This window comes from Novosphingobium resinovorum (assembly GCF_001742225.1).
GTDB classification, from domain to species: Bacteria; Pseudomonadota; Alphaproteobacteria; order Sphingomonadales; family Sphingomonadaceae; genus Novosphingobium; species Novosphingobium resinovorum_A.
The window spans coordinates 454,857-512,527 of sequence record NZ_CP017077.1; the positions used below are offsets into that span (position 1 = coordinate 454,857).

Consider the following 57,671-nt stretch of genomic DNA (forward strand, 5'->3'; position numbering starts at 1 on the left):
AGCACCAGCATCAGCAACAGGCCGAACTGCGGCATGGAGCGTGCGATCGTGCCCATGAAGATGCCCATCGAGGTTGTCGCGAACAGGTGCAGGGCGGCCCCTGCCAGGAACAGCGGGATCGACCCTTCGATCGGCACCTGCAGGATACCCTGGATCACTCCCGTCAGCGCGAAGGCGCAGGCCACGAGGACGACGACGCCCATCGACCACACCTTGCTGGCCATGATCTCGAACGGGGTGACCGGCATGACCAGCAGGTGCTCGATGGTGCCGTGCTCGCGCTCGCGGATGAGCGCTGCGCCGGTCAGCACGATCGACAGCATCGTAACGTTGTTGATGATCTCCATGACCGAGCCGAACCAGCTCTGCGCCAGGGTGGGATTGAAGCGTGCGCGCAGGGCGAGGTCGACCGGCGGCACCGTGGCCTTACGGGTGCCGCGCATGAATTCGCTGACTTCGCCCTGGACGATCTGCTGGATGTAGCTGCTGCCGGTGAAGGCCTGGCTCATGCGTGTGGCATCGACGTTGAGCTGGACACTGGGCTGGCGGCCGGCCAGCACGTCGCGCTGGAAGTCGGGCGGGATGTCCAGCGCGAAGGTATAGTCGCCCGCGTCCATGCCCGCGTCGGCCTCGCCCAGGCCGGTCATGGCGGGCGCGGTGAAGTGCGGGGGATAGAAGGCCCCGGCGATGCGGTTGGCCAGCGGCGACTGGTCCTCGTCGACGATTGCGATCGGCGCCTTGTGCAGCGTTTCGGGCATGCTCGACGCGGCGACGTAGATGCCCAGCGAAAAGGCATAGGCGATGAGCAGCAGCATCATCGGATCGCGCCACAGGCTGCGCAGTTCCTTGACGCCCAGGTTGAGGATGTTGGCGAGCACGGGTCAGCCCTCCTGCTTCTTGAGCAGCAGGGTGCAGGTGCCCAGCAGCACCGGCACCGCCAGCCCCAGCGCCAGCAGCGCCGGCCCTAGGTCGGCGAAGCCCAGCCCCTTGGAGAAGACGCCCCGGCAGATCGTCACGAAGTGAGTGGTGGGGAAGATCGTGCCGATGATCTTGCCGCTGCCTTCCAGCGAAGACACCGGGTTGATAAGCCCCGAAAACTGCACGGCGGGCAGGATCGTGCCGATGGCGGTGGCGAAGATCGCGGCGATCTGGCTGCGCATGAAGATCGAGAACAGCAGGCCCAGTGCCGTCGCGCACAGGACGTAGAGCACCGCGCCGAGGGTCATCGCGGCGATGCTGCCGGTGATCGGCACGCCGAAGGGCAGCACTGCCAGCAGCACCAGCAGCACGTAGTTCAGCAAGGCCAGCGCGACATAGGGCAACTGCTTGCCCAGCAGGAACTCGATCCGGCTGATCGGGGTCACGTAGAAGTTGATGATCGAGCCCAGTTCCTTCTCGCGCACCACGCTGAGCGCGGTGAGCATGGCGGGCAGCAGCAGCAGCAGGACCGGGATCACCGCCGGCGCGATGGCCACCAGGCTCTTGACGTCGGGGTTGTAGCGAAATCGCGTCTCCACCGTGACCAGCCCTGCGGCTGGCCGTGCGCCCAGTTCCTGCACGGCCATGTCGCCGAGCCATTGGGCGTGCATCGCCTGGATATAGCCCTGCACGGTTTCGGCCCGCTGGGGCATGGCACCGTCCATCCAGACGCCGATCTGCACCGGGTCGCCGCGTCGCAGGTCGCGCGCGAAGCCAGGCGGCAATTCGACGGCGAGGCTCAGTTCGCCCGAGCGCATCCGCTTGTCGAGCTGGGCATAGTCGGTGATCGGCGGACGTTCGATGAAATAGCGCGATCCCGAAAGGTTCAGTGCGTAGTTCTGGCTGGTCGATGTGCCGTCACGGTCGAGCACCGCGAAAGGCAGGTCCTCGACGTCCATGCTGATGCCGTAGCCCATGATGAACATCAGGATCACGCTGCCCAGCAGCGCCAGCGTAGCGCGGATGGGATCGCGGCGTAGCTCCAGCGCCTCGCGCCGGGAATAGCTGAGCATCCGCCGGGTGCTGAAACCGCGCCGGGGCTGGTGGCCGGGATCGGGAGCGGGAGGCGCTTCCCGGGCGGTCTGCGTCGCGGGGGCCGGGCGCTGTTCACCGACGGCATCCTCCAGGTAGGCGATGAACGCCTCTTCCAGGGTGGCGCTGCCGCGCTGCCGCACGATGCCTGCGGGGGTATCGCTGACCAGCACTTTGCCTGCGTGCATCAGCGAGATACGGTCGCAGCGCTCCGCCTCGTTCATGAAGTGGGTCGAGATGAAGATCGTCACCCGGTCGTTTCGCGACAGGTCGATCATCATTTGCCAGAACTGGTCGCGCGCGATCGGATCGACGCCTGAGGTCGGCTCGTCGAGGATCAGCATATCGGGCTTGTGGATCATCGCCACCGCGAGCGAGAGGCGCTGACGCTGGCCGAGCGGCAACCCATCGGGCAGTGCGTCCATGATGTCCGCCAGGCCGAAGCGCTGGGCCATTTCCGTCACGCGGTCCTCGATCCGGGGCGCCGGAACGTGGAACAGGCGGGCGTGAAGCTCCAGGTTCTGCCGCACGCTCAGTTCGGAGTAGAGCGAGAACGCCTGGCTCATGTAGCCCACCCGTTGCCGGGTGGCCATGTCTTCGTTCTCCACCTCGCGGCCGAACAGCCAGGCCTGCCCCTCGCTGGCCTTTAGCAGGCCGGTGAGCATCTTCATGGTGGTCGACTTGCCGCAGCCGTTGGAGCCGAGGAACCCGAAAATCTCGCCACGCTCGATGCGAAAGTCGACGTGGTCGACGGCGGTGAAGTCTCCGAAGCGCATGGTGAGGCCCTTCGCCTCGATCGCCACGTCGTCGTCCACGTCCTGCCTAGGCGGGATGGAAACCGCCTTGTGCCCGCGCCGCCGGTCTTCGGGCAGGAGCGCGATGAACGCCTTTTCCAGCGTCTGTTCGCCGGTCTTCTCGTAGAAATCCCCGGTCGTGCCCGTCGCCAGGACTTTCCCGGCGTCTATCGCGACCAGCCAGTCGAAGCGCTCGGCTTCCTCCATGTAGGCGGTGGCGACCAGTACGCTCATTTGCGGGCGATCGGCGCGGATGCGGTCGATCAGGTCCCAGAACTGGGCGCGAGACAGCGGATCCACGCCGGTTGTCGGCTCGTCCAGCAGCAGGAAGTCGGGATCGTGGATCAGCGCGCAGCACAGGCCCAGCTTCTGCTTCATCCCGCCCGACAGCTTGCCGGCCGGCCGGTCGCGGAAAGGGGCGAGGCCGGTCGCTTCCAGCAGGTCGGTGATGCGCCGCGCGCGCTCCGCACCGTCCTGCCCGAACAGGCGGCCGAAGAACTCCAGGTTCTCCACCACCGACAGCGTGGGATAGAGGTTCTTGCCCAGCCCCTGCGGCATATAGGCGATGCGCGGGCAGACCGCTTCGCGGTGGCGACGTTCGGCCATATCGCCGTCCAGCACCTCGACGCGCCCCTCCTGGATCACGCGGGCACCGGCGATGAGCGAGAAGAGGCTGGACTTGCCGACCCCGTCCGGCCCGATCAGCGCCACCATGCGCCGGGCCGGGATGACGAGGTCGACGCCGTCGAGCGCGCGGGTCCGGCCATAGGACTGGACCACGCCGGTCAGCCGGGCCGCCGCTTGCCCGGAATCGTCGATCTGCGGCGGGGAGGGGGTCATCGCGCGACATTCACCATGAGATTGGCAGGCCACTCGATCCTGGGATCGATGCGCACGTAGGCCATGCCGGGCAGCCCGGTCTTGACTTGCGCGATGTGCTTGTCGAGCAGCGCCGGATCGATCCGCGCCTTGACGCGGAACATCAGCTTCTGGCGCTCATTCTCGGTTTCGACGGTCTTGGGCGTGAACTGCGCGACGTCCGCCACGAACGAGACCTTGGCGGGGATGACATAGCCCGAGGCGGCATCCAGGACGATCCGCACGTCGCTGCCCAGCGCCACGCGGCCGGCCACCGTTTCGGGCAGGAAGAACGTCATGTAGACGTCCGACAGGTTGACCAGGTTGAGCACGCGCCCGCCGCCGGCCACCACTTCGCCGGGCTGGGCGACGCGGTACTGGACCCGCCCGGCGCGCGGCGCCTTGAGCGCGCTGTCGGCGATGTCGGCATCCAGCCTGCGGATCGTCGCGCGGACGGCGTCGACGTTCGAGCGCGCGCCGATCACTTGGCTGCGGGCGGTGCCGATGGCGGCGTCCACGGCGGCAAGCTGCGCGCGCGAGGCTTCCAGCGAGGCCGCCGTACCTTCTACGCGGGCCTGGTCGTCGTCGCGCTCCTGCACCGGGGTCGCGCCTTCGCGCGCCAGAGTCTCGGAGCGCCCGAGGCGCTTGCGCGCGGCGTTCAGTTCGGCCTCGCGCTGGCGCACGCCGGCCATCGCGGCGGCGCGTTCGCTCTGGCGCTGGGAGACCTGGCTTTCGGCGATCTGGATCGCGTTGACCGCTTGCTGCAACTGCGCCTCGGCTTCCTGGCGCTGCGCGTTCAGGACATCGACATCCATGTGGGCGACCACTTGTCCCGCCTTCACGAAATCGCCCTCTTCGGCGACGATATCGAGGATGCGGCCCGGCGACTTGGCGGAAACGTCGATTTCCACCGCCTCGATCCGGCCGTTCCCGCCGATGATCCCTTCGGGCAGGCCACCCGGCTTGAAGGTCTGCCACAGCAGGAATCCACCCAGCAGCACCACCGCGGCGATGCCCCCGCGTGCGAGCCAGCGTCGGTCGATCGTCTTCATCGTGTCTGTTCCCCCTCGGGACGGGTATTGTCCTGCGGCGCGGCGTCATCGGCGAAGCCCCCGCCGAGCGCTGCGTAAAGCGCGACCGCGCTGGCGAAATGGGCGCGCCGCAACTGGACCAGCGCCTGTTCGGTCTCGAACAGGTCGCGCTGGGCGTCGAGCACTTCCAGATAGGCGGAACGGCCGTAGTCGAAGCGCAATTGCGCAAGGCGCGCGCGTTCCTGCAGGGCGTCGAGCATCTGGCTCATGCTGCCGATCTGCAGCGCCAACTTGCGGCGGCGCACCAATGCATCGGAAACGTCGCGGAAGGCGCCCTGGATCGTGCGTTCGTAATCGGCCACGGCGATTTCGCGGCGGGCCTTGGCCAGGTCCAGGTTGGCCGCGTTACGTCCGCCGTTGAAGATCGGCAGGGTGATCGTCGGGGTGAACGACCAGACGCGGCTGCTGCTCTCGAATAGGCCGTCAAGTTCGGTGCTCGCGGTGCCGAACGCACCGGTGAGATTGATGTTGGGCAGGAACGCCGCGCGCGCCGCGCCGATGTTGGCGTCGGCCGCGCGCAAGGCGTGCTCGGCGGCCAGCACGTCGGGGCGGTGGACCAGCAGGTCCGATGGCAGCCCCGCCGGCAGGTATGCCTCGGACGTGGCTTCCGCGAGCCCCACCGGGCCGGGCGTGATCGTCACCGGCGCGCCGACCAGCAGCGCCAGCGCGTTGCGGTTGATCGCGCGGTCCTGGCCCAGGGCTTGCTGCGCCGTCTGCGCCTGCGCGAGCAGGGTCTGCGCCTGCGTCATTTCCAGCTTCGAGCCCGCGCCCGTCTCATAGCGGCGACGCATGATCCGCAGCGAATCCTCGCGCGTGGCGATCGTGCGGTCGGCGAGGGCGAGGCGTTCCTCGTATTCGCGTTCCAGCAGGTAGCCGTTGGCGACCTGGGCGACCAGGCCCGTGGCGACGGCGCGCCTCGCCTCCTCGCTTGCCAGGAACTGCCAGCGAGCGGCATCGCGCAAGTTGCGCAGCCGGCCCCAGAAGTCGATCTCCCAACCGGCGCTCAACTGCGCCGAGAGTTGCCTGGCCTCGAATGTGCCGGCATTTCCGGGCAGGTTGATGAACGAATCCCCGCGCGTTCCGGTGCCCACTGCATCGAGCTGCGGATAGAGCGGCGCGCCCTGGATGCGATAGGCGGCGCGCGTTTCGGCAACCCGGCCGGCGGCAACCCGCAAGTCGCGATTGTGATCGAGCGCCTGCGCGATCAGGGTTCGAAGCTGGGGCTCGGGAAAGAAATCGTGCCATCCGATGCGCGCGATCGAGGGCCCTCTGGCGATCACTTCGCCATAGGCCGGCGGCACCGGCGGCTCGGGCGTGACATGCGCCGGAGCGAACGAACAGGCATCCAGTAGCAGTACGACCGGCAGCATGGCCAGCCACGGTGCACCTGGGGGCCCGATATTCGCATGTCTCACATGGTTTCTCCGCGCCGATGGATATGACCGGCCCCCGCTCGGCGGGTGGCGGGGGCCGGTCGGCCCGAGGAAGGGTGCGACCCTCAGGCTTTCGGGGCTCAGGCTTTCGGGGGTGTCTTCGCGGCGCCGCTCGTCGCGGGTGCCTTGGCGGGCGCGGCGGCGCCCTTCAGCCAAGGCGATGTGGCGCGTTCGAAGTAGGCGGCGAATTGGCTGGCGTCGCTCGTCTGCGCGAAAGCGGCGGCCCATGCGGCCTGCCATTCCTCGAAGGCCTGACGGGTGCCGGCAAGGGCTTCGTCGCGGTACGCTTCGAGGCCGGCCAGGGTTTCCCTGGCGGACGCGTCGCTGAACTTCGGGAACTTGCCCGGTTCCAGCCCCTTGAACTGCCCGAGGGCATCGGTGAACGACTTGCGGCCGATCTCGGCGCATTGGGTGCCGCCCGTCCGGGCGATTTCGGCAAGCGCGAGGGCAAGCTGGCCGTTGGCCCTGGCGAGGGTGACGAACTGTTCGATGGGGTATGTCATGGCGGCGTCCTTTCTGGAAGAATGGCGCAGGCTGTCCCGGGGGGCTGGGCAGGCGGCGCCGGGTTTCAGCCGTTGGCGATGTACTGGCCGCCGTTGACGGTCAGCACCGAGCCCGTGCAAAAGGCTGCCCTGGGAGAGGCGAGATAAGTGACGGTCTGCGCGATCTCGTCGGGATCGGCGAGGCGACCCACCGGAATTTCGGCGATGATCGCGGCGCGCACGGCTTCAGGCACGGCGGCGACCATTTCGGTGTCGGCATAGCCGGGGCAGACCGCGTTGACGGTTATCCCGCGCGCGGCGGTCTCGCGCGCCAGCGCCTTGGTGAAGCCGATGACCCCGGCCTTGGCGGCGGAGTAGTTGACCTGGCCCGATTGCCCCTTCTGCCCGTTGATCGAGGAGATGTTGATGATGCGCCCCGAGCGCCGCTCGCGCATGCCTTCGATGACCGCGCGGGTCATCGTGAACATGGAATCGAGATTGGTGGCGAGCACCGCGCGCCATTGCGCCAGGTCCATCTTGTGGAACATGCTGTCGCGGGTGATGCCGGCATTGTTGACCAGGATCGAGACCGGCCCGATCTGCTGCTCGACCCTGGCGATCCCTTGATAGCACGACGTTTCGTCGGCTACATCCCAGCGGAATACGGGAATCTGGGTGTCGCGGGTAAAGCGCCCGGCGGCTTCTTCGTTGCCATGGTAGGTCGCCGCGACCGCATAGCCGTCGTTCTTCAGGGCGCGGCATATGGCCGACCCGATACCACGCGTTCCACCGCTTACCAATGCGACAACCGCCATTATTCCAATGCCTCAGGATGCAGTATGTTCGGTCAGTCCATCGCCGGAAGCCTCTTCGCGGGACATACGTATGTTTACGGATAAGTTGTGTTTACGGAGAGGTTGTCGCCATTTCGCGGCGTGACCGATGATCTCGCCTCACGTGGGTCTATGGCTGGGACCCACCCGTCGATCGTCGGATGGAGCGTGAATGCGAACCTCGAGAACACGCTGGGACAGAAGATAGAACCAGGTGCATGGCCTGCATCGCAGGACTTTGGCAGTTCGCGCAAGCCCATGGGTCTCAAGGCCAAGATCGACGCGTTGCGGACAGGCTTCAACCAGACCCGCCTCACCTGTCCTTGGGGGGCACGACGTCTGCCGAATTTACTGCTTCGGGCGGGGTTGCCCCCGCCCGTCCAGAACTCCGACTGGTCAATGGGTCATTGGCCGACGCGTTGATCGAGTATAAGTTCTGCCGCGCGCCACGCGAAGGCCATGCAGGGACCGTTGATATTGCCCGAGATCGCCGTAGGTATCCATACACAATCGACTACCCGCAACCCGTCGATGCCATGGACGCGCAGGCGCGCATCGACCACTCCCTCACCTTCGCAGCCCATCCGGCAGGTCCCCGTACCATGCAGGCCGGTGCTGAGCAGCCAGTTGCTGCGTCTTCGATCGCGGCGTCGCTATCGTCCGCATCGCCGGGCACTGTCTTCTCTCCTATATAGGGGCGCAGGCCGTCCTGTCGGGCGAAGATCGCCGTTAAGGTCGGCCACCTCTGCATGCTCGCTGTCGTGCGCCACCTTGCCAAAGGCGCCTTTCCGTCAAGTCAGCTGGCCGTGCCCGTCGTTGAGGTAGAGCTGGTTCACGCCATATTCCACGGCGACCGCGACATCGAGGTCGCCGTCCCTATCGAAATCGACGAAGGCGGCATCGAGCGCGTGAAGCCAGGGCGCAAGCGGCACGTTTACGCGCGTTGCGTCGGTATACTCGCTGGAGGGTTTTTCCTGAGCTGCCGCGGCGTGAAGCGAGGCGAAGCTGGCGCAGGTTAACAGGACGTAGCGGAAAGTGCGGATCATCGGGTAACTCCGTGGATTGACGGCGGAGGATCAGGGAGCCTTGAATTCGCCGATATAGAGGCCGCCTTTGCCAGCAATCTCGGGACTGGTGCGCGGATCGACGACATAGGCGATGCGCATGCCATCAGGGGCGATGACCGATTGCCGGGCGGTGGCTCCGAATTCGCCCATGTCGGCCAAACGGCGCGCCGGCGCGGATCCATCGATGCGGACGATGGACAGATCAAAAGGGCGGTCGAAGCCTTTATTGCGACCGTGCGGTGCATAATCGGCAAGCTCGGCAGGAGTCGGCAACGGTAGTGACGCCCGTTTCGCCATGAACGTTATGAAATTTGCCGGATGGCTACTGATGCCGCGCCACTTGCCGAAGGGGTGGGAGGCGCGGTTGGCCTCCTCGAGGCATAGCGCTCGTCGGCGAAGATCTAAGTCTCGGTATGCGCAGGGTCCTCGTAGAGAGGTGTTACAACACCCAGAGTCCGCACTCGAGCCTTGCCGGCCACCCCGGTCCAGGCCTATCGCCGGATCGGTCAATCAGATCATGGGGGGCATGAAAGACAACCGGGATTAGCTTAACTCAGCCGCCAAACTGGCCAAGAAGGCGCCACCACCTCAGTGCTTAGGTGGCACTATGTAATCACCACGCAGTCAAAAGCTTTCGGATGCCTATTATGAGACCTGTGCGCGGGTGGGCGTAGACATGGGTGTCAGTTATTGATTCTATAGGCTTTCTAAGCAGGAGAGCTGCCGATGGCGCGTCGTTCGATTGGGCAGGAGCAATTGGGATTTGCTGGCCGAGAGCATGCCGCTTCTTCGCTGGACGCGCTTGCCTCGCTGATCGACTGGAGCGCCGTGGATGCGCTTCTCAATCCCCTCTATCCTGCCTCCAAAGGTGAGCCTGCCTGGCCGCCGCTTGCCATGCTCAAGGCACTCCTTGTGTCTATCTGGTACGATCTGTCGGATGTGAAGCTGGCCGAGGCGCTCGACGATCGCGCCTCCTTTCGTCGGTTCTGCGAATTCGCTGCGAACGAGGCCACACCCGAACGGACGGCCTTCGTCAGATTCCGACGACTGCATGTTGCACACAAGCTCGATCGAACTCTGTTCGAAGTTGTGACTTTGCAGCTCAGATCGAAGGCGGTGACGGTCAAGACCGGCACGCTGGTCGATGCGACCATCATCGCGTCGGCCAGCGAGAGTGACGGTGATGCACGCTGGGTGAAGCACAAAGGAAAGCGCGCCGTTCACGCTTCAAGGCCCATGTCGGCGCCGATGCCGATACGGCGCTGATCGAGGAGATCTCGGTCACCTCGCCCAACATCAACGACGGCAAGGCAGGTCCTGGAGCGTTGCCCGACAATCTTGGCGAGGTGTTTGCCGATAGCCGCCTACCGCGGCGCGCAATTTCGTGATGCCGTGCGGGCGAAGGGCGGCATCCCCTGACCTGCCCCCCGGCGGTCCCTCGCTCATAACGAGAGTCTTGCGGTTGAATATTCCGGCACGCTCGCCTGCACAAGCGCGTCGGGCGTGATGCTATCGTCCTGCACGAACGTCCGACGCGCTTGTGCAGGCGTTCGATTTCCCAGCGATGAGTGGGGCCGAACATGGTTGTAGGCCTCACCTCAAGATTTGTTCGCCAGACAACGCTAAGCTGGACATACTGAGAACATCCTAGGCGACGAGCCGAAGTCTGCCGTTCGGGTCGTGGAGTGCTCGGTACCCGCGGTTGCCGCTGAAAGATGCATCTTCCCAAAGGTAGTCACCTGTGAGGCCGATATGCGACCAACCCAGAGGTGAGACGTGCGCTAGCAGTGTTTCGTCGATCTCAATTCCCGAGTACCGCAGGTGATCGGCGGCCCGGCCGAGATAGAGGGCATTCCAGTATGCAATGGCGGCGATGAGCAAGTTGAGCCCAGATGCGCGGTATTGCTGGTTCTCAAGAGTTCGATCGGTGAACCGGCCCTGGCGGTTGGTGTAGACGGCGTCTGCCAGAGCGTGCCGGGCCTCTCCCTTGTTCAATCCGGCTTGGCAGGCGCGGCGCAAATCCGGCTGTTCCAGCCAGTCGAGCGTGAACAACGTCCGCTCGATGCGGCCAAGTTCGCGAAGGGCAAGGTCAAGCTTGTTCTGCCGGCGATAGGCGGAAAGCTTGCGCAGGATGATAGATGGAGCAACAGTTCCTTCCCGAATTGAGGCGGCCATTCGGACGAGATCATCCCACTCTGCCTCAATGGTGCCGACCTTGATCGCCTGGCCGAACAGACATTCGATGCCTTTGTAGTTTGCACCGGATACGATGGTTCCGAGCCGCCGGTCTGCAAGATCACGCATTCGAGGGACGAAACGGAACCCGAGCAGGTGGCACAGGCCAAAGACGTGATCCGACGCACCGCCGGTATCGGTATACAGCTCCTTCAGTGGCAATTCGCGGGCCCCTAGCATCAGGCCGTCGAGCACGTATGGGGCTTCGTTTGCGGTGGCAGACATGATGCGCGAACTGAACGAGGCAAAATGGTCGGAAAGGTGCGAGTAAATTTTGATACCTGGCTCGTGACCGTATTTTGCGTTGATCTCGGCTGCGCCCGATCGGATCCGGCCGGTGCGGAAGAACTGGCCGTCGGATGATGCACTGACACCTTCGCCCCAGTTTCGCGCGAACGGGAGGCGGTGATGTTCGCACACAATCTGGGCCAGAGCAGCCTCGTAGTTCTCGGGCGAGATATACCAGTTTTGGGTCCAGGCGAGCTGCGCATATGTGACGCCCTGGCTGGCGTTGGCCATGCGTTCGACGCCGAGATTCGTACCATCCGCCAGAATGGCGGCGAGCACGGCAGCGGGCTTATCGTGCTCCTTGCCCGAGCGGACATCCCGAAATGCAAAGAGAAATCCGGTACGTTCAGCGACTTCGAGCAGGAGTTCGGTAATTCGGACGCGCGGGAGTAGGGCATCGAGTTTGCGGTCAAGAGCTTCCGCTTCTGGTGGAGTCGCCGCTTGCAGCGGAACGACTTTCAGCTTTTCGCGAACGAGCGTCACGCCAGGCAAGCGGCCGGTCCGCAGCTGATGCGCGAAGTGACGCAATCGCCGATCAAGTTCGGCGCTCTTATGAGCCAGATATTCTCCGGAATTCACGTTGATCGGCAGTTCGGAGATTGCCGATTGTGCGGCCTTGCGGGGGAGCAGATAGGCGTCGAAACGCTGGTAAGCCCGCGTTCCTTCGACCCAGACATCGCCCGCTCGCAGTTTATCTCGAAGTGTCGCCAGCACGGCCGTCTCGTAGCGCGGACGGCTGACCTTTCCTCCCTCCATTATCAATTTGGACCAATGCCGATTGGAAAAGGGCATCGGCGGGTTTGCTGGCAACTGCGTACCCCAACTGCCGTTGGCCTGCTTGAGGAGATCGAGAGCGGAGAGCAGGTTGGTCCCGCTGCCCGAGGCCTTGAACGTGAATGTGTCGAGGAAGTTGCGGGAGAACCGGCGCAGTGTAGCGTATCGCTCGGTTGCAAGAACCAGAGTGTCCTCCCGAGATCCGCCAAGGCATCGACGTGCGGACGGGCTGCCATCAGGCGATGCCAGCCCACCATCTCATCGACCAGGACCAGCGGATCGCCGCCAGTTTCCTCTGCCATATCCAGCGCCGCGATCGTTGCACCAAACAGTCGCATGAGCTTGCCGACCGAAGGTGCTGTGTCCTGATAGCGGCGTTCCTGGCTACGCTTGGCTCGGGTGAACAGCCCGCCAATGAGGCGCTCGAACATCAGGATTGCGGCATCTGCAAGCTTGACCTCGAGATTGACGACCGCGGCTGCCAGCGTCGCTCTGCGGCGATTGTGGGAATAGTCGGCCAACAGAAACGGCGGAGCGACGCTGCCCTCGCGCACGAATTGGCCAAAGCGGAAGCCCGTGGTTGCTAGGCTGATTGCCGGTTCAATCCCGAGATCACGTATGAACCGCAGCCGCTTGAGAAGCGCATTCATGTTCTTGGTTGACGGAGATCCGGGCATATCCCGCAACCAAGCCAGCGGCGTCATACCAAGGGCTGGGTCATTGATCAGGAGTGCGTCGAGCAACTCCAATGTACTGCCGCCCAGTTCGGCGACGATTTCCGATGCTGCGCGCTTACGAGCGCGTGCTCTCCCGGCAAGCCCGGCCCGCTCGAGGGTGTCGGGCAGGGGCAGAATAAAGCGCTCCGCCTTCAGGTTATCCATCAAGGATCTGGCAATTGTTTCTCCGCGGTCACTGCGCATGGCTGCACGGGCTGCAAGTTCAATAGCGTGGGCAACATCCGCGCGTGTGAACGGCCTAAGACCGAGGTAATCAGCGGCAATTGAGCTGTGGTCGGTTCGCGTTTGCGGACGTTGGCCATAGGCACCGTATGTGCCCGGAGCGACGCCAAGCTGCGCAGACAGGTAGTTGAGTATAGCATCGGGGATGTCCGAGTTCGTGCGCAGCCCAAACCCAGGATGCCGCAGTAAGGCAAGGTGAGCAGCAATACCGAGCCGATTAACGGGGCCTCGTCGCTTTCCGATGATATCCAGGTCTTCGACCGTCAGCGTGTAGTTCCTGATGATCGAGAAGTGGTCGGTTCTTGGTAGGAATAGCCGCTCGCGCTCTTCCCGCGTCAGTAAATTGCGCCGCGCCATGTTGTACCCCGCCTGAGTCGGAATGACCCCCAATCGGTCAGGCTAGACCCGCGCAATGGGGCAGGCATGCAAAAAGGTTATTGCAGAGTTTCAGAGACATCTCCGGCTTAGCGTTGTCTGGCGAACGAACCTTGAGGTGCCCCCAAGCACAAGACCAGACGAAAGCGCGAGGGAGCCTATCACGACCCTGAGCTGTACGAGTGCTTCGGCCTCGTACCTCTGGCGAGCTTGGCCGCAGCCCGCCGTGGGTGAAGGCGTGATATCTTGTCCGAGAGCCGGATGCGGGAGATCTGCACGTCCGGTTCGATGAGCAGGGAGTGGAAACGGATCGTCTGGCAAGCCCCACAGGCGCGCCGCACAACACCGCGCCACTTCCTGTTGGGGTGGACGGCTCCCAACGGCATCGCAATGTGCCAGATTGAGCTTGTCGAAAGACTCAAACGATGGAGGCCGTCCGTGGAGCAGATTACCCGTATTGGCGTCGACACGTCAAAGAATGTCTTTCAGTTGCATGGCGTGAACGCGGAGGAAAAGCCCGTTCTCCGCGAGAAGCTGACCCGCACGCAGATGCTTGCTTTCTTCAAGGATCTGCCACCAACCGTCATCGCGATCGAAGCATGCGGCAGCGCTCATCACTGGGCAAGGCACCTTGGCTCACTCGGGCATGAGGTGAAATTGATCGCTCCGCAGTTGGCCAAACCGTACGTGAAGCGGGGAAAGAATGATGCGGCCGATGCCGAGGCCCTCTGTGAGGCGATGAGCCGCCCGACGATGCGCTTCGTGCCGGTCAAGACTGCGGACCAGCAAGCGGCTCTGATGCTGGTAGGTATGCGAGACAGGCTGGTCCGGAACAGAACCCAGCTGGCTAACGCAATTCGCGGTTATGCCGCCGAGTTCGGGCTTACGGCAGCTAGAGGCATATCGAGGATTGAGCTGCTTCTTGGCGATATCGCCTCCGATGGTAGTTTGCCGGAGCTTGCCCGTGAACTATTCGCGTTTCATCGGCGCGAGTATGAGCTGTTGCAGGCAGAAATCAAAAAAGTCGAAGCCAAACTCATGGAGTGGCATCGCAACGATGAATGTAGCCAGCGTCTTGCCCGGATACCGGGCGTAGGCCCGATTGGCGCATCCCTGCTGATGATGAAAACCCCTGATCCCAGGCTGTTCAAATCGGGGCGTGACTTCGCGGCCTGGATTGGTCTCACGCCCAGGGATCATTCCACGGCAGGTCGGGCTCGTCCCGGCCGTATCACGCGCGCTGGAGATGAACACTTGCGAAGCGTGTTGGTCGTGGGCGCCACCTCCGTTCTCAAAAATATGAGGGCGGGGCGCGGCAAGAACTCGTCGCCCTGGCTCGTCAAGCTTTGGAACGGAGCCAGAAGCCCAAACTTGTGGCCGTCGCTCTGGCGAACAGGATCGCACGCATCGCCTGGAAGCTGATGGTGAGCGGCGAAAGCTACAGGGCGATAACCGCCCAACCAGTTCTGAAAAAGGCAGCGTGAGAGATTGGCCTGTCATGGTGAGCAATCATAGAGTGCTACCGTGCTGAGCTGATGTGGGATCTTGCAAGAAACGAGTAGGTGGTTTGATCGATCGATCCGTAACGTGAGACACTCCGTTAGAGTCAGTGGCTGTCAAACAGTCGCCTTCCTGTTTGGAACTCACCTCGCGGAAACCATCTTGGCCAGCGGCTATACACGGCCGCAAAGACAGGTCGGACATATGGTAGCAAGCGATCTGGTCAAAATAACCGCTCAAACGTCTTGCAAGAGGGAACCGTCCACATACGACTCTACCGTTGTCGCAAGCTGCCGTCGCTTCCACTTGCCAAATCGTGCCCCCCGCTCAGCCTGAGCGGGAGGGGGGGGAGGTCAGCCGCCTAATGGACCCGCGCCAGTGCGCCGCCGTCGACTGCGAGGCCGTGGCCGGTGACGAACGAGGCGTCGTCCGAGGCGAGGAACAGGAAGGCGCTCGCCAGTTCCCTCGGTTCGCCCATGCGGCCCATCACGCCGAGGTCGGCGTAGGCGGTCTCCAGTGCCGGATTTCCGTCGATCCACGGCTGGGTCATGCCGGTGCGCACGGCGCCGGGCAGGATGTAGTTGGCGGTGGTCCCGTCGGTCCCCAGTTCGAGCGCCAGCGTCTTGGTCAGGCCAGCCACCGCATGCTTCGAGGCATTGTAGGCGCCCAGTTCCACCGTCGCCTGATGGCCCATGATCGAGGAGGTGTTGATGATCCGCCCCCGGCCGCTTTCGCGCAGCGCCGGGATGGCCGCGCGGCACAGCCTGAACATGGCGGTGACGTTGACCGCCATCGTCCGGTCCCAGTTGTCGTCGGTGGTCTGGTCCATCGGCTGGTGCAGGCACACGCCCGCGTTGTTGACGAGGATGTCGAGCCTGCCGAACGCTTCCATCGCGCGGCGCACGATGCCCTCGGCGGCGCCCGGCGCGGCGATGTCCTGCGCCAGCAGCTCCAGCGTTTCGCCGGCCTGATGCGCTGCCGCCAGCTTCGCCGCATCGAGATCGACGGCGAGCACTTTCGCGCCTTCGCTGCAGAAGCGCTCGACGATGGCGCGGCCGATCCCGCTCGATGCCCCGGTCACGATCGCGACCCTGTCTTCCAGGCGACCTGTCATGTTCTGCCTCTCCTTCTGCATCAGATCTTCCAGCCCAGCTGGATGCCGTACGTCACCGGCTTGCCGGTGAAGCGGATGTAATAGTCCTGCGTCTGCAGGGCGTTGGACCACCAGTAGGTATTGGTGACGTTGCGGCCGAAGACCGAGACCTTCCAGCGCCCGTCCGCATCCTCGATACCGGCGCGCAGGTCGAGCAGGGCATAGGCCTTGATGCGCAGTTCGGGGATGTCGCCGATGCTGGCATTGGCCTTGCTGTTGTAGGTCAGGTTGCTGCCGACGAAGGCGTTGACGCGGTCGTTGAGCGCGAAGTCGTACTGCACGTCGGCGATCAGCTGCAGCTTGGGCGCATAGGGGAATTCGGCGCCCGCGAAGTCTTCGATCACGCCGGCGTTGTTGTAGCCGGTGAACTGCTTGATCTTCGTATCGAGGTAGGTCGCCGCCACGTTGAAGCGCAGGCCGTCGAAGGGCCGCGCCTGGATTTCCGCCTCGGCGCCCCAGACGCGCGACTTGGGCACCTGCACCAGCGCATCGAGCGGGCCGAACACCATGTCGAGGATGCGGCCGCGCAGCTGCTTGTTGGTGTAGTCGTAGTAGAACAGCGCGCCGTTGACCTGCAGGCGGTTGTCGATCGGCATCTTGAAGCCGGTTTCGTAGGCGATTAGCGATTCCTGCACGACCGGCTTGTACTGGTCGATGTTGGCGGCCGAAGTGGTCGGGAAGCTGCCCGCCTTGTACCCCTTGCTGACGGTGGCGTAGACGAGGCCGCGATTGGCGGTCTTGTAGTTGATGCCTGCGCGCCACGACAGGTTGTTTTCGTGCAGGCTGTCCTGGATCGGCGTGATCGTTGGCGCGAACGTCTCGTCAAGGACGGTGCAGTTCCGTTCGCCGATGGGCACGAACGGCAGCGAGGGATCGCGCAGCTGCGATTCCAGATATTCGAACACCGCGTCGGTATTGCCGCCCGGCTCGTTCCTGGTGCAGCCGGTGAACGAGCGCCGGGTGTCGGTGTAGCGCAGGCCGCCGGTCAGCGTCAGCGCATCGGTCAGCTTGTATTCGGCATTGCCGAAGGCGGCGAGGGTGCGGATGTTCTGCTGCGAGAAGTTGGAGCTGTAGCCCATGTGCAGCGGCCCGACCCACGACGTCGTCGCGTCCCAGAACCAGTAATAGAGCTGGTCGTAGGTCTCGTCCTTCTCGTAGCTGCCGCCGACGACCCAGTTCAGCGGGCCGGTGTCGCCCGACAGGCGCAGTTCCTGCGAATAGGTGTCGATCCGGCCGATCGTGCGGTTGTCGGCGATGTTGCGGTCGGTGCCGTCGAAGTCGGAGTAGGAGTCCGAACGATAGCGTTCGTACGCCGATACGCTGGTCAGTTTGACCGCGTCCGACAGTTCCACTTCGGCGCGCAGGGCTGTCTGGAAGAAGCGGTCGTCGTGGCGCTGCGGATTGACGTTCTCGTCCACGCCGTTGCCAAGGCTCGTTGCCCAGTCGGCGGCACGGGCGGTCTGCGGCGGGGTGGGATAGGCGCGGTTGGCGGCTTCCTCGGGGCTGCCGGGGACCGAGATGTAGGTCGCGATGCGCTGCGGCGCCTGCGAGTCCGAACGGTCGGTCCAGCCGTTGAGGTTGAGCGAGAGCGCTACCGGCCCCGACTGGTAGTCGAACAGCGCGCGGCCCTGGAACATGCGCGTCGCGCCGTTGGTGTCGCCGGGGCGGGTGATGCTGTACTGCCAGGCGCCGCCCTCGACGATGCGCGCGGCGACGCGGGCTTTCAGGTCGCCCGCAACCGGGCCGCTGATGAAGGCCTGCGCGTCGACCTGCCCGAAGCGGGCATAGCTGGCATCGACCCCGGCCTTGAATTCGTCGGTCGGCTTGTTGGCGACGAAGTTGATCGCGCCGCCGGTGGTGTTGTTGCCGAACAGCGTGCCTTGCGGGCCCTTGAGCACTTCGACACGCTCGACGTCGAGCGCGGCGGCCTTGGTCATGGCGCTGAAGGGCAGGGTCACTTCGTCGGTGTAGACGACGACCGTGGGCGAGGCCGCGATCGAGGATTCGTAGAAGCCGACGCCGCGCAAGGTATAGACCGGCGTGTTGAACGGCGAGGGCTGGGCGGTAAGGCCGGGCACCACGCGCGCAAGGTCCGCCGCGCTCTGGACGCCCGCGGCCACCAGCGCGTCGCCGCTGGCGGTGGTGATCGTCATCGGCACGGTGTTGATCGACTGTTCGCGCTTGTTGGCGGTGACGATGATCTCGTTGACCTCGTTCGAGCCCGGCTTTGCCGGTGCCTCCTGCGCTCCGGCCGAAGTGGCCGCGACGGCGATTGAAAACATGGATGTGCACGCAAGCAATGGGCGAATACGCCGCATGGTTGTCCTCCCCGGTTATCTCTCCCTCCGCGCGGAATATCTACCTCCCGCGTCGGATGCCGGGTTTGGAGCATAATAATAACGTGTTGTAAAATAGATTCGGAATCGAATTTCCGGATGGGGCGCCCGGCGCTACTCTTCCGCCTGCGATCGTGTAAAATCGTCAGACGATAATACGCTGAAATTTATACATAATGGCTTAAAATAGCCGATACTAGGCCAATTTTTGATCCAAAGTGACTCCGAGTTTCAACTAGGGGGCGTCATCATATAAAGATACGTCGCGTTGTCATAATGGACTCGAAGAAAATCCCGGTGTAGACTCCCGCAAAAGACGTTCACAAACGTATGGGAGAGTGGAGATGAGCTTCAGGACCACGCCGCTGCTTGCGGGCCGCGAGTTCGGACTGGTGATCGACAATGTCGCGCAGGAGCATCTGGACGACGAGACCGCGCGCGCCTGCTTGCGCGACTTGTGGGCGCGGCACGGGCTGCTGATCTTCAAGGGCATCTCGACGATCGCCTTCCAGCTCGACCTCAGCCGGGTGTTCGGCCCGCTGGAGCCGCATACCGTGCGCGAACTGCGTGATGGCGAGTACCCCGAGCTTTACCGGCTGAAGTACGATCCGGACAACGATCCGTGGCTCTACGACGTGGGCGGCGAAGTGCTTGGCGGGTTCACGCCCTGGCATTTCGATCTTGCCTTCGTGCCGCTGAGCAATCGCGGGGCGATGCTGCGGTCGGTGCGGCTGCCGGGCGCCGGGGGCAAGACCGGCTTCATCGACGGCGTCGAGGCCTACGACCGCCTGCCCGCCGCGCTGAAGGCGCAGGTGGACGACGTGGAGATCGTCTACCAGATGGATTCGACCACGCGCGCAACCCCTTCGCGCTGCGTGCCGCGCGCCGTCCGATCACCGTGCTGCGCGAGAACGAGAGCATCCGCTCGATGCTCGACCGGCAGCAGCGGGACTATCCGCCGGTGGTCTTTCCCGCCGTGGTGCGGCACCCGGAAAGCGGGCGCAAGATGCTGCACATCTCGCCGCTGTTCGCGCAGCATATCCTCGGGCTGGAGGCGGCGGCGAGCAACGACCTGCTCGGGCAGTTGATCGATCACATCACCGACGACAGCCTCGCCTATTACCACGACTGGAAGAACGACGAGCTGGTGCTGTGGGACAACTTCCGCACCATCCACTCCGCCGAGGGCGTGCCGCAGGGCGAAAGCCGCGAGATGCACCGCACGACGATCTCGGCGACGTACGAACTGGGCCGCTATCTGGGACCGCAGGCGGCGTGATGGGCGTAGGGCCGGGGGCGTGAGGGCGCTTCCGGTCCTGTATGCCCCGTCATTGCGAGCGTAGCGGAGCAATCCAGAGCGGCTCAGGACTGCCCTGGATTGCTTCGCTGCGCTCGCAATGACGAAAGGGTGGTGTATCCGGCGGCTGCGTCAGGCGCCCTGTCCGACCGGGATTGGCGTCTGCTGCGCCTCGACCATCGACTTCGGCTGCGTCAGTTCGCCGACTTTCGCGCGATAGGCGGCGATATTACCGAGCTTCACGTCCTCGTAGCCCCGGATCAAGTCCGGCAGGGCGGCCAGCGCCAGCACCGTCTCCGGCTCCGTGGCGAGCCGGGGTAGTATGCTGCGGATCATCGCGCGGTATTCGCCGATCAGCGCCTTTTCCTGCGACCGGACCACGCCGATGCCGAACAGGTCGAGCGGACCGCCGCGCACGCGCCGGGCCCATGCCAGAAGACGCGCCATGGGTACGAACCAGCGGCCCATCTTCACCTTCCTGCGCACGCCCAGACGGCGCAGGAAGGTCGGGTGCAGCCACCACTGGAACGCCTGCCCGCGCGCGATCCGGCCGCTGGCGACGTCGCGGTCGTACGCCTCGACGAAGAGACGCGCGACCTCGTATTCGTCCTTGTAGGCCATCAGCTTGTAGAGGTTGACGCCCAGCGTCTCGACCAGCGCCGCGCGGTGCGGGGAGCCGATGGCGGCCCCGGCGATCTCCTCGACGAAGGCCAGCCATTCCTCCGCATAAGCGCGGCTCTGGAAGGCTTCGAGTTCGCCGAAGCGCAGTTGCAGGCGTTCGGTCGCGGCGACAGGCAGGGCGAGCGCGTGAACCCTTGCGGCAGCATCGTCGGCGATCACCGGCGCGGGGACGGGCGGATTCGCGCGCGCGTCAACGGCGGAATCGAAGGCGGCGCGGTCGAGCACGGCGAAGCGGCCCCAGCGGAACGCGGCGATATTGGTCTTCACCGCGACGCCGTTCAGGGTCATCGCCCGCTCCAGCGCGGCAGCGGAGATGGGCAGCGCGCCGGCCTGATACGCCGCGCCGATCATCATCATGTTCGCCGCCACCTCGTTGCCGAACAGCAGCCGCGCCGCGCGCAGGCCGTCGACCGCAATCGCGGTGGAGCGCATGTGCGCGCCGATCCGCGAGAGCAGGATCTCCTTCTCGGGATAGGGCGTGCGGACATTCGTGACGGTGCCGCCGGTGGGCACCGGATCGCAGTTGCCCACGAAGATCGTGCGGTCGGGTCGCGCCACTTTCAGATGTACCGGATCGGCGCCGGTCAGCAGGTCGAAGGCGACGTAGGCGTCGGCCTGCCCATCGGCGATGCGCACGGCCCCGGCGACGGGCGCGCGGTCGATATGCAGCATGGACACCACCGGCCCGGCCTTCTGGCTGGAGCCGATCTGGTCGATCGAGCGCACGTGCAGCCCTTCCAGCGCGGCGGCCATGCCGAGCACTTGGTTGACCGTCACCACACCGGTCCCGCCGATCCCTGCCATCAGCATCGCATAGCCGCGATCGGGCAGCACCGCGCCGGGATCGACGAGGGTGACGGGCGGCTCGCCCACCGGCTCGACCCTGGCCTCCTGCATCCCGCCGTCGACAGTGATGAACGAGGGGCAATCGCCCAGCAGGCACGAGAAGTCCGAATTGCACGAAGTCTGGTTGATCCGCGTCTTGCGGCCGAATTCGGTCTCGAACGGCTCGACGCTGAGGCAGTTGGACTTGACCCCGCAATCGCCGCAGCCTTCGCAGATGCGCGGGTTGATATAGACCTTGTCGGTCTTCACCGCGAGATTGCCGCGCTTGCGCAGGCGGCGCTTCTCGGCGGCGCACTGCTGGTCGTTGATGAGCACGGTGACGCCCTTGACCGCCGCCAGTTCCCCCTCGACCGCGAGCAGGTCGTCGCGGTGGCGCACCGAGGCGAGTGCGGGCAGGGCGAGGCCCTTGTAGCGCTCCGGCTCGTCGGTGGTGACAACGATGCGCTGGACGCCTTCGGCCTTCAGCTGGTCGATGATGCCGGGCACGCTCTTGCCCGCGAACACGTCCTGCCCGCCGGTCATCGCCACGGCAGAATTGTAGAGCAGCTTGTAGGTGATGTTGATCCCCGCCGCCGCCGCGAAGCGGATCGCCAGGCTGCCCGAATGGGCATATGTCCCGTCGCCCAGGTTCTGGAAGAAGTGCTCGGTCCCGGTGAAGCGGTGGGCGCCGACAAACTGCGCGCCTTCGCCGCCCATCTGAGTATAGCCGGTGACTTCGCCCATGATCGGGCCCATCCACAAGGTCATGATGTGGCAGCCGATCCCGGCGCCGACGACCGACCCCTCCGGCACGCGGAGTGACCGGTTGTGCGGGCAGCCCGAGCAGAAATAGGGCTGGCGCGTGGTGGAAAGCGGCGCGTTCACCGCGCCGGGGTTCGCCGGTGCAGGGGCGCGCTCGATGCTCAGCCATGTCGCCAGCGCGGTCGCCATGATCTCCACCGAGAGCTCGCCGCAGGCGGTCAGCAGCAGGCGGCCTTCGGGATCGTTGCGACCCCAGATGACCGGCGCGTCGGGCTTGCCGTAAAGCATGTCCTTGAGCGCGAGTTCGAGGAACGGGCGCTTGTCCTCCACCACGAAGATGCTTTCCAGCCCGGCCGCGAATTCGCCCGCCGTCTCGTGGTCGAAGGGATAGAGCATGCCCATCTTGAGGATGCGGATGCCGCGTGCCTCCAGTTCGGCGTCGTCGATGCCGAGCAGGCGCAGCGCCTCACGCAGGTCGTAGTAGCTCTTGCCGCCGACGAGGATGCCGTGCCTTGCCCGCTCGCCCGCGCCGAGCACGCGGTTGAGGCCGTTGAGCCGACCATAGGCACGCGCGATTTCGAGGCGGCCGTAATAGATCTCCCGCTCACGCGCGATCATCGGCGGCCCCGCCTCGTTCGCGTGGAAGCGGGGGGTATAGGGGCGGCCGTCGTATTCGATCGCGGGGATGACGGGCTGCACCCGGTCCGGCCCGAGGTCGGCGGTGGCGGCGGAATCGGCGACGTCGGCGATCAGCTTGAAGCCCACCCACAGCCCCGCCGCGCGCGACAGGGCATAGCCGTGGCGGCCGTAGTCGAGCACCTCTTGCACGTTCCCCGGCGCCAGCACCGGCATGTAGAAGCTGCTGAAGATGGTGTTGGAATCGGACGGCAGGATGGTGGAGCGCGCATGGGGATCGTCGCCCGCCACGCACAGCACCCCGCCATGGGCGGCGGTGCCGTGGAAGTTGGCGTGGTGGAAGGCGTCGGCCGCGCGGTCGACGCCCGGCGCCTTGCCGAACCACAGGCCGAAGACGCCGTCGAATTTGGGCTTCGGAAGTTCCCCCACCATCTGCGTGCCGTAGAGCGCGGTGGCGGCCAGTTCCTCGTTCAGCCCCAGCTGGTGGAACACGTTCTCGGCCTCGAAATGCGGCGCATTACGCATCATCTCGCTGTCGACCCCGCCGAGCGGCGAGCCGGGATAGCCGGACACCAGCCCGGCCGTGCTCAACCCCGCCGCGCGGTCGGCGCGGGCCTGGTCGATCAGCACGCGCAGCATCGCCTGCATGCCCGTGAGGTACGTGCGCCCGCTCGCCTGCGTGTAGCGTTCCTTCAGGCTGATCGGCAGCAATTCGTTCGTCATCGCATCCTGCTCCGCGGGGCCACCGTCAGGTCCAGGCCGTCTTGCGGCCCTCGATCCGCGCGCCTTCCTCCAACTCGCCGACTTCGAGGAGTTCGACCGTCAGGCGCTCGATCTCGTCCATGTCGGCCTCGTATCCCAGCCCCGGCTTGGTGGGCGCGCTGACCCAGCCGTCGGCATCGATCCACAGCTTGTCCTTCATGCCGATGTCGAGGCAACCCTGCGGCACCGCGATCTCGACGAAATCGCAGTAATGGGTGGAGAGCATGACGTGCAGGTGCGCGGCCATGACGCTGACGGTGCCGTAGCTGTGCGGCTCGAACTTCATCTGGTTCGCCTCGCAGAAGGCGGCGGCCTTGCGCATGGCGGAGATGCCGCCGATCCAGTCGCCGATGGCGCGGATGGAATCGACCGCGCCGACGTACTTGGGATAGGCGCGCAGGCCCTGCTCGACGCTCTCCACCGCCGTCACCGGCAGGTCCAGCGCCTCACTCAGCATGCGCAGGCCCGGGATGTCGGAATCGGGCAGCGGCGTTTCGTACCAGTAGAAGTTCAGCTCATCGAGCGCGCGGCCCACCTTGAGCGCGCCCTGCCGGTCGTATTCGTTGATCGGGTCGAGCATCAGGTCCATCGTGTCGCCCACCGCCTCGCGCACCTTGCGGCAGATCTCGATGTCCTTGTCGGGGATGCCGGAGGGGTGGATCTTGTAGGCGTTGAAGCCCTGATCGCGGCATTCGAGCGCCAGCTGGCAGTATTCCTCGGGCGTGGCATAGTAGAAGGTGCTGGCATAGGCGCGGATGCGGTTGCGCGCGGCGCCGAGCAGGCGGTAGATCGGCTCGCCGTGGGCCTTGCCGATGAGATCCCACAGGCAGATGTCGATGGCGCTGGCGACGGGCGTGGGGCGCTCCAAACGGTCGGTCAGTTCGAACGAGATCGCCTCCACCTCATGCGGGTCGCGGCCGATCAGCACCGATTGCAGGCCGGGGAGGGCGTATTTGAACTCCATCGGGCTCATCAGGTAGGTCAGGCACTGGCCCTCGACACCCGGCACGTCGGTCAGCAGGCGCACGAAGACATGGTCTAGGCTGCGCGCCGCCCATTGCTCCTTCCATTTGTAGATCGGCTCGGTGCGCTTGAGGATGTGGGCCTTGATGCCGGTGATCTTCATCTGAATGCTCTCCCAAATGTCCGTCTTATGCGGTCTTGCCCGAGGATCGGGCGCGGAAGGCGGCAAGTGCCGCCTCGAATTCCGGTTCGTAGGTACACAGGATCTGGTTGCGGTCTTCCAGCGCGATGACCTGCTCCAGCCCGCCTGCGTCGATGGCGCAATTGAGCGCCTCCTTGGTCAGTCGCAGGCCGAGCGGGGCGGTGGCCAGCATGTCGTCCACGAAACCCTGCACCATCGCGTCGATCTCGTCCGGCGGGGCGACGGCGGAGACGAGGCCGCCGTTGAGGGCGCGGGCCGCGTCGATGAAGCGGCCGGTCATCAGGAACTCGGCGGCGAACCCGGCCCCGGCGATGCGCGGCAGGAAGTAGCTGACGCCGATGTCGCAGCCGCTGAGGCCGATCTTCACGAAGGCGGCGTTCATCCGCAGGTCCGGCGTGGCGACGCGCACGTCTGCCGCCAGTGCCAGTGCGAAGCCGCCGCCGCTGGCCGCGCCGGTAAGGTGAGCGATGATCGGCTGCGGGCAGCGGCGCATGGCGATGACGATCTCGCTGATCCGCCGCTGGGCGATGAGCGAACCGGCGGCGGTGGGATCGGCGCGGCCCTGCCGCTCCTTCATGTCGAGCCCGGCGCAGAAGTGCTTTCCGGTAGAACCCAGCACCACCACGCGGATGTCGTTGCGCCAATAGAGCCCCGCGAACAGGCGGCCGAGTTCGGCGATCAGCCGGTCGCTCAGGCTGTTCGCGGCATTCGGACGGTCGATGGTGACGCGCAACACCGCGCCGTCGCGGCGCAGCATGAGGTCGTGGAAGCTGGTGGGGTCAAGCGCGTCGTGCCCGTCAAGCAGGCGCGCAGGATCGGTTGTGTCCGACATGGTCTGTTATCACTCTCCTTGAGGACGGCATAACATGGCCGGATAATATTACAACACGTTTTCCATCATGCCACGACTTCCAGCTCCTCGATATGCGGCGGCTCGGTCAGGAATCCTTCGAGCAGGGGCATCAGTTCGACGACAAGCGGCTGCGCAAGGTGGCTGTCGGACGCTGCCATGTCGCGCCAGACTTCGATCACAGTCCAGCGCCCGGCCTCGTCCGCGAACAGATCGTAGCGGATGCAGCCGGGTTCCTTGCGGGTTTCGGTGACGAGGGCCTTCAGGCGCTCGCCCAGTTCCGCGTGGCTTTCGCGGCGGGTGGTGAAGCGGACGATCCTGGGGATCTGCGGCATTCTGATTCTCCCGTTCAATTGCATCGTGTTGCAATCTTGATAACCCCGCTCTAATCATCGCGACAAGAGCAGAATCGAGAGAGGTCCGGCGTGGCAGAGGCACGGAGCGAATTGGGGCGCGACTGGAAGCTGGTCCTGACCTGCACCAGCGGCGTCGCGCTGGGGGCGATGAGCATCCCCATCTACACCATCGGCGCCTTCGTGCGGCCGCTGCAGGAGGCGTTCGGCTGGTCGCGCCCGGCGATCCAGGCTTCGATCCTCGTCTCGCAGCTGTGCGTGGGGATCGGCGCGATCGCCTGCGGCTGGCTGCTGCGGCGCTATTCGATGCGGGCGATGGCGGCGACCGGGCTGAGTGCGATTGCCATCGGCTTCCTGCTGGCCGCGCTTTCGGGCGGATCGCTGGCGTGGTTCTATTTCGCCTATGGCTTCGCGGCGCTCGTCGGCTGCGGCAGCGGGCCGGTGGTGTGGTGCCGGGCGATCACCCTGCGCTTCGAGAAGCAGCGCGGCATCGCGCTTGCCATCGCGCTGATCGGCACCGGCCTTGCGGGCCTGATCCTGCCGCCGCTGACCGTGGCGGTGGTCGACGGCGCGGGCTGGCGCACGGCTTACGTGATGCTGGCGCTGCTGCCGCTGTGCATCGCGGTGCCCGCCGCGCTGGTGCACCTGCGCGGGTTTCCCCGGGACCGAAGCGCCGACCCCGAAGCGCCTGCGACGGCAACGTCGGAATGGGGCGTCACCCCGCGCGATGCCGTGCGCTCCTACCGCTTCTGGCTGATCCTGCTGTCTGTGATCGTGCTCTATCTCTCGCTCGCGGGCTTCGTCCCCAACCTGATCCCGGCGCTGGAGGACAAGGGCCTGACCCCCTCCGAGGCCGCGATGGCACAGAGCAGCTTCGCCGCTGCGCTGATCGTCGGGCGGCTGGGGCTGGGCTACTTCCTCGACCGCTACTGGGCGCCGTTCGTGGCGCAGTTCACGCTGCTGCCCGCAGCGGCTGGGTGCCTGCTGCTCTCAGGCACGCCTGCGCCGATGACAGCGGCGGCTGCTGCGGCGATGGTGGGGCTGGCATCGGGCGCCGAGCTGGACCTGCTGGCCTACCTCACCGCGCGCTATTTCGGACGGCTCCATTTCGCGCGGATTTACGGATTGCTCTACTTCGGCGTGGCGGCGGCCGCGGGTTCCGGACCGGTGCTGTTCGCGTGGGTTTATGGCCTGCCGGGCGGCGGGCGGACCGCGTTCCTGATCGCGATGGTGTTCTTCGTGGCAGGCGCGCTGGCGCTGCCCATGCTCGGCCGCTACCCCGGCACGGCGGCCGAGGACAGCGAGCCATCCCTGCCTAAAGGTGCCATCCCCCGGTGAAGGGGACCATCGCGCCGGTCACGAAATCGCTTTCGTCGGAGGCCAGGAACAGCGCCAGCAGCGCGTCTTCCTCCCCCGTGGCGAGACGACCGGCGGGGCAGTCCTCCAGCCACTTCGCGCATTCCGCGCTTTCGGCGAAATCGTCGGGGAAGTAGCTGGGATTGCGCGTAAAATGCTGCGCGATCAGGTTGACCTGCACGTTGTGCGGCGCCGCTTCTCCGGCAAGCGAGCGGACATAGCCGACTTGCGCCGTACGCGCCGCCGAATAGCCGGAGACGCCCTTCACCAGCCGGATGCCGCTGGCGCTGCCGAACACCACGATCTTGCCTTTGCGGCGCGCATACATCTGCGGCATGGCGGCGCGGCACATCGCGTGGAGCGGATGGACCATGGTGTCGAACATGTGGTGCCAGGCATCGTCGGCGATGTCCTGCGTCGGCGCGTAAGGATCGATGGTGCAGGCGAGATTGGCGACGAGGATGTCGATGTGCCCCGCCTCCGCCACCATGGCTTCGGCCGCGCCGGGCCGGGTGAGGTCGCGGCGGTCGGCGACGACATGCGCGCCCTCCCGCTCGAACAGGTCGATCGTGGCCGGGCCCATGTAGAGTTCGGCCATGCTCACCAGTACGCGCTTTCCCGCAAGACGCTGCGCCATCGGCTGCTCCTTCAGTTTGTCGTGATGTCCCTGAGCGTGCGGCCGAAAGCCTGCAGTTCCTGCGCGAAGACGTCGGGCACCTCCAGCGCCGCGAAGTGGCCGCCGCGCGGGGCCGCGTTCCAGTGGACGAGGTGGTATTCGCGCGTCGCCCAGCTGCGCGGGCTGCGCCAGATTTCGGCGGGGTAGTCGGTGATCCCGGTCGGGACCGGCGGGCAGGGCACCTGCGGCCCTTGCCCCGCGAACACCGCGTCGAAATATTCGCGGTAGAGCCGGATCGACGAGCCGATCGAGCGCGTCATCCAGTAGAGCGAGATGTTGCACAGCAGCCAGTCGCGCCCGGGGCCATCAAGGAAGGGCGCGGCGTCATCCGTCCACGCGAAGAACTTCTCGGCGATCCATGCGGCAAGGCCCGCCGGGGAATCGCTCAGCGCATAGGCGAGCGTCTGCGGCCTCGTGCCCTGTTCGTGTGAATAGCCCGAGACGGAGAAATCGCGGGCGCGCGCCTGCTCTAGCGCGGCGCGTTCCGCTTCGGTCAGCAGGTTTTCGGAATCGTCCACCCCGGCGGGCGGGGTTGGCATCACCAGATTGTAATGCACGCCGATCAGGCTGTCGGGGCAGACTTCGGGCATGAACCGGGCGACCAGCGCGCCCCAGTCGCCGCCCTGCACGACATAGCGCGCATAGCCCAGCGCCTGCATCAGCGCATCGTGCCGCGCCGCGATCGCGCGCGGTCCCATGCCCCGGTGCCGCGCGGGTTCGGAATAGCCGTAGCCGGGGAGCGAGGGGCACACGACATGGAAGGCGTCTGCCGCATCGCCGCCATGGGCTACCGGATCGGTCAGGCGGGGGATCGCTTCCCAGAACTCGAACACCGATCCCGGCCAGCCGTGCATCATCAGCAGCGGTCTGGCCTCCGGGTGCGGCGAGCGGACATGGACGAAGTGCGTGGTCAGCCCGTCGATATCGATGGTGTACTGATCGAAGCGGTTGAAGAACCTTTCCGCCGCGTCCCAGTCGAACCCCTCGGCCCAGTAGGCGAGGAGATCGCGCAGATAGGCCTGCGGCACGCCGTAATCCCACGCATCCGCTTCGCCGTGGTTGAGTTCCTGCGGCCAGATCGTCTCCGACAAGCGGCGGCGCAAGTCGGCGATGCGGGCAGGGTCGAACCGGGCGGCGAAGCGGGTGGGCGCGGTCATGGTCAGTACCGCGCGATCGTGGCGTTATCGATGACGTCCCAGTCTATCTCGTAGCCGAGGCCCGGCGCGGTGGGGGCGTGAACCCAGCCGTTTTCGTCGATGTGGACGATGTCCTTCATGCCGAAGTCGAGGCCGTGGCGGGGATAGGGCATCTCGAAATAGGTGCAGTTCCGGCACGAGAGCATGTAGTGCAGGTGCGCCGCCTGAACGATGGTGGAGCCATAGGCGTGCGGCTCCATGCGGCGGCCGAGCATTTCCGCCGTGGCGCCGATCTTGCGCATGCCGGTGATGCCGCCGATCAGATCGCCGACGCCGCGCACCGAATCCGCTGCGCCTTCGACAAGGATGCTGCCCAGCTGCTGCGGCCCGCGCATCATCGCCTCGCCCATCAGCACCGGAATGTCGAGCGACTGGCACAACTGCCGGAAACCGGCGATGTCCCAGTCGGGCATCGGGTCTTCGTACCAGAAGAAGTCCAGCTTCTCGAGCGCGCGGCCGACCTTGATCGCGTCTTCCCAGTCGTAGCTGTTGGTGGCGTCGAACATCAGCACGAAGTCGGGGCCCACGGCCTCGCGGGCGAGGCGGGCGGCCTCGATGTCCATCTTCGGATCGGGCTTGGCGCGTAGCTTGGCGGCGGGAACGCCGCGCTGCTTGGCCGCGAGGATCAGGTCGGCGACCTCCTGCGCGGTGTCCTGCGACTGCATGGTGTCGTAGACCGGCACTTTGTCGCGATAGGCGCCCAGCAGCTTGTAGACCGGCAGGTTCGCCATCTTGCCGGCGATGTCCCACAGCGCGAAGTCGATCTGGCTGGCGGCCTTGGGCGGGATCAGGAAGCGCGCCATGCCCATCATGTCGTGCCACAGCTTCTCGCGGTCGAGCGGGTCCTGGCCCATTATCATGGGCTTGAGGAAGTGATCGGCGGACTGCGCGATCTCGTGCGGGGCGGCGGGCAGCCAGGAGGTGGAGTAGCCGGTGATGCCTTCGTCGGTTTCCAGCTCGAACACGGTCATCGTCATGCTCACGGGCGGCAAGTCTTTGCGCCACATGAACTTGAAGTCGTCGGGCTGGACCACCCGGATCTTGAGGTCGGAGATACGCAAGACAATCCCTTTCGCAGCGATGGGTTCTAAAATTCAGGGGGGGGGTAAAATTCAGGCCATGACTCCGCCGCCGTTGACCTGGATGACCTCGCCGGTCGTCCAGCTGGCGCGCGAACTGGCGAGGAACAGCACGGCCTCGGTCACTTCCTCCGGGGTGCCGCGCCGTTGCATCGGGATGCCCCGGCTGACTTCGTCGACGGCGCCGGTGGTGTCGCTCTCGGTCATGGCAATCGCGGTTTCGGTGAGGAGCGGGCCCGGCGAGACGCAGTTGACGCGCACGGCGGGCGCCAGCTCGGCGGCGATGGCGCGGCTGAACGCCTCGACCGCGCCCTTGCTGGCGGCATAGAGCGAGAGCCCCGGCGTCGGCGTGCGCGCGGCGATGGACGAGATGTTGACGATGCTGCCCTTGCCGCGATGCGCCATGCCCGGCGCGATCTCGCGGCAGATGCGGAACAGGGCGTCGAAGTTGCAGGTCATCACGTCGCGCAGCATCGCATCGTCGGCATCGGCGAGTAGGGCGGCGGGGAAGATCCCGGCGTTGTTGACGAGGATGGTCGCCCCGCCCAGCGCATCGGCCGCCTCGCGCAGCCGCGCCGCCATGCCCGCATCGTCGAACGATGCGGCGACGCAGCGGACCTCGACGGCGAAGTCGGAACGGATGCCCGCCGCGATTTCCTCCAGCCGCGCCGGGTCGCGCGCGGTGATGACGAGGGCGGCGCCCTCCTGCGCCATCCGCCGCGCGACGACGAGGCCGAGGCCGCGCGAACAGCCGGTGATGACGGCGACTTCGCCGCCGAGGATTCCAGTCATCGTCTTCTCCCCCGGATGCGGTCGTTTGCGTGCCGCCCCGTAGCGTTGAGGTATCGTTGTGGTACCGTTAGGTGCCGCTGGGTGCCGTTCAGGCCAGTTGCGGATCGAGCATGATCGCCTTGGTCTCGCAGAACGATTTCAGCCCGTCGAACCCGCCTTCGCGGCCGATTCCGGACTGCTTGAAGCCGCCGAACGAGACGCCGAAGTCCATCCGGTGCAGGTTCTGCCCGAACGTTCCGGTGCGCACCTGACGCCCGACCGAATAGGCCTTTTCCCGGTCGTTGGTGAACACCGCGCCGTCGAGGCCGTAGTGGCTCTGGTTGGCGATACGCACCGCGTCTTGCTCGTCCTTGGCGCGCAGCACGACGACGACGGGACCGAAGATTTCCTCCTGCGCGATGCGGGCACCGGGGTCGACGTCGGTGAAGATCGTCGGCTGGACATAGTAGCCTCGATTTAGTTCGGCCGGGCGCGAACCGCCTGTAATCATTCGACCTTCTCCCTGTCCGATGGCGATGTAGTCCATCACCCGGTCGAACTGGCGGGACATTGCGAGCGGGCCCATCTGGCTGCCTTCGGCATAAGGATCGCCGACCTGGATCTGGTCGAAGCGGGTCTTCAGCGCCTCCACCATGGCATCGTGGTTGCGGTCGGTCACGACCACGCGGCTCAGCGCGGCGCAGACCTGATTGGTCATGTAAGCGGTTGAATTGGCAAGAGTCGTAGCCGCCTTGTCGACGTCGTAGTCATCCATCACCAGCGCCGCGGACTTGCCGCCCAGTTCCAGCGTGAAGCGCGCCACGCGCTCGGCGCAGAGCGAGCCGATGCGCTTGCCCGCCGCCGTGCTGCCGGTGAAGCTTATCTTGTCCACGCCGGGATGGCGCACCAGACGTTCCGACGCCTCGCGGTCGGCGGTGACGAAGTTGACGACGCCCGGCGGCAGGCCGATCTGGTCGATCATGTCCATGATGACATAAGGCCCCAGCGGCGCCTCCGGGGAAGCTTTGAGCACAACCGTGCAGCCCGCCAGCAGCGCCGGGGTCATCTTCACCAACGCGAGGATGAAGGCCGCGTTCCACGGGATGATCGCGCCGACGACGCCCACCGGTTCGCGCACCAGCAGCGCCTCGCCGCCAAGGCCGTCGGTGGTGGGCTGGGTCTCCTGCCAGGGGAAGGTTTCGGCGAAGCGCACGTGCTGGTCGATGTACCCGGCGAAGGCCGCGCCGCCGCCCTGCGAGACGGCATGGACGATGCCCATCTCGCGCGTCCAGGCATGGCCGAGTTCGACCGATCCGGCGCGCACGAGATCGGCTAGCTTGACCAGATAGCCCGCGCGTTCCCTGGGCGTCATGCGCGGCCAGGGGCCGTTGTCGAAGGCGTCGCGCGCGGCGGCGACGGCGCGGTCGATGTCCTCGGCGGTGGCCTCGGCGATGTCGACCTGCACTTCCTCGGTCGCGGGATCGACGTGGTGGAACACCCGGCCGCTGAGCGGGGCGACCCACTCGCCGCCGATGTAGAAGCGATCGGGGTGAGCGATGGAGAACGCACCGTCCGCAGAAGTCCAGGTCATCGACAATCTCCTCTATTTCGGCCGTTGCCGGGCCGATCTTATTGTTGGGTCAGGCGAATCTATCCCTCAGGAAAGCGTCCGCCCGATGACTTCCTTCAGCACTTCGGATGTGCCGCCGTAGATCCGCTGCACCCGCGCATCGCGCCAGAGCCGGGCGATCGTGTACTCGTTCATGTACCCGGCGCCTCCGTGGATCTGCAGCGCCTCGTCGGTGATCTTCCACTGCATTTCGGTGTGCCACAGCTTGGCGGCGCAGGCCTCTTCGTTGGTCAGGCGTTCCTCGGCCATGCGGGTGATGCAGTGGTCGAGGTGCGCCCAGCCGACCTGCAGCATCGCACGGTGTTCGGCGAGGGTGAAGCGGGTGTTCTGCATGTCGAGCAGCGTGGTGTTGAACAGCTTGCGGTCGCGCGCGAAGCCGAGCGCCTCGTCGAAAGCCCGCTGCGCGCCGGCCTGACCCATGACCGCCTGACTGAGCCGTTCCTGGGGAATCAGTGTCATCACCTGAATGAAGCCGTTGTTCTCCTGCCCGAGCAGGTTTTCGGCGGGAATGCGCACGTCGTCGAAGAACAGTTCGGAGGTATCCGCCGAATGCTGGCCGATCTTGTCCAGCTTGCGCCCCTTGGCGAAGCCCGGCGTGCCCTCGTCGACGAGGAACAGGCTGAGCCCGCGCGCGCCGAGGTCCGGGTCGGTCTTGGCCAGCACGATCACCACGTCGCAGTGCTTGCCGCTGGAAATGTAGGTCTTCGACCCGTTAATGACGTAGTCGCCGCCATCGCGCCGGGCGCTGGTCTTGATGCCCTTGAGATCGGACCCCGCGCCCGGCTCGGTCATGGCGATGGCGGTGACGACCGAGCCGTCCACCATGCCGGGCAGGTAGCGCAGCTTCTGCTCCTCTGTGCCGAAATCGACGAAGTAATCGGCGATGATGTCGGACTGCAGCGGCAGGCTGGCGGACGATCCGGCGTAGGACAGCTCCTCCGTCACCACCGCGTTGTAGCGGAAGTCCAGACCCAGCCCGCCGTAAGCCTCGGGCACGGTGGGGCAGAGCAGGCCCGCTGCGCCCGCCGCGCGCCAGAAATCGCGGTCCACTTCGCGCTGGTCCTCGAACCGGTCGAGGTTGGGAAGGAGGTGCTGCGCGAAGAACTTGCGCACACTGTCGCGAAACATCGCGTGTTCTTCGCCATAGCAGCCCCGCTCTAAGGGAATGGGCATAGGCCTCCTTGCGTCCTTCCTTACTTGCTGCCGAACTCGACGCTCTTGTGCGCCTGGTCGATGACGTAGGCGCGGATCGCGTTGACCTCTGCCGGGGTGTAGTTGGGGGCGAAGCTGACCATGCCCTGATCCTTGAGCAGTCCTTGCAGGACCACGGAATCCCATGCTTCCTGATTGCCCAGCGTGCCCGAATAGCGCAGGTCGGGCAGCACGCCGCCGCTCATCGCGCCGTAGCCGTGGCAGCCGTAGCAGGAACGGTGGTAGATCTGCCGTCCCTCCTCGATCGTCGCGGCATCGGCGAACTGGGGCGGCGGGGAGAGGGTGTTGTCGGCCCCGGCCTTCATCGCGGGCAGGGCGGCCTTGCCGTCCAGCGCGAACGTCAGCACGCGGCTGATGTTGCGGCGCGGGCCGGTCTTGCCCCAGTTGATCGGGCCGACGCCGAGGCCCTCGGTCGTGCCCCAGCCCACCATGATGGTGACGTACTGCGTGCCGTCCTTCGCCCAGCTGATCGGCGCCGCGACGATGCCGGACTGTGCGTCGAAGCTCCACAGCTTGCGGCCGTCCTTGACGTCGTAGGCGTTGAAGTAGCCGGTCGATCCGCCCTGAAACACGAGGCCGCCCGCGGTGCTGAGCACGCCGCCGTTGGCGCCGTTGGGCATCGGCACGCGCCACGCGGCCTTGCCCTTCACCGGATCCCACGCGGTGAGGAAGCCTTTGACCGTCTCGCGCGCCTTCTCCAGCTTGACCGGCTCCACGGGCAGCTTGTTGACCGAGACGTCGGAGCCGATGTTGTACCCGCGCGGCAGTGGCTTGAAGTTCTTCGCCAGCTCGTAAGTGAAGCCGATCTCCTGCGTGGGCAGGTAGACGAGGCCGGTCTGCGGGTTGAACGACATCGGTGGCCAGCCATGCGCGCCCTGCGGTCCGGGCACCGAACTCCACGGCTTGCCGGTGAGCGAATAGTTCGCCTCCCGCCTGGTGCGCGGGCGGCCGGTCTTGAGATCGACGCCGTCGGCCCACGTCACCTTGGAATACGGCTCGGCCGAGATCAGCTTTCCGTTCTGCCGGTCGAGCACGTAGAAGAAGCCGTTCTTGGGCGCCTGCATCAGCACCTTGCGCACTTTGCCGTCGATCTTGAGATCGGCCAGGATCATGTGCTGGGTGGACGTATAGTCCCACTGGTCGCCAGGCGTCGCCTGATAGTGCCAGACGTATTCGCCCGTCTCGGGCCGCAGCGCGAGGATCGAGGCGACGAAGAGGTTGTCGTTGTTGCCGCCCGGATAGGGGTTCGGGCTGCGGTACTTCTGCGGCCAGTAGCTGCCATTGCCGACGCCGACGTAAAGCAGGTCCAGATCGGGATCGTAGGCCATCGAATCCCAGACCGTGCCGCCGCCGTTGCCGTTGCTGATCTTCCAGTGATCCTTGTCCCAGGTCTTCTTCGCCAGCTTGTCGAGGATGGCGTCGGACGCGGCATTGTCCGGGTGTTCCGGGTCGCCGGGCACGGTGTAGAAGCGCCATGCCATCGTGCCGGTGTCGGCGCGATAGGCCGAGACGTAGCCGCGCACGCCGAATTCGGCACCGCCGTTGCCGATCATCACCAGCCCCTTGACGATGCGCGGGGCGCCGGTGATCGAATAGGGCTTGTTGGGATCAATCGTCATCGTCGACCAGACCTGCTGGCCGGTCTTGGCGTTGATGGCGATCAGGCGGCCGTCGATGGTGCCGACGAAGACCTTGCCGTCCCAGTAGGCAACGCCGCGATTGACGACGTCGCAGCAGGCGTTGACGGCGGCATCGCCGGGCACCTTTGGGTCGAACTGCCACAGCAGCTTGCCGGTCACACCGTCGAAAGCCTGCACCTTCGACCAGGCGCTGGAGGTGTAGATCACGCCGTCGACGACGATCGGGGTCGATTCCTGCCCGCGATTGGTGTCCAGATCGTAGGACCACGCCAGCTTGAGCTCGCCGATGTTGCTCTGGTTGATCGAATCGAGCGGGCTGAACCGGGTTTCCTGATAATTGAGGCCGGTGGTCAGCCAGTTGCCCGGCTCCTTGGCGGCAGCGACGATCCGCTCGCCGAAAGTGGTGTCGAGCGGGGCATCGTTGGCGTCGCCCGAACCGGGCGCCTTTCCGCAACCGGCGCTTGCCAGCAGGGCAAGCACGCAGGCGGATTGTAGCAGCGTACGGCTAATCATCGGTCCTCTCATCATCCCACCGGTTCTTTTCGCTTTTTGTCAGGGATGCCGCTCTTCGGCTGTGGCCGGAGCGGCGTCCCTGTGCTCGGTTCCCAAATGCGTAAGGTATTTTGTAACGTGTTGCAATTGTTTGGTGCTATCGGCGCGATGTTTATAAAAATATCTATTTAAAACAGATGTATGTATGATCGTCCGAGTAGGAACTATCGCGCCGAATCCGCGTCCGTCAGAAGTAGTGCATGGAAGCCGGTTCGTTGGCCGACAGCATGCGGACGGTGAGATCGTCGATGGCGTCCTCGTCGATCTCGTAGCCGAGGCCGGGCTTGGTCGGCGCGGGGACGCAGCCGTCGGCACCGACGCGCAGCGAGTCCTTCATGCCGATGTCGAGGATGCCCGTGGGCACCGGCAGTTCGACCAGTTCGCAGTTGTGGACCGAGAGCATCACATGGAAATGCGCGGCCTGGATCAGCGTCGATCCGTAGCTGTGCGGTTCGTAGTTAATGCCGAAAGCCTCGCACAAGTGCGCGGTCTTGCGCATGGCGCTGATGCCGCCGACCCAGTCGCCGATCGCACGCACCGAATCGACTGCCTGCGCGGTGAGATAAGGCGGCACCGCCTTGAAGCCGAGGCGTAGGCTTTCCAGCCCGGCGATCTGCACGCGGAAGCTGCGCGACAGGTCGGCAAGGCCCTGGATATCGGTGTCGTCGATCGGCGCCTCGTACCAGAAGAAGTTCATCTCCTCGAGCGCGGCGCCCACTTCGAAGGCTTCGCGGCGGTTGTAGGCGTTCACCGGGTCGAGCATCAGGTCCATGCTGTCGCCCACCGCCGCGTGGACGGCGCGGCACACCTCGATGTCCCGCTTCGCTTCGCCCCAGGCGTGTAGCTTGAACGCGGTGAAGCCTTCGGCGCGGCATTCGTGGGCCAGCTTCACGTAGTCGTCGACGGTGGGATAGGTCACGGTGCTGGCATAGGCGCGCACCTTGTGCCGCGCGGCGCCGAGCACCTTGTAGACCGGCAGGCCCGCCGCCTTGCCGATCAAGTCCCACAAGGCGATGTCGATGGCCGAGGCGATCGAGGTCGGCTGCGTGAGGCGATCGGTCAGTTCGTAGGACAGTGCCTCCACGTCATGCGGGCTGCGTCCGATCAGGATGCCGCGCAGCCGCGCCAGCGCGTCCTCGACATGGCCGGGGCCGGTCAGCCAGGTGATGCACTGGCCTTCGATCCCTTCGTCGGCGATGATCCTGAACAGCAGCATCCCGATCGATTTCTCGGGCCAGTCTTCCTTCCATTTGAAGCCGGTATCGAGCGGCTTGAGCTGCTGCACTTTCAGATCGACGATCTTCATCCGGTTTCTCCCAATTGTGTCCGATCCTGCGGTCTTTGGATGGTCCGCTGGAGCAGTGCTTACCACGCATAAGAAAAACATGTTGTAAAAAATATCGAGTCGTGTTTCATTTTGGGGGCAAGATGGAAACGACCGGCAGGGATGCTGCACGGATTCGCAGGGCACGAAAGATACTGCCCGCGAATAGGGAGAGCGGTGAAATTCCTGCAAATTGCTGGATTTGAAGACCTGAATTCCGCTTTACGGCACTGCCGGAGGCGGGTCTCTAAAAGATAAAGACGCTCGGGGAGAGCGGTCCAGAGAGAGGATTGTAACATGTGCTCATTTACGAGCCGAAACGCCATGGCTATCGCCTGCGTCGTGGCGGCGACGCCGAACATCGCCTTCGCCCAGTCGACCCCGCCGCCAGAGCGGGCGCCACAGGCCAACGCCGCGATCGAGGAAATCGTCGTCACCGCGCAGAAGCGCTCCGAGCGCATTCAGGACGTGCCGATCTCGATCACCGCGATCACCGGCGATTCCGTGACCCGGCGCGGCATCAACACGGCGGACGAACTGACCACCGCGGTGCCCTCTCTGACCTGGCAGAAGAGCTACAACGGTGCGCCGTTCATTCGCGGTGTCGGCAAGCCGATCGTCACGGCGGGCAACGAGTCCTCAGTCGGCATCTTCGTCGACGGGGTGCTGCAGATCAGCCCGCTGATGACCAATTTCGCACTCAACAACGTCGAGCGGGTGGAAGTGCTGAAAGGGCCGCAGGGCACGCTGTTCGGCCGAAATTCCAACGGCGGCGTCATCAACATCACCACCCGCGAGCCCAGCCACAAGCCCACGCTCGACGCCTCGATCGGCTATGCCAACTACGAGACGGTGGAAGGCAAGTTCTACGCCTCCACCGGCCTCAGCGATACGCTCGCGGTGAGCGTGGCGGGGGCCTATTACGATCAGAGCGACGGCTGGGGCCGCAACGTCACCACCGGCGAGGATGCCTATACGGAGAAGTCGCACGACGTTCGCGCCAAGCTGCTGTGGGAGCCGACGGATCGCACGAAGATCACGCTGACCGGCGAGTATCACTTCATGCGCAGCCAGTCGAACGCCTATAGCCCGATGGCCGGGACGACGGCGCTGGATGGTTCGACCACGGCGGGTTTCTACAACCTCACCTCCGACTACGATACCTATGTGCGCACGAAAGTCGGCGCGGGCAGCCTTTCGGTCCGTCACGACATGGGCTGGGCGCAACTGGTGTCGATCAGCGCCTATACCGACGTGCGTACCTTCTGGCCCTACGATTCCGACGGCTCGCCGACCGCGAACTTGCAGGGGCCGATATGGGAAACCGCGAAGGGCTTTACGCAGGAAGTCCAGCTGGTGTCGCCCAGCCAAGGCAACTTCAAGTGGGTTGCCGGTCTTTACTACATGTACTTCGACGCGGCGTTCAATCCGATCGAGCTGAACGGCGCCGAACTGGGCGGTGCGAAGCTGGAAATCTTCGGCGACACAAAGGCCAACTCCTACGCCGGTTTCGGCGAGGCGACCTGGACGTTCCTGCCCAACACCAACCTGATCGTCGGCGGTCGCATGACTTTCGACAGCCGGTCGGTCAGCGGCCACACCGACGTCGATGGCGCGCCGGGTGCAGTCACTCGGCAGTCGAAGAACTTCAGCCAGCCGACATGGCGCGTCACCCTGAACCACAGCTTCGATCCTGACCTGATGGTCTACGGCACCGTGAGCACGGGCTACAATTCCGGCCAGTTCAACACCGGCAACGCCGCCGCGCCCGCCGTCCAGCCCGAGAAGCTGACCGCCTACGAAGTGGGCTTCAAGGCGCAGCTGTTCGATCGCCGTTTCCAGCTCAATGCCTCGGCCTTCCATTACGATTACAAGGACTTGCAGGTCACCATCGTCGAGAACGCGGTGACGCTGCAGACCAATGCGGCGAAGGCCAAGATCGACGGCTTCGAGGTGGAATCGACGATCGTGCCGATCCCCGGCCTCTATCTCGACGCTTCGGTGGCTTACACCAATGCGCGCTACAGCGATTACGAGAATGCGCAGTTCTACGTGCCGCTGACGGGCGGCGGCTATACCACCACGACCGGCGACGCGACCGGGAACCGGCTGCAGTCCGCGCCCAGGTGGTCTATGACCGCCGGTGCCCGCTACGATATCGAGACCGACGCGGGCCGCTTCACGCCCGCCGTCAACTACACCCGGCGCGGGCCTTATTACTGGGACACGCAGAACATCGTGCGCGAGCCGACGCAGAACCTGCTCGGCGCCTCGCTGACGTACACCAGCCCGGACGATCGCTGGTCGCTGCGGCTCTGGGGCAAGAACCTGCTGAACGACAAGATCCGCGCATGGACGATCCAGCGCGTGGAGCTGTTCGGATCGACCCCCTCGGCCCCGCGTACGTACGGGGCGACGCTGGGCGTGAAGATGTAGGCGGCAGGATTTTTCCGGAAAATCTCCAACCTTCGGGGTCAACGAGAGATGAACAGGGGAGAGAGTAGAATGACGGTTCGAGTTTCACCGCGCCATGCCCTTGCGGCATCGGTCGCCACCATCGCGCTGGCCGCGGCGCCTGCCATGGCACAGCAGGCACCTGCCAACGAGCGCGAGATGCAGGAGATCATCGTCACCGCGCAGAAGCGCGAGCAGTCGATCAAGGATGTCGGCATGTCGATCCAGGCGACCTCAGGCGAGGAGCTGAGCCGCACCGGCATCACCGACGTCGCCGGCCTGTCGAAAGTGACTGCCGGGTTCTTCGCCAATGAATCGATCTACCAGACGCCGGTCTACACGATCCGCGGCATCGGCTTCCAGGACTCCGCGCTGGGTGCGGGGCCGACCGTCAGCGTCTATACCGACCAGGCGCCGATCCCGTTCTCGGCCGAGACGCAGGGCGTGACCCTCGACCTTCAGCGCGTGGAGGTGCTGAAGGGGCCGCAGGGTACGCTGTTCGGGCAGAACTCCACCGGCGGCGCGGTCAACTACATCGCCAATACGCCGACCGATCACCTGAGCGCCGGGCTCAACGCCAGCCTCGGCCGGTTCTGGACGACCGACGTCGAAGGCTTCGTCAGCGGCCCGATCTCCGACACGCTGCGCGTGCGCCTTGCGGGCCGCACGATCCAGAGCGGCAGCTGGCAGTACGACTATGTCAACGGCGACAAGCTGGGGAAGAAGGACTTCCTCAACGGCCGATTCCTTGCCGAGTTCGAGCCGAGCAGCGCGGTCAAGTTCACGCTCAACGTCAGCGGCTGGCGCGATCGGTCCGAGGAAGTGATCCCGCAGTTCTTCGGCGTCGAGCTGAACGGTACGAACGTGGCGCCGCCCGACGGCTACCTGAACTATCCGGTGGCGCCGAAGAACACCCGCGCGGCCAGTTGGGACAAGGGGCGCGACTGGCGGCGCAACAATCACATGGTCTTCACCTCACTGCGCGGCGACTTCGACCTTGGCGGCGTGACGGTGACTTCGCTGACATCGTATCAGGACTTCCATCGCTTCCAGCCGATCGACGGCGACGGCACCAGCTACACCAATATGTACGTGCCGCAGACCGGCGACATCGAGACGTTCTATCAGGAACTGCGCGTCTCTGGCGATTTCGGCGGGCGCGGGTCGTGGATGATCGGCGGCAATTACGAGCACGACAAGGTGTTCGACCAGTTCTACCAGGAGTTCCCCGATTCCAGCGCGGCCTACGTGTTCGGCCTGCCGCTCGGCACTAACTACGATTATTCGCGCCAGAAGATCCGCACTTTCGCGGCGTTCGCCAATGTCGAATATCCGCTGACCGATCGCCTGACCCTGCTGGCAGGCGCGCGCTACACCAAGTCCAAGCGCAATTACGAAAGCTGCGGCTACGATGCCGGTGACGGCAATGCCGCCGCCGTGTTCGAAGCGATCTCGGACTATCTGCGCGGGCTCAACGGCCTGCCGCCTGCCGCGCAGATCGGCGTGGGCCAGTGCTTCTCGCTGACGGGCGCGCCGGACTATCTCCCCGCGCTCGAACGCAACACGCTGACCGAGGACAACGTCTCGTGGCGCGCGGGGCTCAACTACAAGCTGGACCGTGCGACGCTGCTCTATGCCAACATCAGCAAGGGCTACAAGGCGGGCAGCTTCCCGACGATCTCGGTCAGTTTCAACCGCCCGCAGCTGTTGCCGGTGACGCAGGAGAGCGTGCTGGCCTACGAACTGGGCATCAAGAGCACGCAGGCGCAGGGCCGCATCTCGTTCGATCTTTCGGGCTTCTATTACGACTATCGCAACAAGCAGCTGCTGGGCGCCGTGCTCGATCCGATCTTCGGGCCGCTAAATGCGCTGGTCAACGTGCCCAAGTCGCACATCATCGGCTTCGATCTGGCCGCCACGCTGATCCCGGTGGACGGGCTGACGATCAAGCCGATGCTGGCCTTTACCAAGACACGGATCGACGGCAACTTCGTCAATTACGACTACAGCGGCGCGCTCGGCAATTTCACGGGCGAGCCTTTCCCCTTCGCGCGCAAGTGGCAGGGCAACGTCGATGTCGAATATCGCTTCCCGGTGGCCGACGATCGCGAGGTCTTCCTCGGCGCCAACGTCGATTATGCCGGGGCGTCCAACTCCAAGCTGGGCGAGCCCGAGCGGTTCAAGCTCAACGCACGGGCGCTGCTGGACCTTCGCGCAGGGATCGAGATGGGCGACGTGACGTTCAGCATCTGGGGCCGCAACGTGACCGACAAGTTCTACATCACCAACTCGCTGCGCCAGAACGACGCCGACATCCGCTTTGTCGGTGCCCCGGCGACCTATGGCGCGACCGTCAACGTCAGGTTCCAGTGACGGCGTGAGATATCGAGTGATCGTGCTTCCTCCCCTGGCCCGGACCGATCGAGGTCCGGGTCTGTTTCCCTAGGGAGGGAGCGGGGTAAAAATCCATCGCAGGGCGTTGTGATATGCGATACAGGACGAAATCGAGTAAAAATTGCAACGAGTTTCGGTCCATGAGGCCGGTTGGAAAGCGTCCTGTAAAAATGCCCTTGTCATTCCGCCACGCCTCGCCGTCCAATGGAATCGGTTCCTTGCGCTACGCTGGAAGCGAGGTGGCATCGTGAGCTTTCCGCAGGATATTGAGCTTCTGGCGATCCAGAAGATGATCAACAGCAGCGAGGCGATGTTCGACCGCCGTCGCCGCATCCTGCGCGAGGCGCGGCGGATCATCAGCGAGAACGGGCTCGATCAGATGAACATGCGCGAACTCGCGCGCCGGGCCGATGTCTCGACCAAGACCGTCTACAATGCCTTCGGCAGCAAGGAGATGGTCATCGCCCTGGCGATCTATACCTATTTCGAGCAGTTCGTCACTCACACCGAATTCGACGAGGACGTGCAGACCTTCCCCGGTGCGCTGGCCCGCCAGACGACGAGCACGCTGCGCGACATCGACATTCCCAACTATATGCGCGCTGTCATCGCGCTCTACTTCTCGCCGACCGTGCATCCGACCATCCACGCGGTTCTGATCGACCTTGCCACCCGCTCATGGCTCGGCTGGCTTAAGGGCGTGGAGGACCGGCGCGAACTGCATCCCGGCGTGGTCGTGCGCGAACTGTTGGTCGATCTGTCGAACGTGCAGTACGGCCGCATCCACGAATGGAGTGCGGGCGGTATCGACGACGACGTATTCATGCGCCGCTCGCTTTCCAGCATCCTCATGTTGCTGATGGGCGCCACCGTCGGCGCGGCGCATGAGGAAGTCCGCCAAGCCTTTACCGCCGCGCAGAGCGACGCCCGCTATCGCGAGGAAATCTTCGGTGCCGCTCGCCAGCGGATCGATGCCGCGCTCTCCGCGCTGGACAGCAAGTCCAAGGCCAAGCGCTCGCGCCTCACGGCCAAGGTGCTGCTCTGAGCGAGGCGGCGGCCGCGCCGCTGCGCCTCGATCGGCGCGGCCGGGTCGCGGTGGTGACGCTGAACCGGCCCGCCGCGCGCAATGCGCTTTCGCTCGCGCTACAGCATGCCATCGTCGATGTCTTCGGCGCGCTGGCGGTGGACGCGGATGTCGCCGCGATCGTGCTGACAGGTGCCGGTCAGCATGCCTTCTGTGCCGGTCTGGACCTCAAGGAACTGGCCGCGGGCGTCGATCTCGTCAACCTCGCGATCGACCCGGTTGCGGCCGTCGCGGCGGTGGGAAAGCCGGTGATCGCGGCGATCAACGGGGCGGCGATCACCGGCGGGCTCGAACTGATGCTGGCGTGCGATCTGGCTCTCTGCGCCGACAGTGCGATCTTCGTGGACAGTCATGCGCGGATGAATGTCAGCCCGGGCTGGGGCCTGTCGCAGCGCCTATCGCGCCGCATCGGATTGCCGCGCGCGCTGGAAATGTCGCTCGGCGGGCGTCCGGTCGATGCTGCGACGGCATGCGCCTGGGGACTGGTCAATCACGTTGCGCCGGCTGCCGAACTGATGGCGCAGGCGGAGGCTCTGGCGCAGGCTATCGCGGTGCATGATCCGGCGTTCATCCGCCACTATCGAGGCCTGATCGAAGAGGGCAGGAACCTGCCACTGGCGGACGCACTCGCGCATGAGAAGGTGCGTTCAGGGCAGTTCAACCGCGCCTATACTTTCGCCGACAGCAACCCGATCAGCTACCGGTAAAGCGGGGTAGGCGCTTTTCGAGGAAGGCGCGCACGCCTTCGCCGAAGTCCTGCGTGCGGCCGCTGTCGCGCTGGGCTTCGCGTTCCGCGCGGAGCATCGCCGCGAAATCCTCGTCCAGCGCTGACCATGAAAGCCTGCGGATGGCGGAGAGCGAGGCCGGCCCCTCGGCGATCCGCTGCGCCAGTTCCAGCGCCTCGGCCATAAGCCGCTCGCCGGGGACGACGCGGTTGACGAGGCCCCATTCGAGCGCCTGTCCGGCTCCGAAGCGACCGCCCAGCAGCATCATTTCGTTGGCGCGCACCCTGCCGATCGTGCGCACCAGCATGTGGAAGATGCCACTGTCCGGCACCAGTCCGATACGCGCGAAGGCCATGATGAACTGCGCGTCCTCGGCTGCCAGCACCATGTCGCCCGCCAGCCCGAGTGCCGCGCCGCCTCCCGCTGCCGCACCTTGCAGGGCGCTGATCCAGGTGATCCGCAAGGCGCGAAGCCGGGCCATCAGGGGATTGAGATGCGTTTCCAGCGGAGCCCCGCAGTCCTGCTCCTCCTCGCGCTCGGTCGGGTAGGTAAAACCGCCCGACAAGTCGGCTCCGGAACAGAACGCCCGGCCATTGCCCGACACGACCAGCACCCTCGCGCGTGCCTCGGCCTCGTCAAGCGCAGCTTGCATGGCCTCGATCATCGCGAAGTTCAGCGCGTTGAGGGCTTCGGGCCGGTTGAGGCGGATCTGCGCGACCTTGCCGGTGATCTCCAGTTCGATCGGCTCAGGCATCAAGGTTCACCATCAGTTTGCAGGCATCTTTGTTGCGGCGCAGTTCCTCGAACCGGGCGGGCAACTGGTGCAGTGAGACTTCGCCGTCGTACATCGGCATCGGATTAATCCGGGCCGAGGCGATCAGCCGCTCTGCCAGTGCGAATTCGCGGATGGTGTAGCAGACTGCGAAACGGAAGGTGAGTTCCTTGCACAGCGGGGTGAGCACATTGAGCGGGTCCTTGCCGTTACAGCCACCGGCGATGACGACGCGGCCGCGTTTCTCGGCCAGATCGCAGCACAGATCGAGCATGCCGGGAACTCCGGCGCATTCGATTACGATTTCCGGAGGGCCGCCCGCATGGCGGATGAAATTGCGGCGCAAGTCCGCATCGTTCAGCAGGAACTCAGTGGCACCCATCGCGACAGCACGGTCGGCATGGCGATCAGTGCGCGCGCACACGACGACTGCCCCCGCACCGGAGAGCTTCGCGCAGGCGGCTGCGCTGAGGCCGATCGGCCCGGCTCCTACGATCAGCACCCGCGCGCCCAGAGTGATCCCCGCGCAGGCGACGGCCCGGATGCCCACCGCAACCGGTTCAGTGAATGCGGCCTGCTCCCAGCTGAGATGCTCCGAAACGCGTGCGGTTTCCCGGGCGCCGATCACGGCATATTCGCTGAAAGCCCCGATGAGGTCGCCCGTGGCCAGGCTGAGGGTTTCCGGACAATGGAAGGGGTAGCCGTTAAGGCATTCCCGGCAGCGCCCGCAGCCGACATAGGGCAGCGCGGCGACGCGGTCGCCCTCGCGCCAGATGTCGGAGGTTCCTTCCCCCAGTTCGACGATCTCTCCGGCGAATTCGTGCCCCAGCACCGTTCCGTGCGGCACCTGCCAGGCCGCGTGCGCTTCGGTCAGGTGCAGGTCGCTGCCGCAAACGCCGCAGCGCTTCACCCGCACCAGCAACTGGCCTGGGCCGGGACGCGGCACGTCGATCTGCTGGATGGCGAGCGGACGCCCGGCGCCAACGAAAACGGCCGCCTTCATCTTCATCGCTCTCTCCCGATTGCTGCGGAACCGCGGAAATCTGACTGTCCGTGAGTATTATATTACATCACGTAGTAATATCATCATGTCAATTCGTAATCGCGCCAACGGGTATCGTCACTCCGGCAATCCATATGATTATTGTTCTCTGTGCTCGATCGACGATTAGCATCCAAATCTGCGATCCTAGGGTAAGAATCTGTAATTGCGTAGCTTTTCGGTATTGATCCCCCTTGAGGGTTTCATGGATATGTTCGCCAGAGCCGCCTTCACTAACTCCCCCTTGGAACTGGAAGGCCGCTCAGCAGCAGTTCATACAGGAAATCGCTGCCTGACGTCCTGCGGATCCGCGCTAGGGTCAGGACCTATTAATTGGTTGCAGGAGGCGAGAAGGTTTGATTTCGGTATGTGCCCGGCGGGACAGGGATCGTGACTTCGTCTCCACGACGAACGTAGACGGAAATGACATGGGTGTCGGTCGCTGGATCATAGAGTTGGATGACGGCATTCCCCATGTCCGTCACGACCTTCAGGCTCGAGGTCGCCGATCGCGGATCTATGGAACGATTGACCGTGACGCTGCCGCTTTCAGGAAATGGGATCTCGACGTCAGTGTCAGGAATCCATCCGCTGCGCTTCATGTCGCGCCACATGGGAATGACGTAAGTTAGAAGGCAAAGGATAGGTATGAGGCTTGCGACAGCGCTGCGCCATCTCGGCGCACCACTGGATTTCGGCCTCCAACGATTCTTCTGATAGTCAAATCCTTGGTTCTTCTCAGAGAACCAGAGGCCGTCATGTTCGCTGCGGCTCTTCTTGTCATTCCAACGGGTGCCACCTAGCCCTCTGCGCTTTCGGTAGCGATCGCGCATATAGTCGCGGTCATCGATTCCCATTGTGGCCGCCCTTGCTGTTGGCTGAAAAGGGAGGCATCAGCAGCGACGACACTGCCTGATGTACCTCCTCGAAGCGGGGTTGCACAGATCGGCCAATGCGGACTGTTTGATAACCAGCATGGCTAGTCATGGCATCGCGAGCGCGATCGCGAGCCGCATTGTGGCTGTAATCATCGACTTCGATCAGCGCGAGGATCGCGCCAGTCGCCCGATCCTGCGCGACGAAATCAACGATTTTCTGCGAGAACGCATTGCGATCGGAGTGACGGGATTTTCGCAATGGGTTTGTAGGGGCCTTGAGCAAAGCGCCCATCGCCACCTAGGCGTGAATGCGGCAATGGGACAGGGCCCGTTCCAAAGCGATCAGCATCGCAGCCTCACGTTTGGTCAGGAAGGGTTTCGAGACAGGCTTCGGCGCTGTGTTGAGGCCAGCCAAAGCCTTCAGTAGCCCTAATCCCACCACCAGCAGGATGAGCATTCCGATTTTGGTTTCATCCATGATCAATCAGCCCCTTGGGTGCGGAGGGTAGGGAGGCACAGCGTTCAAAGGGATGATTTTGGTCATACATCGAGTCCCAGGTTCTTTTCGGGCAGGCCCGGAATTTGGCCGTCATCACGGCCAGGCATCGGCGGAATGCCGGTGAGATCATCAATGGTGGTGTCGACGATGCCGAGCCCATCCCCCTCGAGGTGATCCAGCAGTGCTTGCCGGAGCGGATCGGCGTCTTCCTTGTCCTGCGCGGGGGCAGGGGGCTCATCAGCGCCGGGGTCGTAGATCTGATCGGTACTGGCATCGAAGGTGAAATAGTCAGTCTCCGATGGCCCCATCGGAGGCAGGTCATCCAAATCCATTGTATCGGAACCGGACAAGCCGTTCTGGCTCGTCTCCACTTCGCCGCGTCCAGCGGCCGCGTTCTCGTTGCCATCGCTGCCAGTGCCGGCGCCGCCGTCGTGTGCATCGGCTGCGGGCATTGGGGGCAGGTCGCCCAAATCAGCGGTGGCATCGCTGCCAGGGCCGTTCGGCGCGCCAACGGCACCGCTCTCTGCGTCAAGCGCATCGAATGCGGCGGTAAGTGCAGCGTCTGCCGCTTCCTGCTTGGCATCGACACCATCGATGTCGAGCTGCCCGGTGCTTTCGAGAGAGGAGGTCTTGTCGCCGGGATTGGAGTTCAGTCGCCATTCCAGCTTCTGGCGATCGTCGACGATCATGGTGAGGCCATCGCGCACACGAGTCACGAGGACGTTGAAAAGGCGCTTGTTCGAGAGGTTATGCTCATAGGAGAGCATAACGCCTATCCCCTTATCGGCCGTGACGCCCTGAGCCATGTGCATATTGAGAGCGTAGGCGAGGCCGATCCTACTGAGCATTGGATCACCGCGCTCGAGTGTCAGGCGCTCGTTATTCGCGCTTTCGACGGTGACGCTCCCGCCCTCTATGGAGACGATCTTTGCTAGTGCGGCATTGTCCAAGCCGCGATCCTTGTCGTTGGTGGTCCAGCGGATTGTGTCGCCTTCATAAATTTTGAGCGTTTCGAGGTTGGAGAGTTCGAGTCGGCTACGGGTGATGCTGGGATCGATTTTCTGGGGATCGAAGCGCAGGTTGCGCCCGTTGGGGCCCGTCAGTTGGACCTTGCCGTTGTCGAAGATGCGGCTGACCTGATACTGCCCGCGCCCCAGCCCGACTTCTCGTATTTGCCCCGTTACCGTCAGGGTCTGGCCGACGGTATAGTGATGGGCATAGCGCAACTGCTCGCGCTCTTTGCTGACCCGGTCATGGACAGTGACGTCCAGGCCATCTCCTTTCAGAGTGCCCTCCTGTCGCAAACCTTGCTGAATTTCGGTATTGATCTCGGAACGTGCCTCTCGCCCCGAAACGAAGACGGCCGTTACATCCCGGTCCTCTGCGGAGAGAGCTAACCATGTCTCCGCCGCCTGCGCAGCTGGTTCGGCATGTTCACTGACATTGTCACCCAGCACCTTCAGCGCGGCGCCTGCGCGGGCAGTGTTGGCAAGCGCCGCTACAGTCAGAAGTTGCTTGTTGTCTGGATTGATACGCACGTTCTGATCCATGCGCGCCATCGTGATGCCGGCGGCCTGTACCATGGCAAATGACTTACCGGCGTCGATCGAGGAGAGCTGTTGACGGTCGCCGACGAAGGCGACCTTCTCGATGCCGAGCGCTTCGGTTATGCGCATCAGCTTGAGCATGTCGTCGCTTGAGACCATCGAGGTTTCGTCGACGACGACGATCGTCCCGGCCAGTTCGTTGCGCCGCTGCTGCGCGCCCGGACTGGCCGGGTTGCTGAGGTACTTCTCATTTTGCCAAACGAACGAGGCGATCGTCTGCGCAGAGACCCCGGCCTTCTCCATGTCCTCGGCCGAGAGGTTCTTCGGAACCATGCCTTCGCGCATGTCGCCGACCATCTTGTTCTGGAACGCGAGGCCGAGGACTTGCTTGCCCTCATCGCGCGCGACTGCGGCGACAGTCTGAAGCATGGTAGACTTGCCGGCGCCGGCGACACCTTGAACGACGACGTAGCGATCCTCGCTGGAAACGATCATGGTCGCGGCCGCGAGCTGCCCCTGATTCAATTCACGGGGCGCTGCTGCCTCCTGAAGCCGCGATGGCGCACTGGCGGCATCAACGATCGAGGTGCCTTTGCCATTGCCGGCTTCGACGTGATCGAGAATGGATTGCTCGACCTTCAATGACTCTGGCGTGGTGACGGCATCTACCAAGCGCCCCTTTTGGCGGATCTCGCCGGCTACGAGTTGCCCATTCTTGATCAGCCGATCGATGCGCGCTTCGACGTTGTCGATCGTGACGCCCTTGAGGCCAAGATCGAGAGCCGTCTTGGAAACCTGATGCACCTGAAAGGCGGCTTCACGCTGGCTGAGGATTCGGACGGCCGAGGCGACGGCGAGTTGCGCGCGGGCATCGCCGGGCGACCCGGCCAGACGCGCGATGCCAGCATCGACCAGTGGTTCAGGGGATCGCAGGAGGCCGGATACGAATTCGCGCGCGGTGTTCACCACCTCCAGCATCGCCTTGTAGCCGCGCACGGCCATGTTTTCCGGCTGTTCGCGTGAGGCGCGTACAGCCGCCTCCAGGATTTCCTTGCCGTTGAATCCCTGGCTTTCAGCCTTCTCGATCCATTCTTTCACGAGGTCTTGATTGTTCTCTCCGGCGACCTTGGGATCTCGCGATCGCGCGGTGACTTCGCGCATGCCTTGCGTGCTCTTGATGCCGAGGCTTTTCGAGAGAGCGACGATTTCCTCGCGGCGCTGGCTGAAGGCTTCGATCACTGCCTTGGGCACACCGACGATCTCGAAAGTACCGTGCTTGCCCTCGAGTTGGACCTTGTAGCCCAGTTGCTCCATCTCGTTGCGCAGGAAGGCATGGTAGATCGTGCCGATTACCGAATTGTTCTGCCAGATCTTGTCATTGTGGAGAGCCTGCCATGTGCCGTCAGCCATGCGGGTCATGTTGGCGACTACGGCATGGATATGGGCCTGCGGATCACGCGCCCGGCTCGTGTCGTGCTGGAACAGCGCGTATACGAGGGTTGCCGGTCTGGACAGGCACCTTCTTCCCGTCGATGTCCTTACGGGTCTCCGCAAGGTTCTTTTCGACCCAGGCCATGGTTTTCTGGACTGCCTTGAGGTGGGCTCCCTCGGGTCCAAGGATGCGCTTGTCGCCAGCTATATAGGCCATGAGCGACACTGACTTTGGCGCGGAAAAGGTCATGTCGATGCCGGGGCGGCGCCCCTCAAACTGGCGCAGCTGCTGCCCGTTCGGGGTTTCCCCGTTCAACACCTTCTCGAAGGCTTCGCGGGTAACGGGCGTGCCAGCGGCGATGGGGCTGTCCTTGACCCCTTCGCCGCCCCATTGGCTCACCTCGCCGGCTTGCTCTGTGGTGTAGTATTCGCCGCTGACCAGATCATCATTGGTGAAATACTTCGCGGCGCCCCCAGCGGAACGAACGGATGCGATGGAGTGCATCGGTCAGTCTCCGATGCCCATGTCTGAATCACCCAGATCGTGGTGATCGTGACTGTGGTCTTTTCCATCGCCGGTGCCGAAGCCATCACGCGCTTCACGCACACCTAGATCTTCCTCGGCAGGATCGACTTTCCCTTGTGGCGCCTCAACGCCCACGTCCTTATCGGAAGATCGGGACGATATTTCCTGGGCATCGCGTCGGGTGGTGGAATTTTCAGGCAGCGCGGATTCACGCTCTGGAGTATCGATACCGTTATGGTCGACGGAATTGTCCCGCGCCGTGTCACCCATTCCAGTCGCGGATTGTGCTGCACCGGGGTCCATCCGTTCGAGGGCTTCACGCGCGTTTGGATCGCGGCCCTCCTGCTCTTCGCGTTCCTGCTCGGAGGGTTGCGACAGGATATTGGACGCAAGCGCAATTGGGCCTTCGCCTGCCTTCTGCTCCTCTTCGCTGAGCGCGATTTCTTCACCACGCCCACCGTCATCTCCACCCTTCGGCTTACCCCCACCTCCGCGAATTTTGCCATCTGGATCGTCCGGCTTGTTCGGTGGACGCCGAATGAAACCTTCCGCGACCTGCGGGTATTGCTGCCATTGCAGACGGACGCGCGCAGCAGGGAAACCGTCAGGGAATTTCACGAAGCCGTGCATCGAGGGCAGGTTCATGATGTCGTCGGGTATGACGAGTGGTTCGATCTGCTTTCGGGGTGTCAGCGTGGAAGCATCGCGGGTGGAATTGTAGCCGTATGAGTAGCCCTCATCCATCTGCCGGATTTCGCGATTGCCGATGTAGCGGGCGCACTGCTCTGCCGTGTCGAGATCAGCCGCGGCGAGCATCAGCTTGGTGCGCGCGAGCGACGACAGGTTGCGGGCGTTTTCCTCCCCATAAACCTGCACCAGCTTGTCGAAGGAGTGCAGCCCGAGGATCATGGCGCCGCCAAAATTTCGGGCAGTCTGAAGGCCGTCTTCGATGGCAGGAAGGCGGTGCAAGGCGCCCAGCTCGTCGAACATGAACCATGTCCGCAATGAGCGGGTCTTTTTCATCGTCATAAGCGAGTGGATGGCAAGGTTCGACCACAAGGTCAGGAGCGCCTTGTTCATCTCGAGGTCGGTGTAGGTGCAAGTGATGAAGAGGATCGATCCGGGGGCCTTGTCGCCGGTGATCCACTGCTTGATGGAGTAGGGCTTACCGTCGTCGGGAAGGAAGCGCAGCGCCTGTGCATTGGTGTTGAAGACGGCGCGGATCGATTCCGCCATGCGGGCCGCTTCTGGAGCAGTCAGGGGGTCCGCAATCGTCTTCTGCAGATGACGGTGGACCTGCTTGAGGTCAGCGGTCATCAGGTTGTCCGCGAGGGCCTGATTGGAGGTCTGTCCCTTCTCGATCAGCTTCATGCACATTTCGATGAAGAGGGTACGCGCTGCGAGGGCCCAGAACGGTTCCGACGAGCCGCCATCGGAGGGTATCAGCGCGGCGGCTGCGGCCGTGAACTCGCTGTAGGTTTGGCAATCGTTGAAGATCGACCAGGCCGGGCAGCGCACGTCCATGGGATTGAGGATCGTGTCTCTCTCTGGGTCATAGAACGCCTCGACGTAAGCGCCGGTAAGATCGAACACGACGGCGTTGTCTTCGCGCTCACGCATCTGTTCCAGGTGCTTACGCAGGACGGTCGTTTTGCCGGTGCCGGTAGTGCCCAGCAGCATGGTGTGGGATTGCTCGAGCCGGTGCGGGTAGGGGATGCCAGCGATGTGGTAGGGATGGTGTATTCCAGCTGCCTTGCGAGCCGCGAAGGGTAGGGCAAGGACTTCCTTTGCTGACAGGTCCGGGAAGAGGTCTTTGGCCTCTTCGACGAACTTGGTTTGATTGTGCTGGCTGATCTCCTTGTAGAGCAGATCCCGGTCCACCAACATCGCACCGCGTTCGTGGCGTTCTTCCATGATTGAGCCGCCCCGGCGGCGGGAGAAATCAACGTACCAGATCGATGCCGGGATGGTCGCGAAGGAGGCGATAAGAGCCGAGCCTATAATGCCGCGCATCGCCTTGTGCCAGGCGAGTGCTACTTCGGGCACATAGGGGACGTATCCCATGAACGTGTGCCGCACGGTATGGTCGGGAAGCTGCAGGTTAGCCTGCTTCATAGGATCGAGGGCACACCAGTCCCAAAGCCACGACAGCACGCGCATGCAGATGAGCTGGAAGTTGTTCTCGTCGAGCGTGAACGACAGGATCGTGAAGTAGGAGAGGGCGAAGATTCCGAGCCACATGAGGAAGGGCATTTTTGCGCCCTGCAGCCACATGATGACCTGGGTGTTGAGCAACTGGCTCCCACGCACGAAATTGCCGTTGTTACGGGGGGTGTCACCGCGCGCGGAATGGTGTTTGAGAGGGACGGGCCGACCGTCGTCGCGAATGTCTTCGCGGTCTTTTTTGCCGTCTTTACGCGCCATGATAGCGCTCCATGCGACGGGTCGTTTCCTCTAGGACGAGTTTCCGATGATCGGGGTGTTCTTCGCGCAGGATCGTGTCGACGGCAGCCTGTGTGTACTCACACACTCTCGCTAGTCGAAGGTGGCTGGCATTATCGAGTACGCCGCCGTCCAGGTGACGCTTGACGATGAACCTTACGAGATCGGCAAAGGATCTGTCTTGGTCGGCAGCGATCGCGTCGAGCCGGTCAAGATCGTGTTTGTCGAACCTTACGGATCGCTGGGTACTTCTCATTTTCAAACCACCCTCTCGAATGAGGGGATGGTGAGCTTTTGCGGAAAGCGGTCATTTACTACTCTCGGTCCCTACGGATAGCAAGTTTATTTAGGCGCCAAAAGTCTATGTAATCCCATGTAATCCCAACTAAGCCACTGATATGGTTGATAAATAGCAATGGGAGTGAATGGGATTACATAAGGGAGTGATTGGGATTACACTAAATATTGCCACAACCCATTGTAATACCGTCATAATCCTGCACGCACCGTGCGTTCGGTGTGCTACCGTAGCTGACATATCGTTGTTGGAGCCTCGGTCTGTTCCTGCGTTCGTCTGGTGCGGATATGATTCCGGTTTCCGGTGGGCACCGGGCCGCCGTGAGGCGGAAACGCCGGAGGGAATAGAGCGCTTCGCGCGGGTGAAATGGGCCAGATGGCGCATGATTTCTCCATGGGTGAAGGGGCGATTTCGAAGGGTTGTCGTAGGGGAGTACGTCGCGGGTTTTCGCATGGCGTGAGAGCGGCTATGGTGGCCGGGTTCAGAGCCGATCAGCCTGACCGAAAGGTACAAGTAATGGCGAAGTCACTGGACGCGGAAATGGCCGCGATCGAAGCCGAGGAACGCAAGCTGGTGGAGCGTCGAAAGGCGCATCAGCAGAAGGTGCGGGAAGCGGCGATCGGGACGGTCGAGAAGGCGGGGCTTTTCAAGCTCCCGCATGATCGACTTGAGCGGATCATGACGGCGGTGAAGACGCTGGGCGTGGATGAAGTGGAGAAGCGGCTTCAGGCTTCAGCCTGAGCCGGTTCGCCACCGAACAAACGACCGATGGCCGCACGGATGGGCTTGCCCATTCGGGCGGCCATTCCTTTTGCGGCGGGCCCCGGCGATGCGTAGCCCTGGCCGTGAGGCCAAGGCGAGCGAGCCGGGTGGGGTCGCGCAGCGGTCGGGACGGCATCAGACAAAAAAAGGGAAGCGCGGCCCTGTGGGGCTGCGCCTCCCGTGCGTAGCGATTCCGGCTCACCAGTTGAGCGGGTTTTCCATATGCTCGGCGTAGAGGTCTTGGGACGCGAGGAGGATTTCGTGGTCGATCTCGATCATGCTCCAGTTGAGCCGGTCAGCGTGGTTATGGACCGTCTCGCGATCGTCGATCGTCATGGCGCTCCAGTCGATCATTTCGAGGAAGTCGTCGCGGCGGTCATGGATGCGACAGGCGCGGTGCATTTCGGCTTCGAGCGAGGCGATGCGACGCTCGATGCGGATCTCTTTATCCGACTTGGCGATGAACTCGATCTTGTCTTCGGGGAGGGTAACTGACGTGCTCATAACGCTCACTCCTTAGTCAAAACGACAGTTACGGTCGGACCTTCGGGGCGCGGCCGGGTCAGGGACGCGAAAGGCGAGCCTTTCGCGCCGCGAAGCGGCGGTGGGGGTCACGATTTTCTTTGGCGGCCGCTTCGGTGTGATCGGGTGCGAGAATGTCGATCCGCCGAAGAAAATGGTGTTGGGGTGGACGGCCCCCGAACATCATAATGAGGTCGTTAGATCACAGTAGGAGGCCGTCAGTGAGCAACATCGCGCGCATCGGAATGGACACTTCCAAGAGTATCTTCGTACTGCATGGCGTCAGCGCCGACGATCAGGTCGTGTTGCGAAAAAAGCTCCGTCGCAACCAAGTTCTGGAATTCTTCAGCAAGCTCTCACCAACGCAGATCGGCATTGAGGCGTGCGGGGCGTCGCATCATTGGTCTCGCAAGCTTGAGGAGCTTGGTCATGAGGTGCTTCTGATCGCACCTCAGCATGTGAAGCCCTATGTTCGCCGCAACAAAAATGATGCGGCTGACGCGGAGGCGATCTGCGAGACGATGAGCCGGCCTCGAACATGGTTTGTACCGGCAAAAACTGCGGATCAGCAGGCCGGCCTAATGCTAGCTGGGACCCGCGATGCGCTCATTCGCAGGCGCACTCAGCTTAGCAATATGATCCGTTCCTATGCCGCAGAGTTCGGCTTGGTATCACCGCGCGGACTCGACAAAATTGAGCCATTGCTGGGGCGGATTGCAGCCGACGAAACGTTGCCAGACCTTGCGAAGGAAATGTTTGCCGACTTGGGCGGCGACTACACACAACTCCAGGATCGACTTACGATCATCGAGAAGAGGCTGCAGCTCTGGCATCGCAGTCACGAGCAGAGCAGGCGTCTGGCTCAGATACCCGGTGTCGGCGTCGTCGGCGCTGCGCTGATGACGATGAAGGTTCCCGATCCCAAAGCTTTCCGCTCAGGGCGCCACTTCGCCGCTTGGCTGGGACTTACACCAAAGGATCATTCAACCGCCGGGAAACAGCGGCTTGGAGTTATCACCCGAGCTGGCGATGAGGCCCTGCGGAGCGTTCTGGTCGTCGGAGCGACCGCACTATTGCAGCAGGTTCGAAAGGGACGAAGCCTGCAATCGCGGTGGCTGGCTGAACTGCTGCGGCGCAAGCCGCCCAAGCTTGTGGCGGTGGCGCTGGCCAACAAGACTGCCCGCATAGCGTGGAAGCTCATGGTGAGCGGTGAGGTTTACGATCGGAACCGGGTTACCCCGCCGCAGGATGGCATAACAGGTGAACTCGTAGCGGCGTAATCGAATTCTGGGCCGGAAAGGCGGCCCGACATCAGTTGCTTGCAAGAGAAGATAGCAGATGGCGTGATCGATCGATCTAAGACACGAGCAACTCCGTGGGCCCCACTGGCCAAGACATCGAAGGTCGAAATGGTGTTAGGAACTCGCGTCGCGGAACCCATCTTGGCAGCGGTCATATGCGGCCGCGACATCAGACCGGACATATGAGCGCAAGCGATCCGATTGGTCTTCTTCTCAGCTCTTGTAAGCAGGGGGCCGTCCACATATGGGGCCCCGCCGTCCTTGACGCGGCCGCGCCCCGGAGGTCACAATGGGAAGACTGTGTGGTGGTTTTACCTATCGGCGTGGCGCGGGCGGCGATGCGTAGCCCTGGCCGTCAGGCCAAGGCGAGCGAGGCGAGCCCGCGCGGACAGATGAGAGGCTTTGCCGGTCGCTATGACCAGACCATTTGAAGAGCGCAGCTGGGCGAGGAAATGGCCGCCATCTCGTTGAGCGCTTGCATTTATCGGGCAAGTCCCGGCTCGGCATCGAGGCGGCTTGTCATGACGGGATCGGCAAGGCTGCCGCGCAGCTGCTCGATGCTGATCGCGCCGCAGCTATCCGTGCCGAGGCCAAGCATGGCGAGGATGGCGTAGGCGTTCGAGTTGGAGACTTCCATCTCGGGTGCCGCGTCGGGGTTCGTCGAGAGCGACACCATGATGTCGGGTTCGTCATCGCGGCGGGCGATGCGGATTCGACGGCCAAGGAATTGGGCGGTCTCGATCAGGGCGATCGCGTCGACGTCAAAGGTGAAGTGACGGGCGATCATCGCGATCGGCATCATGGCGGTGCGGGCCTCCCACGCGAAGACTTGCTCATCGAGCGAGCCGTAGTCGTGGATGATGAGATCGAGGCCGTAGCGCTCGCCGTATGCGGCGAGGGTTTCGCGCAAGGCGCCCATCTGCAGGGCGTCGATCATGACGGGGCGCAGGTTATCGGGTTCGGCCTCATCCTTGATGCGAAACGTGATCATCGGAAACCTCCTTCGTTAAACTCGCCTCGTCTCTCCCTCTCTTCTCCAGTGCCGATCCGGCGACGGATCGGGGACGCCAAAAGGCGCAATGGGTAAAAGGGCGAAATGACACCCGAAGGGGCAGGGCAGGGCGGTCCCGATTGTCCCGAAATGTGAGCCGCGGCGCTGGCAGACTGGCGCGGTTCCGGGTTCATGCTCGCGGCAGCAGCGCGCGCCGGGTTCGATGCCCGGCGCGCGCTTCCCCGCCCTCGATTCCTCGTGGCCGGCCAGAGCGGCGCGCGCGGCGGCCTGGCGTGGGGGGAACCGTAGGGTTTCCCCCACCTGGCACAAGGGCACGACAAAGGGCCAGCGCCGGGGAAGTCCCCCGATGCTGGCCCAATGCTCCTGCCAAGGAAAGGGTTGGGGCGGCGCTGGTCCGCCCCTGTTATCTCATCCCCAATTCTGCCGCTTGGCGTCGGCGGGCATGGGGGCCTGTGCATCGTAGCGGAAGGCATGGGTGGGAACGCCCGCGTCCTTCAGTTCGTCGAGCAAGTGCGACTGAATGCCGGTGCCTTGGCAAATGATGGCTTCGACGGGCCGGAGGCTGACAAGCTGGTCATTGCGCTTGAAACCGGCGCTCTTTCCGAAGCGCTGGGCGTTCGGGGCGAAAGTGACAAGCGGCACGCCAGCTTGTGCGGCCCAAGCTGCGGCGATGGCGTCGCATCCCTTGCGCTGGCCGGTGGTGCAAAGGGTCATGCTCGGGATACGGGCCTTGATCTGGTCAAGGCGGGCGTAAAGCTGCTGGTAGTCGTGCCATTCCTGACCGCCGGAAAAGACGACAAGCGGGCCGGTGGGGTTGCGCTTCTCGCGCATGGCGGTTGCGCGCGCCTTGAGGAAATCGGCCGATGCGATCTGGCTTGCGGTGGTGACGCTCGAAACCCTCGATCCGCGCGCGGTACTCCATGGGCGGCCGGTCTGCGAACGGTAGCAGTTGGCGGCATAGTCGCGCATGCATTCGATCGCGGCGCGCTGCTCCATCTTGGTTTGCGCGCGGACCTGCAAATCTTCC

At 64.1% G+C, this 57,671-nt stretch carries 45 protein-coding genes and 3 pseudogenes (2 of these 48 cut by a window edge); 13 read left to right on the forward strand and 35 right to left on the reverse strand.

Annotation, left to right across the window (positions count from 1 at the left end):
- From BES08_RS27200 to BES08_RS27235, 9 genes are all read right to left on the reverse strand, one after another.
- Positions 1–818, reverse strand: the 5' portion of a protein-coding gene (locus tag BES08_RS27200) for an ABC transporter permease (RefSeq protein WP_083274927.1). Its footprint begins 241 nt before the window's first position; only the first 818 of its 1,059 coding nucleotides appear in the window; it begins with the start codon at positions 816–818; the stop codon falls past the left edge of the window.
- Positions 819–881: 63 nt separating this feature from the next.
- Entirely contained in the window at positions 882–3,644 is a 2,763-nt protein-coding gene (rbbA, locus tag BES08_RS27205) for a ribosome-associated ATPase/putative transporter RbbA (protein WP_069709927.1), read from the reverse strand.
- On the reverse strand, positions 3,641–4,714 hold the full coding sequence (locus tag BES08_RS27210) for an HlyD family secretion protein (protein WP_069709928.1): 1,074 nt from the start codon (positions 4,712–4,714) through the stop codon (positions 3,641–3,643). Before BES08_RS27210 ends, rbbA begins: the two co-directional genes overlap by 4 nt.
- Positions 4,711–6,123, reverse strand: coding sequence for an efflux transporter outer membrane subunit (locus BES08_RS27215; RefSeq protein WP_069709929.1), 1,413 nt, complete (start codon positions 6,121–6,123; stop codon positions 4,711–4,713). The genes BES08_RS27210 and BES08_RS27215 overlap by 4 nt, the downstream gene beginning before the upstream one ends.
- A gap of 143 nt (positions 6,124–6,266) precedes the next feature.
- Positions 6,267–6,689, reverse strand: a complete 423-nt coding sequence (locus BES08_RS27220) for a hypothetical protein (RefSeq protein ID WP_069709930.1) — start codon at positions 6,687–6,689, stop codon at positions 6,267–6,269.
- Positions 6,690–6,754: 65 nt separating this feature from the next.
- Positions 6,755–7,483, reverse strand: coding sequence for an acetoacetyl-CoA reductase (gene phbB, locus BES08_RS27225; protein WP_069709931.1), 729 nt, complete (start codon positions 7,481–7,483; stop codon positions 6,755–6,757).
- Positions 7,484–7,905: 422 nt separating this feature from the next.
- Complete coding sequence (locus tag BES08_RS33235; RefSeq protein ID WP_156799996.1) at positions 7,906–8,085, reverse strand: GMC oxidoreductase; 180 nt, start codon at positions 8,083–8,085, stop codon at positions 7,906–7,908.
- 207 nt (positions 8,086–8,292) lie between these two features.
- Complete coding sequence (locus BES08_RS27230; protein ID WP_069709932.1) at positions 8,293–8,547, reverse strand: FG-GAP repeat domain-containing protein; 255 nt, start codon at positions 8,545–8,547, stop codon at positions 8,293–8,295.
- Between the two features lie 30 nt (positions 8,548–8,577).
- Positions 8,578–8,865: a hypothetical protein gene (locus tag BES08_RS27235; RefSeq protein ID WP_156799997.1), complete on the reverse strand. Its 288-nt coding sequence runs from the start codon at positions 8,863–8,865 to the stop codon at positions 8,578–8,580.
- A 429-nt stretch (positions 8,866–9,294) separates the two neighbouring features.
- Between BES08_RS27235 and BES08_RS27240 the strand changes: the two genes are divergently transcribed.
- Positions 9,295–9,834: a transposase gene (locus BES08_RS27240; protein ID WP_156799998.1), complete on the forward strand. Its 540-nt coding sequence runs from the start codon at positions 9,295–9,297 to the stop codon at positions 9,832–9,834.
- A 381-nt stretch (positions 9,835–10,215) separates the two neighbouring features.
- On the opposite strand, the pseudogene BES08_RS27245 reads toward BES08_RS27240, so the two are convergent.
- Positions 10,216–13,181 (reverse strand): annotated as a pseudogene (locus BES08_RS27245) (Tn3 family transposase).
- Positions 13,182–13,637: 456 nt separating this feature from the next.
- On the opposite strand from BES08_RS27245, the pseudogene BES08_RS27250 reads away from it, so the two are divergent.
- Positions 13,638–14,683, forward strand: a pseudogene (locus BES08_RS27250) (IS110 family RNA-guided transposase).
- 377 nt (positions 14,684–15,060) lie between these two features.
- Here BES08_RS27250 and BES08_RS27255 read toward each other — a convergent pair.
- Together BES08_RS27255 and BES08_RS27260 are read right to left on the reverse strand one after the other, a co-directional pair.
- Positions 15,061–15,813, reverse strand: a complete 753-nt coding sequence (locus tag BES08_RS27255; RefSeq protein WP_069710216.1) for an SDR family NAD(P)-dependent oxidoreductase — start codon at positions 15,811–15,813, stop codon at positions 15,061–15,063.
- Positions 15,814–15,833: 20 nt separating this feature from the next.
- A complete protein-coding gene (locus BES08_RS27260) occupies positions 15,834–18,134 on the reverse strand; it encodes a TonB-dependent receptor (protein WP_231958504.1) in 2,301 nt (766 codons plus the stop codon).
- A gap of 398 nt (positions 18,135–18,532) precedes the next feature.
- On the opposite strand from BES08_RS27260, the gene BES08_RS27265 reads away from it, so the two are divergent.
- Positions 18,533–19,276 (forward strand): TauD/TfdA dioxygenase family protein, encoded by a 744-nt coding sequence (locus BES08_RS27265; RefSeq protein WP_069709935.1) that lies wholly within the window; start codon positions 18,533–18,535, stop codon positions 19,274–19,276.
- Positions 19,168–19,467 (forward strand): TauD/TfdA dioxygenase family protein, encoded by a 300-nt coding sequence (locus BES08_RS34535; RefSeq protein WP_268957479.1) that lies wholly within the window; start codon positions 19,168–19,170, stop codon positions 19,465–19,467. Before BES08_RS27265 ends, BES08_RS34535 begins: the two co-directional genes overlap by 109 nt.
- Before the next feature lie 150 nt (positions 19,468–19,617).
- Here the strand turns inward: BES08_RS34535 and BES08_RS27275 are convergent, their stop codons facing one another.
- The 4 genes from BES08_RS27275 to BES08_RS27290 form a co-directional block, all read right to left on the reverse strand.
- Positions 19,618–23,112, reverse strand: a complete 3,495-nt coding sequence (locus BES08_RS27275; RefSeq protein ID WP_069709937.1) for an indolepyruvate ferredoxin oxidoreductase family protein — start codon at positions 23,110–23,112, stop codon at positions 19,618–19,620.
- Between the two features lie 25 nt (positions 23,113–23,137).
- Positions 23,138–24,277 carry an enolase C-terminal domain-like protein gene (locus BES08_RS27280; protein ID WP_069709938.1) on the reverse strand — a complete coding sequence of 380 codons (1,140 nt, stop codon included), beginning with the start codon at positions 24,275–24,277 and terminating at the stop codon, positions 23,138–23,140.
- A gap of 25 nt (positions 24,278–24,302) precedes the next feature.
- The gene (locus BES08_RS27285) at positions 24,303–25,073 is read right to left on the reverse strand and encodes an enoyl-CoA hydratase/isomerase family protein (protein ID WP_069710217.1); all 771 of its coding nucleotides are present in this window, start codon (positions 25,071–25,073) and stop codon (positions 24,303–24,305) included.
- Between the two features lie 140 nt (positions 25,074–25,213).
- On the reverse strand, positions 25,214–25,501 hold the full coding sequence (locus tag BES08_RS27290) for a putative quinol monooxygenase (protein ID WP_069709939.1): 288 nt from the start codon (positions 25,499–25,501) through the stop codon (positions 25,214–25,216).
- Positions 25,502–25,591: 90 nt separating this feature from the next.
- Here BES08_RS27290 and BES08_RS27295 point away from each other — a divergent pair, with 90 nt between their 5' ends.
- Entirely contained in the window at positions 25,592–26,857 is a 1,266-nt protein-coding gene (locus BES08_RS27295; protein ID WP_156799999.1) for an MFS transporter, read from the forward strand.
- Here the strand turns inward: BES08_RS27295 and BES08_RS27300 are convergent.
- From BES08_RS27300 to BES08_RS27335, 8 genes are all read right to left on the reverse strand, one after another.
- On the reverse strand, positions 26,835–27,512 hold the full coding sequence (locus BES08_RS27300; RefSeq protein ID WP_069709941.1) for an SDR family NAD(P)-dependent oxidoreductase: 678 nt from the start codon (positions 27,510–27,512) through the stop codon (positions 26,835–26,837). The genes BES08_RS27295 and BES08_RS27300 overlap by 23 nt on opposite strands.
- A gap of 11 nt (positions 27,513–27,523) precedes the next feature.
- Positions 27,524–28,708, reverse strand: a complete 1,185-nt coding sequence (locus tag BES08_RS27305) for an epoxide hydrolase family protein (protein WP_069709942.1) — start codon at positions 28,706–28,708, stop codon at positions 27,524–27,526.
- 2 nt (positions 28,709–28,710) lie between these two features.
- Complete coding sequence (locus tag BES08_RS27310) at positions 28,711–29,808, reverse strand: enolase C-terminal domain-like protein (RefSeq protein WP_069709943.1); 1,098 nt, start codon at positions 29,806–29,808, stop codon at positions 28,711–28,713.
- A gap of 51 nt (positions 29,809–29,859) precedes the next feature.
- Positions 29,860–30,618, reverse strand: coding sequence for an SDR family NAD(P)-dependent oxidoreductase (locus BES08_RS27315; protein WP_069709944.1), 759 nt, complete (start codon positions 30,616–30,618; stop codon positions 29,860–29,862).
- An 88-nt stretch (positions 30,619–30,706) separates the two neighbouring features.
- Positions 30,707–32,188: an aldehyde dehydrogenase gene (locus tag BES08_RS27320; RefSeq protein ID WP_069709945.1), complete on the reverse strand. Its 1,482-nt coding sequence runs from the start codon at positions 32,186–32,188 to the stop codon at positions 30,707–30,709.
- A gap of 66 nt (positions 32,189–32,254) precedes the next feature.
- Positions 32,255–33,355, reverse strand: coding sequence for an acyl-CoA dehydrogenase family protein (locus tag BES08_RS27325; RefSeq protein WP_231958379.1), 1,101 nt, complete (start codon positions 33,353–33,355; stop codon positions 32,255–32,257).
- A gap of 65 nt (positions 33,356–33,420) precedes the next feature.
- The gene (locus BES08_RS27330; protein ID WP_156800000.1) at positions 33,421–35,592 is read right to left on the reverse strand and encodes a PQQ-dependent dehydrogenase, methanol/ethanol family; all 2,172 of its coding nucleotides are present in this window, start codon (positions 35,590–35,592) and stop codon (positions 33,421–33,423) included.
- A gap of 226 nt (positions 35,593–35,818) precedes the next feature.
- The gene (locus tag BES08_RS27335; protein ID WP_069709947.1) at positions 35,819–36,937 is read right to left on the reverse strand and encodes a mandelate racemase/muconate lactonizing enzyme family protein; all 1,119 of its coding nucleotides are present in this window, start codon (positions 36,935–36,937) and stop codon (positions 35,819–35,821) included.
- 342 nt (positions 36,938–37,279) lie between these two features.
- Between BES08_RS27335 and BES08_RS27340 the strand changes: the two genes are divergently transcribed.
- From BES08_RS27340 to BES08_RS27355, 4 genes are all read left to right on the forward strand, one after another.
- Complete coding sequence (locus tag BES08_RS27340) at positions 37,280–39,391, forward strand: TonB-dependent receptor (protein WP_069709948.1); 2,112 nt, start codon at positions 37,280–37,282, stop codon at positions 39,389–39,391.
- Positions 39,392–39,460: 69 nt separating this feature from the next.
- Entirely contained in the window at positions 39,461–41,782 is a 2,322-nt protein-coding gene (locus BES08_RS27345) for a TonB-dependent receptor (protein WP_069709949.1), read from the forward strand.
- Between the two features lie 268 nt (positions 41,783–42,050).
- Positions 42,051–42,848, forward strand: coding sequence for a TetR/AcrR family transcriptional regulator (locus BES08_RS27350; RefSeq protein ID WP_069709950.1), 798 nt, complete (start codon positions 42,051–42,053; stop codon positions 42,846–42,848).
- 50 nt (positions 42,849–42,898) lie between these two features.
- On the forward strand, positions 42,899–43,594 hold the full coding sequence (locus BES08_RS27355; protein ID WP_268957472.1) for an enoyl-CoA hydratase-related protein: 696 nt from the start codon (positions 42,899–42,901) through the stop codon (positions 43,592–43,594).
- Here the strand turns inward: BES08_RS27355 and BES08_RS27360 are convergent.
- The 8 genes and pseudogenes from BES08_RS27360 to BES08_RS27390 all read right to left on the reverse strand — a co-directional run bounded on the left by BES08_RS27360 (position 43,581) and on the right by BES08_RS27390 (position 52,731).
- Entirely contained in the window at positions 43,581–44,366 is a 786-nt protein-coding gene (locus tag BES08_RS27360) for an enoyl-CoA hydratase-related protein (RefSeq protein WP_069709952.1), read from the reverse strand. The genes BES08_RS27355 and BES08_RS27360 overlap by 14 nt on opposite strands.
- The gene (locus BES08_RS27365) at positions 44,359–45,393 is read right to left on the reverse strand and encodes a zinc-dependent alcohol dehydrogenase (RefSeq protein ID WP_083274868.1); all 1,035 of its coding nucleotides are present in this window, start codon (positions 45,391–45,393) and stop codon (positions 44,359–44,361) included. Before BES08_RS27365 ends, BES08_RS27360 begins: the two co-directional genes overlap by 8 nt.
- Positions 45,394–45,755: 362 nt before the next feature.
- Complete coding sequence (locus tag BES08_RS33250; protein WP_156800002.1) at positions 45,756–46,283, reverse strand: hypothetical protein; 528 nt, start codon at positions 46,281–46,283, stop codon at positions 45,756–45,758.
- On the reverse strand, positions 46,270–46,596 hold the full coding sequence (locus BES08_RS34280) for a DUF2726 domain-containing protein (RefSeq protein ID WP_231958381.1): 327 nt from the start codon (positions 46,594–46,596) through the stop codon (positions 46,270–46,272). The genes BES08_RS33250 and BES08_RS34280 overlap by 14 nt, the downstream gene beginning before the upstream one ends.
- A 6-nt stretch (positions 46,597–46,602) precedes the next feature.
- A complete protein-coding gene (locus tag BES08_RS34285; protein WP_069709955.1) occupies positions 46,603–46,782 on the reverse strand; it encodes a hypothetical protein in 180 nt (59 codons plus the stop codon).
- Positions 46,783–46,844: 62 nt separating this feature from the next.
- Complete coding sequence (locus BES08_RS27385) at positions 46,845–49,352, reverse strand: ATP-dependent DNA helicase (protein WP_420873477.1); 2,508 nt, start codon at positions 49,350–49,352, stop codon at positions 46,845–46,847.
- Between the two features lie 114 nt (positions 49,353–49,466).
- A pseudogene (gene mobF / locus BES08_RS34810) lies at positions 49,467–50,286 on the reverse strand (MobF family relaxase); the annotation flags it as partial.
- Positions 50,287–50,289: 3 nt separating this feature from the next.
- Positions 50,290–52,731, reverse strand: a complete 2,442-nt coding sequence (locus BES08_RS27390; protein ID WP_069709956.1) for a type IV secretion system DNA-binding domain-containing protein — start codon at positions 52,729–52,731, stop codon at positions 50,290–50,292.
- Between the two features lie 121 nt (positions 52,732–52,852).
- On the opposite strand from BES08_RS27390, the gene BES08_RS33255 reads away from it, so the two are divergent.
- Together BES08_RS33255 and BES08_RS27400 are read left to right on the forward strand one after the other, a co-directional pair.
- Positions 52,853–53,086, forward strand: coding sequence for a hypothetical protein (locus BES08_RS33255; protein ID WP_156800003.1), 234 nt, complete (start codon positions 52,853–52,855; stop codon positions 53,084–53,086).
- Between the two features lie 477 nt (positions 53,087–53,563).
- Positions 53,564–53,788 (forward strand): hypothetical protein, encoded by a 225-nt coding sequence (locus tag BES08_RS27400; protein ID WP_062069159.1) that lies wholly within the window; start codon positions 53,564–53,566, stop codon positions 53,786–53,788.
- A 219-nt stretch (positions 53,789–54,007) separates the two neighbouring features.
- Here BES08_RS27400 and BES08_RS27405 read toward each other — a convergent pair whose 3' ends face one another.
- Positions 54,008–54,313 (reverse strand): hypothetical protein, encoded by a 306-nt coding sequence (locus tag BES08_RS27405; RefSeq protein WP_069709957.1) that lies wholly within the window; start codon positions 54,311–54,313, stop codon positions 54,008–54,010.
- A 239-nt stretch (positions 54,314–54,552) separates the two neighbouring features.
- Here BES08_RS27405 and BES08_RS27410 point away from each other — a divergent pair, with 239 nt between their 5' ends.
- Together BES08_RS27410 and BES08_RS34540 are read left to right on the forward strand one after the other, a co-directional pair.
- Positions 54,553–55,611, forward strand: coding sequence for an IS110 family RNA-guided transposase (locus BES08_RS27410; RefSeq protein WP_156800004.1), 1,059 nt, complete (start codon positions 54,553–54,555; stop codon positions 55,609–55,611).
- 323 nt (positions 55,612–55,934) lie between these two features.
- Entirely contained in the window at positions 55,935–56,063 is a 129-nt protein-coding gene (locus BES08_RS34540; protein WP_268957473.1) for a hypothetical protein, read from the forward strand.
- A 50-nt stretch (positions 56,064–56,113) separates the two neighbouring features.
- On the opposite strand, the gene BES08_RS27415 is transcribed toward BES08_RS34540, so the two are convergent.
- Together BES08_RS27415 and BES08_RS27420 are read right to left on the reverse strand one after the other, a co-directional pair.
- A complete protein-coding gene (locus BES08_RS27415) occupies positions 56,114–56,623 on the reverse strand; it encodes a hypothetical protein (RefSeq protein WP_069709959.1) in 510 nt (169 codons plus the stop codon).
- Positions 56,624–57,052: 429 nt separating this feature from the next.
- Positions 57,053–57,671, reverse strand: partial view of a DUF2493 domain-containing protein gene (locus BES08_RS27420; protein ID WP_083274870.1) — the 3' portion only. 530 nt of this gene lie beyond the right edge of the window; the window shows 619 of its 1,149 coding nt (coding positions 531–1,149); its start codon lies off the right edge, out of view; it ends in the stop codon at positions 57,053–57,055.

Excerpts from the sequence above, each read along its gene's own strand:
- BES08_RS33250 (WP_156800002.1), bottom strand. The coding sequence starts at position 46,283 with ATGGGAATCGATGACCGCGACTATATGCGCGATCGCTACCGAAAGCGC.
- BES08_RS27235 (WP_156799997.1), bottom strand. The coding sequence starts at position 8,865 with ATGGCGAAACGGGCGTCACTACCGTTGCCGACTCCTGCCGAGCTTGCC.
- BES08_RS27345 (WP_069709949.1), top strand. The coding sequence starts at position 39,461 with ATGACGGTTCGAGTTTCACCGCGCCATGCCCTTGCGGCATCGGTCGCC.
- BES08_RS27285 (WP_069710217.1), bottom strand. The coding sequence starts at position 25,073 with ATGCTGCGCCGCGACGGCGCGGTGTTGCGCGTCACCATCGACCGTCCG.
- BES08_RS27215 (WP_069709929.1), bottom strand. The coding sequence starts at position 6,123 with ATGCTGCCGGTCGTACTGCTACTGGATGCCTGTTCGTTCGCTCCGGCG.
- phbB (WP_069709931.1), bottom strand. The coding sequence starts at position 7,483 with ATGGCGGTTGTCGCATTGGTAAGCGGTGGAACGCGTGGTATCGGGTCG.
- BES08_RS27265 (WP_069709935.1), top strand. The coding sequence starts at position 18,533 with ATGAGCTTCAGGACCACGCCGCTGCTTGCGGGCCGCGAGTTCGGACTG.
- BES08_RS34285 (WP_069709955.1), bottom strand. The coding sequence starts at position 46,782 with ATGGATGAAACCAAAATCGGAATGCTCATCCTGCTGGTGGTGGGATTA.
- BES08_RS27305 (WP_069709942.1), bottom strand. The coding sequence starts at position 28,708 with ATGACCGCGCCCACCCGCTTCGCCGCCCGGTTCGACCCTGCCCGCATC.
- BES08_RS27220 (WP_069709930.1), bottom strand. The coding sequence starts at position 6,689 with ATGACATACCCCATCGAACAGTTCGTCACCCTCGCCAGGGCCAACGGC.
- BES08_RS27335 (WP_069709947.1), bottom strand. The coding sequence starts at position 36,937 with ATGAAGATCGTCGATCTGAAAGTGCAGCAGCTCAAGCCGCTCGATACC.
- BES08_RS27390 (WP_069709956.1), bottom strand. The coding sequence starts at position 52,731 with ATGGCGCGTAAAGACGGCAAAAAAGACCGCGAAGACATTCGCGACGAC.
- BES08_RS27385 (WP_420873477.1), bottom strand. The coding sequence starts at position 49,352 with ATGGCCGTGCGCGGCTACAAGGCGATGCTGGAGGTGGTGAACACCGCG.
- BES08_RS27260 (WP_231958504.1), bottom strand. The coding sequence starts at position 18,134 with ATGTTTTCAATCGCCGTCGCGGCCACTTCGGCCGGAGCGCAGGAGGCA.
- BES08_RS27255 (WP_069710216.1), bottom strand. The coding sequence starts at position 15,813 with ATGACAGGTCGCCTGGAAGACAGGGTCGCGATCGTGACCGGGGCATCG.
- BES08_RS27240 (WP_156799998.1), top strand. The coding sequence starts at position 9,295 with ATGGCGCGTCGTTCGATTGGGCAGGAGCAATTGGGATTTGCTGGCCGA.
- BES08_RS27400 (WP_062069159.1), top strand. The coding sequence starts at position 53,564 with ATGGCGAAGTCACTGGACGCGGAAATGGCCGCGATCGAAGCCGAGGAA.
- BES08_RS27275 (WP_069709937.1), bottom strand. The coding sequence starts at position 23,112 with ATGACGAACGAATTGCTGCCGATCAGCCTGAAGGAACGCTACACGCAG.
- BES08_RS27320 (WP_069709945.1), bottom strand. The coding sequence starts at position 32,188 with ATGACCTGGACTTCTGCGGACGGTGCGTTCTCCATCGCTCACCCCGAT.
- BES08_RS27415 (WP_069709959.1), bottom strand. The coding sequence starts at position 56,623 with ATGATCACGTTTCGCATCAAGGATGAGGCCGAACCCGATAACCTGCGC.
- BES08_RS33235 (WP_156799996.1), bottom strand. The coding sequence starts at position 8,085 with ATGGGCTGCGAAGGTGAGGGAGTGGTCGATGCGCGCCTGCGCGTCCAT.
- BES08_RS27340 (WP_069709948.1), top strand. The coding sequence starts at position 37,280 with ATGGCTATCGCCTGCGTCGTGGCGGCGACGCCGAACATCGCCTTCGCC.
- BES08_RS27315 (WP_069709944.1), bottom strand. The coding sequence starts at position 30,618 with ATGACTGGAATCCTCGGCGGCGAAGTCGCCGTCATCACCGGCTGTTCG.
- BES08_RS27280 (WP_069709938.1), bottom strand. The coding sequence starts at position 24,277 with ATGAAGATCACCGGCATCAAGGCCCACATCCTCAAGCGCACCGAGCCG.
- BES08_RS27300 (WP_069709941.1), bottom strand. The coding sequence starts at position 27,512 with ATGGCGCAGCGTCTTGCGGGAAAGCGCGTACTGGTGAGCATGGCCGAA.
- BES08_RS27325 (WP_231958379.1), bottom strand. The coding sequence starts at position 33,355 with ATGTTTCGCGACAGTGTGCGCAAGTTCTTCGCGCAGCACCTCCTTCCC.
- BES08_RS27365 (WP_083274868.1), bottom strand. The coding sequence starts at position 45,393 with ATGAAGATGAAGGCGGCCGTTTTCGTTGGCGCCGGGCGTCCGCTCGCC.
- BES08_RS27405 (WP_069709957.1), bottom strand. The coding sequence starts at position 54,313 with ATGAGCACGTCAGTTACCCTCCCCGAAGACAAGATCGAGTTCATCGCC.
- BES08_RS34280 (WP_231958381.1), bottom strand. The coding sequence starts at position 46,596 with ATGGGCGCTTTGCTCAAGGCCCCTACAAACCCATTGCGAAAATCCCGT.
- BES08_RS27360 (WP_069709952.1), bottom strand. The coding sequence starts at position 44,366 with ATGCCTGAGCCGATCGAACTGGAGATCACCGGCAAGGTCGCGCAGATC.
- BES08_RS27330 (WP_156800000.1), bottom strand. The coding sequence starts at position 35,592 with ATGATTAGCCGTACGCTGCTACAATCCGCCTGCGTGCTTGCCCTGCTG.
- rbbA (WP_069709927.1), bottom strand. The coding sequence starts at position 3,644 with ATGACCCCCTCCCCGCCGCAGATCGACGATTCCGGGCAAGCGGCGGCC.
- BES08_RS27210 (WP_069709928.1), bottom strand. The coding sequence starts at position 4,714 with ATGAAGACGATCGACCGACGCTGGCTCGCACGCGGGGGCATCGCCGCG.
- BES08_RS27230 (WP_069709932.1), bottom strand. The coding sequence starts at position 8,547 with ATGATCCGCACTTTCCGCTACGTCCTGTTAACCTGCGCCAGCTTCGCC.
- BES08_RS27290 (WP_069709939.1), bottom strand. The coding sequence starts at position 25,501 with ATGCCGCAGATCCCCAGGATCGTCCGCTTCACCACCCGCCGCGAAAGC.